The 57,671-nt window shown below is 56.3% G+C and carries 50 protein-coding genes and 2 pseudogenes (1 of these 52 running past the window's edge); 37 read left to right on the top strand and 15 right to left on the bottom strand.

Annotation, left to right across the window (positions count from 1 at the left end; genetic code table 11):
- From moaA to FD737_RS01915, 7 genes are all read left to right on the top strand, one after another.
- Positions 1–23: the 3' portion of a GTP 3',8-cyclase MoaA gene (gene moaA, locus FD737_RS01945; protein WP_160832570.1), read on the top strand. The gene continues 964 nt to the left of window position 1, outside the view; the window shows 23 of its 987 coding nt (coding positions 965–987); its start codon lies beyond the left edge, outside the window; the stop codon is at positions 21–23.
- Positions 24–40: 17 nt separating this feature from the next.
- Positions 41–556, top strand: a complete 516-nt coding sequence (gene moaB, locus FD737_RS01940; protein WP_034821116.1) for a molybdenum cofactor biosynthesis protein B — start codon at positions 41–43, stop codon at positions 554–556.
- A 2-nt stretch (positions 557–558) separates the two neighbouring features.
- Positions 559–1,044 (top strand): cyclic pyranopterin monophosphate synthase MoaC, encoded by a 486-nt coding sequence (moaC, locus tag FD737_RS01935; protein ID WP_097117386.1) that lies wholly within the window; start codon positions 559–561, stop codon positions 1,042–1,044.
- Positions 1,037–1,282, top strand: coding sequence for a molybdopterin synthase sulfur carrier subunit (gene moaD, locus FD737_RS01930; RefSeq protein ID WP_097117384.1), 246 nt, complete (start codon positions 1,037–1,039; stop codon positions 1,280–1,282). Before moaC ends, moaD begins: the two co-directional genes overlap by 8 nt.
- 2 nt (positions 1,283–1,284) lie before the next feature.
- A complete protein-coding gene (gene moaE / locus FD737_RS01925) occupies positions 1,285–1,737 on the top strand; it encodes a molybdopterin synthase catalytic subunit MoaE (protein WP_097117382.1) in 453 nt (150 codons plus the stop codon).
- Between the two features lie 82 nt (positions 1,738–1,819).
- Complete coding sequence (locus FD737_RS01920) at positions 1,820–2,914, top strand: DUF1615 domain-containing protein (protein WP_097117379.1); 1,095 nt, start codon at positions 1,820–1,822, stop codon at positions 2,912–2,914.
- A 57-nt stretch (positions 2,915–2,971) separates the two neighbouring features.
- The gene (locus FD737_RS01915; RefSeq protein WP_034821101.1) at positions 2,972–3,679 is read left to right on the top strand and encodes a Bax inhibitor-1/YccA family protein; all 708 of its coding nucleotides are present in this window, start codon (positions 2,972–2,974) and stop codon (positions 3,677–3,679) included.
- Between the two features lie 171 nt (positions 3,680–3,850).
- Here the strand turns inward: FD737_RS01915 and FD737_RS01910 are convergent, their stop codons facing one another.
- The 3 genes from FD737_RS01910 to FD737_RS01900 are packed head-to-tail and all read right to left on the bottom strand — an operon-like array spanning position 3,851 to position 6,827.
- Positions 3,851–4,825, bottom strand: a complete 975-nt coding sequence (locus FD737_RS01910; protein ID WP_058961604.1) for a lysylphosphatidylglycerol synthase domain-containing protein — start codon at positions 4,823–4,825, stop codon at positions 3,851–3,853.
- Positions 4,825–6,069: a cardiolipin synthase ClsB gene (gene clsB, locus FD737_RS01905; protein ID WP_160832569.1), complete on the bottom strand. Its 1,245-nt coding sequence runs from the start codon at positions 6,067–6,069 to the stop codon at positions 4,825–4,827. Before clsB ends, FD737_RS01910 begins: the two co-directional genes overlap by 1 nt.
- The gene (locus tag FD737_RS01900) at positions 6,066–6,827 is read right to left on the bottom strand and encodes an endonuclease/exonuclease/phosphatase family protein (RefSeq protein ID WP_058961602.1); all 762 of its coding nucleotides are present in this window, start codon (positions 6,825–6,827) and stop codon (positions 6,066–6,068) included. The genes clsB and FD737_RS01900 overlap by 4 nt, the downstream gene beginning before the upstream one ends.
- A gap of 176 nt (positions 6,828–7,003) precedes the next feature.
- Between FD737_RS01900 and FD737_RS01895 the strand changes: the two genes are divergently transcribed.
- From FD737_RS01895 to dusC, 3 genes are all read left to right on the top strand, one after another.
- Positions 7,004–7,396 carry a YbhQ family protein gene (locus FD737_RS01895; protein WP_034821088.1) on the top strand — a complete coding sequence of 131 codons (393 nt, stop codon included), beginning with the start codon at positions 7,004–7,006 and terminating at the stop codon, positions 7,394–7,396.
- Between the two features lie 299 nt (positions 7,397–7,695).
- Positions 7,696–9,102 (top strand): ATP-dependent RNA helicase RhlE, encoded by a 1,407-nt coding sequence (rhlE, locus tag FD737_RS01890; RefSeq protein ID WP_097117376.1) that lies wholly within the window; start codon positions 7,696–7,698, stop codon positions 9,100–9,102.
- A 4-nt stretch (positions 9,103–9,106) separates the two neighbouring features.
- Positions 9,107–10,063 (top strand): tRNA dihydrouridine(16) synthase DusC, encoded by a 957-nt coding sequence (gene dusC, locus FD737_RS01885; protein ID WP_058961601.1) that lies wholly within the window; start codon positions 9,107–9,109, stop codon positions 10,061–10,063.
- A gap of 7 nt (positions 10,064–10,070) precedes the next feature.
- Here the strand turns inward: dusC and FD737_RS01880 are convergent, their stop codons facing one another.
- Positions 10,071–11,249 carry a glycosyltransferase family 4 protein gene (locus FD737_RS01880; protein WP_160832568.1) on the bottom strand — a complete coding sequence of 393 codons (1,179 nt, stop codon included), beginning with the start codon at positions 11,247–11,249 and terminating at the stop codon, positions 10,071–10,073.
- A gap of 493 nt (positions 11,250–11,742) precedes the next feature.
- On the opposite strand from FD737_RS01880, the gene FD737_RS01875 reads away from it, so the two are divergent.
- The gene (locus FD737_RS01875) at positions 11,743–12,948 is read left to right on the top strand and encodes an MFS transporter (RefSeq protein WP_160832567.1); all 1,206 of its coding nucleotides are present in this window, start codon (positions 11,743–11,745) and stop codon (positions 12,946–12,948) included.
- Here the strand turns inward: FD737_RS01875 and ppk2 are convergent.
- Positions 12,945–13,865, bottom strand: a complete 921-nt coding sequence (gene ppk2 / locus FD737_RS01870) for a polyphosphate kinase 2 (protein WP_045833553.1) — start codon at positions 13,863–13,865, stop codon at positions 12,945–12,947. The genes FD737_RS01875 and ppk2 overlap by 4 nt on opposite strands.
- Positions 13,866–13,877: 12 nt before the next feature.
- Complete coding sequence (locus FD737_RS01865; RefSeq protein ID WP_097117367.1) at positions 13,878–15,494, bottom strand: inorganic phosphate transporter; 1,617 nt, start codon at positions 15,492–15,494, stop codon at positions 13,878–13,880.
- Between the two features lie 165 nt (positions 15,495–15,659).
- On the opposite strand from FD737_RS01865, the pseudogene FD737_RS01860 reads away from it, so the two are divergent.
- Positions 15,660–16,684 (top strand): annotated as a pseudogene (locus tag FD737_RS01860) (transporter).
- A gap of 170 nt (positions 16,685–16,854) precedes the next feature.
- Here the strand turns inward: FD737_RS01860 and FD737_RS01855 are convergent.
- Together FD737_RS01855 and FD737_RS01850 are read right to left on the bottom strand one after the other, a co-directional pair.
- Positions 16,855–17,937, bottom strand: coding sequence for a L,D-transpeptidase family protein (locus tag FD737_RS01855; RefSeq protein ID WP_058961597.1), 1,083 nt, complete (start codon positions 17,935–17,937; stop codon positions 16,855–16,857).
- 198 nt (positions 17,938–18,135) lie between these two features.
- Entirely contained in the window at positions 18,136–19,950 is a 1,815-nt protein-coding gene (locus FD737_RS01850) for a glycoside hydrolase family 15 protein (protein ID WP_058961596.1), read from the bottom strand.
- 118 nt (positions 19,951–20,068) lie between these two features.
- On the opposite strand from FD737_RS01850, the gene FD737_RS01845 reads away from it, so the two are divergent.
- On the top strand, positions 20,069–20,848 hold the full coding sequence (locus FD737_RS01845; RefSeq protein ID WP_097117360.1) for an SDR family oxidoreductase: 780 nt from the start codon (positions 20,069–20,071) through the stop codon (positions 20,846–20,848).
- Here the strand turns inward: FD737_RS01845 and FD737_RS01840 are convergent.
- A complete protein-coding gene (locus FD737_RS01840) occupies positions 20,845–21,420 on the bottom strand; it encodes a DedA family protein (protein WP_034821056.1) in 576 nt (191 codons plus the stop codon). The two genes, FD737_RS01845 and FD737_RS01840, sit on opposite strands and share 4 nt — an antisense overlap.
- Positions 21,421–21,588: 168 nt before the next feature.
- On the opposite strand from FD737_RS01840, the gene FD737_RS01835 reads away from it, so the two are divergent.
- The 3 genes from FD737_RS01835 (at position 21,589) to FD737_RS01825 (ending at position 25,966) form a co-directional block, all read left to right on the top strand.
- Positions 21,589–22,176, top strand: coding sequence for a Yip1 family protein (locus FD737_RS01835; protein ID WP_160832566.1), 588 nt, complete (start codon positions 21,589–21,591; stop codon positions 22,174–22,176).
- Between the two features lie 189 nt (positions 22,177–22,365).
- On the top strand, positions 22,366–23,295 hold the full coding sequence (gene pbpG, locus FD737_RS01830; protein WP_034821245.1) for a D-alanyl-D-alanine endopeptidase: 930 nt from the start codon (positions 22,366–22,368) through the stop codon (positions 23,293–23,295).
- Between the two features lie 226 nt (positions 23,296–23,521).
- Positions 23,522–25,966, top strand: a complete 2,445-nt coding sequence (locus FD737_RS01825) for a DUF3772 domain-containing protein (protein WP_160832565.1) — start codon at positions 23,522–23,524, stop codon at positions 25,964–25,966.
- Positions 25,967–26,001: 35 nt separating this feature from the next.
- Here FD737_RS01825 and dld read toward each other — a convergent pair whose 3' ends face one another.
- Positions 26,002–27,711 carry a D-lactate dehydrogenase gene (dld, locus tag FD737_RS01820; protein WP_160832564.1) on the bottom strand — a complete coding sequence of 570 codons (1,710 nt, stop codon included), beginning with the start codon at positions 27,709–27,711 and terminating at the stop codon, positions 26,002–26,004.
- A 155-nt stretch (positions 27,712–27,866) separates the two neighbouring features.
- On the opposite strand from dld, the gene bglX reads away from it, so the two are divergent.
- Entirely contained in the window at positions 27,867–30,164 is a 2,298-nt protein-coding gene (gene bglX / locus FD737_RS01815; RefSeq protein ID WP_160832563.1) for a beta-glucosidase BglX, read from the top strand.
- Between the two features lie 122 nt (positions 30,165–30,286).
- Positions 30,287–31,150, top strand: coding sequence for an oxygenase MpaB family protein (locus FD737_RS01810; RefSeq protein WP_160832562.1), 864 nt, complete (start codon positions 30,287–30,289; stop codon positions 31,148–31,150).
- Positions 31,151–31,152: 2 nt separating this feature from the next.
- Here FD737_RS01810 and FD737_RS01805 read toward each other — a convergent pair whose 3' ends face one another.
- Entirely contained in the window at positions 31,153–31,557 is a 405-nt protein-coding gene (locus FD737_RS01805; protein WP_237448726.1) for a hypothetical protein, read from the bottom strand.
- 114 nt (positions 31,558–31,671) lie between these two features.
- Between FD737_RS01805 and FD737_RS01800 the strand changes: the two genes are divergently transcribed.
- Complete coding sequence (locus FD737_RS01800) at positions 31,672–32,781, top strand: suppressor of fused domain protein (RefSeq protein WP_160832561.1); 1,110 nt, start codon at positions 31,672–31,674, stop codon at positions 32,779–32,781.
- Positions 32,782–32,956: 175 nt separating this feature from the next.
- Positions 32,957–34,852 (top strand): methyl-accepting chemotaxis protein, encoded by a 1,896-nt coding sequence (locus FD737_RS01795; protein WP_097117347.1) that lies wholly within the window; start codon positions 32,957–32,959, stop codon positions 34,850–34,852.
- A gap of 387 nt (positions 34,853–35,239) precedes the next feature.
- On the opposite strand, the gene FD737_RS01790 is transcribed toward FD737_RS01795, so the two are convergent.
- The gene (locus tag FD737_RS01790; RefSeq protein WP_160832560.1) at positions 35,240–36,307 is read right to left on the bottom strand and encodes a LacI family DNA-binding transcriptional regulator; all 1,068 of its coding nucleotides are present in this window, start codon (positions 36,305–36,307) and stop codon (positions 35,240–35,242) included.
- Between the two features lie 196 nt (positions 36,308–36,503).
- On the opposite strand from FD737_RS01790, the gene FD737_RS01785 reads away from it, so the two are divergent.
- From FD737_RS01785 to idi, 4 genes are all read left to right on the top strand, one after another.
- The gene (locus tag FD737_RS01785; RefSeq protein ID WP_160832559.1) at positions 36,504–37,673 is read left to right on the top strand and encodes a Gfo/Idh/MocA family protein; all 1,170 of its coding nucleotides are present in this window, start codon (positions 36,504–36,506) and stop codon (positions 37,671–37,673) included.
- Positions 37,674–37,683: 10 nt separating this feature from the next.
- Positions 37,684–38,748, top strand: a complete 1,065-nt coding sequence (locus FD737_RS01780) for a Gfo/Idh/MocA family protein (RefSeq protein ID WP_160832558.1) — start codon at positions 37,684–37,686, stop codon at positions 38,746–38,748.
- 104 nt (positions 38,749–38,852) lie between these two features.
- The gene (locus tag FD737_RS01775; RefSeq protein ID WP_160832557.1) at positions 38,853–40,415 is read left to right on the top strand and encodes an MFS transporter; all 1,563 of its coding nucleotides are present in this window, start codon (positions 38,853–38,855) and stop codon (positions 40,413–40,415) included.
- A gap of 344 nt (positions 40,416–40,759) precedes the next feature.
- Entirely contained in the window at positions 40,760–41,293 is a 534-nt protein-coding gene (gene idi, locus FD737_RS01770) for an isopentenyl-diphosphate Delta-isomerase (RefSeq protein WP_097117336.1), read from the top strand.
- A gap of 29 nt (positions 41,294–41,322) precedes the next feature.
- Here the strand turns inward: idi and FD737_RS01765 are convergent.
- A pseudogene (locus tag FD737_RS01765) lies at positions 41,323–42,788 on the bottom strand (MFS transporter).
- A 218-nt stretch (positions 42,789–43,006) separates the two neighbouring features.
- On the opposite strand from FD737_RS01765, the gene FD737_RS01760 reads away from it, so the two are divergent.
- Genes FD737_RS01760 through FD737_RS01745 form a run of 4 tightly spaced genes read left to right on the top strand, consistent with a single transcriptional unit; the run spans position 43,007 to position 46,744 of the window.
- The gene (locus tag FD737_RS01760; RefSeq protein ID WP_097117333.1) at positions 43,007–43,915 is read left to right on the top strand and encodes an ABC transporter substrate-binding protein; all 909 of its coding nucleotides are present in this window, start codon (positions 43,007–43,009) and stop codon (positions 43,913–43,915) included.
- Positions 43,916–43,918: 3 nt separating this feature from the next.
- Positions 43,919–45,085 carry an ABC transporter permease gene (locus FD737_RS01755; RefSeq protein ID WP_160832556.1) on the top strand — a complete coding sequence of 389 codons (1,167 nt, stop codon included), beginning with the start codon at positions 43,919–43,921 and terminating at the stop codon, positions 45,083–45,085.
- Positions 45,078–46,013, top strand: coding sequence for an ABC transporter ATP-binding protein (locus FD737_RS01750; RefSeq protein WP_160832555.1), 936 nt, complete (start codon positions 45,078–45,080; stop codon positions 46,011–46,013). Before FD737_RS01755 ends, FD737_RS01750 begins: the two co-directional genes overlap by 8 nt.
- Positions 46,013–46,744 (top strand): ABC transporter permease, encoded by a 732-nt coding sequence (locus FD737_RS01745; protein WP_160832554.1) that lies wholly within the window; start codon positions 46,013–46,015, stop codon positions 46,742–46,744. Before FD737_RS01750 ends, FD737_RS01745 begins: the two co-directional genes overlap by 1 nt.
- Positions 46,745–46,915: 171 nt before the next feature.
- Here the strand turns inward: FD737_RS01745 and FD737_RS01740 are convergent, their stop codons facing one another.
- Positions 46,916–47,650 (bottom strand): MerR family transcriptional regulator, encoded by a 735-nt coding sequence (locus tag FD737_RS01740; protein ID WP_160832684.1) that lies wholly within the window; start codon positions 47,648–47,650, stop codon positions 46,916–46,918.
- Between the two features lie 151 nt (positions 47,651–47,801).
- Between FD737_RS01740 and FD737_RS01735 the strand changes: the two genes are divergently transcribed.
- Positions 47,802–48,365 (top strand): helix-turn-helix domain-containing protein, encoded by a 564-nt coding sequence (locus FD737_RS01735; protein WP_160832553.1) that lies wholly within the window; start codon positions 47,802–47,804, stop codon positions 48,363–48,365.
- Complete coding sequence (locus tag FD737_RS01730) at positions 48,362–48,880, top strand: GNAT family N-acetyltransferase (RefSeq protein WP_160832552.1); 519 nt, start codon at positions 48,362–48,364, stop codon at positions 48,878–48,880. The genes FD737_RS01735 and FD737_RS01730 overlap by 4 nt, the downstream gene beginning before the upstream one ends.
- A gap of 10 nt (positions 48,881–48,890) precedes the next feature.
- On the opposite strand, the gene FD737_RS01725 is transcribed toward FD737_RS01730, so the two are convergent.
- Positions 48,891–49,862 carry a LysR family transcriptional regulator gene (locus tag FD737_RS01725; RefSeq protein WP_038648010.1) on the bottom strand — a complete coding sequence of 324 codons (972 nt, stop codon included), beginning with the start codon at positions 49,860–49,862 and terminating at the stop codon, positions 48,891–48,893.
- Positions 49,863–50,019: 157 nt separating this feature from the next.
- Between FD737_RS01725 and argH the strand changes: the two genes are divergently transcribed.
- From argH to FD737_RS01690, 7 genes are read left to right on the top strand one after another with little or no spacing between them, the layout of a single operon-like run.
- A complete protein-coding gene (argH, locus tag FD737_RS01720; protein ID WP_160832551.1) occupies positions 50,020–51,447 on the top strand; it encodes an argininosuccinate lyase in 1,428 nt (475 codons plus the stop codon).
- 10 nt (positions 51,448–51,457) lie between these two features.
- Complete coding sequence (locus FD737_RS01715) at positions 51,458–52,336, top strand: amino acid ABC transporter permease (protein ID WP_160832550.1); 879 nt, start codon at positions 51,458–51,460, stop codon at positions 52,334–52,336.
- Positions 52,337–52,349: 13 nt separating this feature from the next.
- The gene (locus FD737_RS01710; protein ID WP_034820986.1) at positions 52,350–53,114 is read left to right on the top strand and encodes an amino acid ABC transporter ATP-binding protein; all 765 of its coding nucleotides are present in this window, start codon (positions 52,350–52,352) and stop codon (positions 53,112–53,114) included.
- 19 nt (positions 53,115–53,133) lie between these two features.
- Positions 53,134–53,955 carry an ABC transporter substrate-binding protein gene (locus FD737_RS01705; RefSeq protein ID WP_160832549.1) on the top strand — a complete coding sequence of 274 codons (822 nt, stop codon included), beginning with the start codon at positions 53,134–53,136 and terminating at the stop codon, positions 53,953–53,955.
- Between the two features lie 12 nt (positions 53,956–53,967).
- Positions 53,968–54,813, top strand: a complete 846-nt coding sequence (locus tag FD737_RS01700; RefSeq protein WP_034820981.1) for a polysaccharide deacetylase — start codon at positions 53,968–53,970, stop codon at positions 54,811–54,813.
- A complete protein-coding gene (locus FD737_RS01695) occupies positions 54,806–55,693 on the top strand; it encodes a polysaccharide deacetylase (protein WP_160832548.1) in 888 nt (295 codons plus the stop codon). The genes FD737_RS01700 and FD737_RS01695 overlap by 8 nt, the downstream gene beginning before the upstream one ends.
- The gene (locus FD737_RS01690) at positions 55,677–57,038 is read left to right on the top strand and encodes an MmgE/PrpD family protein (RefSeq protein ID WP_160832547.1); all 1,362 of its coding nucleotides are present in this window, start codon (positions 55,677–55,679) and stop codon (positions 57,036–57,038) included. The genes FD737_RS01695 and FD737_RS01690 overlap by 17 nt, the downstream gene beginning before the upstream one ends.
- Positions 57,039–57,671: the final 633 nt, after the last annotated feature.

Genomic DNA, 57,671 nt, shown 5'->3' with positions numbered 1-57,671 from the left:
ACCTCTCATTCATTGGCGGCTAAACACAGGAGTTACAGCCATGGGTAAACCTACCGGCGAGTTTGTCGCCTTGAATGTGGCGGTGATGACCGTCTCGGACAGCCGTGATGCCAGCAATGATAGCTCGGGCGACTACTTGCGTGAGGCACTGACAGAAGCCGGGCATCAGGTGGTGGATCGCGCGATTGTGCCTGACAACCGTTACCGTATTCGCGCCACCGTGTCGCGCTGGATTGCCAGTGATGATGTGCAGGTGGTGATCGTCAATGGCGGCACCGGATTTAACAGCAAAAACAGTACGCCGGAAGCGCTGCTGCCGCTGTTCGACCGTGAAATTGACGGCTTTGGCGAACTGTTCCGGATGATCTCATACGAAGAGATTGGCAGTTCCACGCTGCAATCACGCGCGGTGGCCGGGCTGGCGAACCAGACGCTGATTTTCGCCGTGCCGGGATCAACCAATGCCTGCCGTAGCGGTTGGGAACGCATTATTGAAGAACAGTTGGATGCGCGCACGCGTCCCTGTAATTTTGTCTCTCATTTGAAGAAGTTGTAAGCATGTCATCATTAACTCATATCAATGCCGCTGGTGAAGCCCATATGGTGGATGTCTCCGGCAAAACTGAAACGGTGCGTGAAGCCCAGGCTGAAGCACTGGTGCTGATGAGCGCGGAAACGCTGCAGATGATCATCGACGGCAGCCATCATAAAGGCGATGTGTTCGCCACGGCACGCATCGCCGGTATCCAGGCCGCGAAACGCACCTGGGAGTTGATCCCGCTGTGCCATCCGCTGATGTTGAGCAAGGTGGAAGTGACGCTGGTGGCCGAGCCTGAGCACAACCGCGTGCGCGTCACCTCTCGTTGCCGTCTGACCGGAAAAACCGGCGTGGAAATGGAAGCGCTGACCGCCGCATCGGTGGCCGCGCTGACCATTTACGACATGTGCAAAGCGGTGCAGAAAGATATCGTGATCGATCAGTTGCGTTTGCTCAGCAAAAGCGGCGGCAAATCCGGCGATTTTCAGGCGGTGGCACATGATTAAGGTGCTGTTTTTTGCCCAGGTGCGTGAATTGACCGGCATCAGCGCGTTAGAGCTGAAACCGGAATATCAGGATGTAGCAACCTTGCGTGCAGCGCTGGCGGAGAGGAACGATCGCTGGGCGCTGGCGCTGGAGTCCGGCAAATTGCTGGCAGCGGTCAATCAGACGCTGGTGCCGATGAGCCATCCGCTGCGTGCGGGTGATGAAGTGGCGTTCTTCCCGCCGGTCACCGGAGGATGAGCATGGCCACTCGTATTCGCGTTGGCGTTGAGCCTTTTGATGTCGGCGAGGAGTATCGCCAACTCGCCGCGCATGACAGTGATGGCGCGGTGGCCACCTTTACCGGCAAAGTGCGCAATCACAATCTCGGTGACAGCGTGGCCGCTTTAACCCTGGAACACTATCCGGGTATGACGGAAAAAGCGCTGGCGGAAATAGTCGAAGAGGCGCGTCAGCGCTGGGCGTTGCAGCAGGTGACGGTGATCCATCGCGTGGGCGAACTGTTCCCTGGTGATGAAATTGTGTTTGTTGGCGTCAGCAGCGCCCATCGCAGTAGCGCATTTGCTGCTACCGAGTTCATCATGGATTACCTGAAAACCCGTGCGCCGTTCTGGAAGCGTGAAGCCACCGAACAGGGCGATCGTTGGGTCGATGCGCGCGACAGCGACCATCAAGCCGCCGAACGCTGGAAGTAGCGCGTAAAACCGACCTGCTCTGATAGCCGTAGCGAGTTGAAAACGTTAAGGTACGGGTTTTGCTGGCCTGTCAGGGAACAAGATGAATACCACTAAAATGCTCAAAGGCGCGGCGCTGCTCACCGCGCTGGTACTGGCCGGATGTAGTACCAAAAAAGAACCGCAGGCCCCCGCGCGGCAACCTGCCGACGTCAAATCTCAGATTCAAAAGTTACTGCCGAGCGATGTCAGCCAAAAAAGCGCCTGGGCGGACGACATCTACACCGCGTTTCGCGTCCAGCAGATCGATCCCAGCGCCAGTAACGTCTGTGCGGTGATCGCGGTCACCGATCAGGAGTCCAATTTCAGTGCCGATGCGCCTGTGCCCGGTTTACCCAAAATCGCCTGGGGTGAAATTGACCGCCGCGCCGCCAAAGTCCACGTTCCGGCGTTCCTGGTGCGCACCGCCTTACTGATTAAATCGCCCACCGGCCAAAGCTACGCCGCGCGACTGGATAAAGTGCGCAGTGAGAAAGAGCTGAGCGCAATTTTCGATGATTTCATCGATATGGTGCCGATGGGGCAGAAGCTGTTTGGCAATCTCAATCCGATTCACACCGGCGGCCCGATGCAGGTCAGCATTGAATTTGCCGAAGCGCATGCCAAAGGTTATCCGTATTCGATTGATGGCTCGATTCGCCGTGAAGTCTTCACGCGTCGCGGCGGCATCTACTTTGGCACAATGCATCTGCTCGGCTATCCGGCGGATTACAGCCAGATGCTGTACCGTTTTGCCGATTTCAATGCCGGTTGGTACGCCAGCCGCAACGCCGCTTTTCAGGCAGCCGTAGCGCGCGCCAGCGGCATTAAACTGGCGCTGGATGGTGACTTAATTATGTACGGCAGCGAGCAAGCGGGTTCCACCGAATTAGCGGTGCGCACGCTGAGCAAGCAACTGGATATGAGCAATCGGGAAATCCGTCGCGACCTGGAGAAGGGCGATACGGAAAGCTTCAGCAGCAGCACGCTCTGGAAGCAGACGTTTATTCTGGCTGATAAAATGGCCGGTAAACGCCTGCCGCGCGAGATGCTGCCGGGCATTAAACTGGAGAGCCCGAAAATCACCCGCAATCTGACCACCGCCTGGTTTGCCCAGCGCGTAAATGGCCGATATCAGCAGTGCTTGACGCGCCGTTGACGCAATGCGGTGTAGACTCCACACTTAGAGCGTTTGTCTAACTTAAAGAGGTGCATCATGGACCGATATCCACGTAATGATTCAATCGTGCAGCAGGCGTCAACCGGGCTGCAGACATATATGGCGCAGGTCTATGGCTGGATGACCTGCGGCTTGCTGCTGACCGCGTTTGTCTCCTGGTTTGCAGCGCGCACGCCGGCGGTGATGGAGCTGGTGTTTGCAAATCGCATCACCTTCTTCGGGCTGATCATTGTGCAGCTGGCGGTAGTCTTTGTGCTGTCGGGCATGGTGCATCGTCTGAGCAGTACCTTAGCCACCGGGCTGTTTATGCTATATTCAGCGCTAACGGGCCTGACGCTGGCGAGTATTTTCCTCGTCTACACTTATTCCTCTATCGCCAGCACCTTCTTCGTGACGGCGGGCATGTTCGGTGCCATGAGCTTCTACGGTTACACCACCAAGCGCGATCTCAGCCGCTTTGGCAGCCTGCTGTTTATGGCGCTGATTGGTATTGTGCTGGCGTCACTGGTGAACTTCTGGCTGAAAAGCCCGGCGCTGATGTGGGCGATCACCTATATCGGCGTAGTGGTGTTTGTCGGTCTGACCGCTTATGACACCCAGAAACTGAAATCGATTGGCGAGACCATCAACGTCAATGACAAAGAGAATCTGCGTCGCTACTCAATCATGGGGGCATTGACGCTGTATCTCGACTTCATCAACCTGTTCCTGATGCTGCTGCGTATTTTCGGCAACCGTCGTTAACTCTGCAGCACCGCTTCTGGCTGGTATCAATGCGCCCCCTGCAACATCCGAACAGGATGCTTTTAGGGGGCGCAATTCAAGACAGGCAACATGCATCAATGTAAATCTGCACAGAATTTTGTCGGGTGCGCTATTGATGGCGCCCACCGCGCGCGAGTGATTTCTCCCCGATTATCCCGCGTCTGATTTGGCCATCTTTTGTTCATTCTTCTGCCGCAGATGTTTAGCGCGACTCTCCAGCATCAGATACAACACCAGCGCCAGCAGCAGCGGCAAAATAAAGTACAGCACGCGATAGGCCAGCAGGGCGGCAATGATGGTGCCGTGCGAAACATGCTCGCCAGCCAGCAGCGCCAGAAATACCGCTTCCAGCACCCCGATGCCCGCAGGAATATGAATGATCACCCCTGCAATACTGCTGATCAGCAGCACCCCCAGTACTTGCGGATAATCCACCTGACGCGCCAGCAGCAGCCAGATAATGGTGCCCATCACCAGCCAGTTTGCACTTGAAACGGCAAACTGAATCAGCGCCATGCGCAACGACGGCAGCTGTAGATGTTGCCCCTTTATCGTCCAGCGACGTTTTTTCGCAAAGGCACAGGCCCACAAATAAATCGCCACCAGCACTAACAGCACGGCACCTATAATGCGCAAGGTGTTTTCGCCAATAAACCAGCGCGGCGGAATCGGCACCATGCCGGCGACAAACACCACGCCCGCCAGCAGGAGATAGCCCAGCCAGTTGGTGGCGATGCTCATGGAAAAGATGCGTGTAATGGTGCCACCGGGCAGGCCGAGGCGGGAATAGAGGCGATAGCGCATCGCCACGCCGCCGACCCAGGTGCTGAGCGTCAGGTTAAAGGCGTAGCAGATAAACGACACCAGCATCACCTGACGCTTCGCCAGTTTGTGTCCACAGTAGGCGCGACCGATTAAGTCATACACGCCATAGGTGAGATAGCTGACCACCACCAGCGCCGCTGCGCCCAGCACCACATAGCGGTTGTAGCCGACGATCACCTGATACACGTCCTGCCAGTTCACTTTGCGCGCGTAGATCACCAGCAGTACGATCACCGCAATAAAGAACAGCCAGGTGAGGATTTTCTTTGTCCATTGCCAGCGAGAATGTTTTTTGCTCATCAGTGTTTCGCTCCTTCGTTGCCGGTTTCGACCCGATCCTGGGTTTCCATTTCCGGTTGCACGGGGGGATCAACCTGCGCCAGTAAAGGCGTATGCGCGGGCAACCAACCGGCAATGGCCGGGAAGTGACGCAGGAAATGGAACACAATCACGCTTTTAGTGAGATGCCACCAGGTGCGCGGCGGCAATTTGTCATCCTGCACACGCACACAATCGTGCTGAAGCAAGGCTTCCAGATTGTCACGCAGCGTCTGATTGAAAGTGCGATCGTGCACGATGAGATTGGCTTCCAGATTGAGCGATAAGCTCAACGGATCAAGATTGCTGGAGCCCACGGTGGCCCAGTGCTGATCCTGCACCGCAATTTTGCCGTGCAGTGGACGGCGGCAATATTCATAAACCTCAACCCCGGCATCCACCAGATAGTTATAGAGCATCTCGGCGCCCACTTTAACAATCGGCATATCCGGTTCACCCTGCACGATCAGCCGTACACGCACGCCACGCTGTGCGGCACTGCGCATTTCACGTAACAGGCGATAGCCAGGGAAGAAATAGGCATTAGCGATGATGACGTCCTGTTTGGCCTTGCGCAGCATATCGAGATAGTGCTGCTCAATGTCGTCGCGATGGTCGTCATTGTCGCGGTAAACAAATAACACCTGCGCCTCACCGGGCATCGCATTAACCGCCAGCCGCTGTGAACGTCCTCCCCACCAGCGTCGCGTGGTCTGCTTGCTACCGATGGCCTGCTGTACATAGCGAGCAATATCCAGCACCACCGGCCCCGTCACCTCGACCGCATAATCCTGCTTCGCCTCCGGGCCGTAATCGGTATTGTGCTCTGCAGAGAAGTTGATGCCGCCCACAAAGGCGAGGGCATCATCGACCACCACGATTTTACGATGCAGACGACGGAACACGTTGGTGCGCATGCCCAGCACCAGCGGGCGCGGATCGTAATAGAGAAAACGCACCCCGGCTTCCGTAAGCGTGTTCACAAAGGCGTCGGAGAGATCGTGTGAACCATAGCCATCCACCATCACTTCGACTTTCACGCCACGCTGCGCTGCTGCAAGCAGATCGCTATGCAGCGCGTTGCCGACGTCGTCTTCAAACAGAATAAACGTCTCCAGCAGCAGCGAACGCTCGGCACGCTGAATGGCTGCTGAAACGCAGGGGAAGAACTGCTCGCCGTTCTCCAGCAACCGCAACTGATTGCCCTCACGCCAGCTGAAATTCATAGGAAGATCTCCACGGCAAGGGGGGCGTGATCGGAAAGGTGTGACCAGGGTTTGACCGGCAGCGCCCAGGGCTGGCTCACGGTGGCGTTGCGGATATAAATACGATCCAGTCGCAGTAGCGGAAAACGTGCCGGGAAGGTACGTGCCGGGCGGCCGTTTTTCATGCTAAACACTTCCTGCAATCCCGCGCTGCGCTTCAGGAAGCGATTGGCGTGCACTTGCCAGTCGTTGAAATCTCCGGCCACCACCAGCGGCGCATCATGCGGCAGGGCATTGATGCGATCGCTCATCATCTTCATCTGCGCCTGGCGATGCTGTGCTTTAAGCCCTAAATGCACACAGATGACATGCAGCGGATCGGGGCGATCCGGCAGGCGAATCTGGCAGTGCAACATGCCGCGCTTTTCGCTTCCCGCCACAGAAATATCGAGATTTTCATATTCAATAATGGGGAAACGTGACAATATCGCGTTCCCGTGATGTCCCTCGGGATAAACTGCGTTACGGCCATAGGCAAAATCATGCCACATGGTATCGGCCAGATACTCGTAATGAGAGTTTTCCGGCCAGTTCTCAATGTGCAGTGAATGGATAGCGTGGGTGCCCATCACCTCTTGCAGGAAGACAATATCCGCCGAGGTGGCGCGGACTGCGTCACGCAATTCCGGCAGGATAAAGCGACGGTTAAAGCTGGTGAACCCCTTGTGGGTATTGATCGTCAGGACTTTAAATGAAAATCCTTGCGTGTTTTGTGGCATACTTCGACGCGCTCCTTTTCATCATCAACAGCACAAAGTGTAGTCTTTGTCACAAATGGATGGTGATGGACGCAGAAAATTAGGGCGTTATCCGAAATTTGCTTTACATTGAGGAAATCCGTCTGGCCGCAGCCAGATACACTTGGGCGACCTGTTGGGTCTGCCAGGAGAAGAGAATGAAATGGTCTAATCGTGTTCAGATCGTTACCGGTCAAACCTGTTTGCATATTGCGATGCACCTGTTGGTGATCGCCGCGCTGGTTTGGGGCTGGAAGCACAAGGCGCTGGTTGAAGTGAGCAGTACCCTGGTAGCAGCTTATGCGGTGGTGTTTATCGCCATGCTGGCTCTGCAGCGTAGTGCCCGTTTACGTCGCATGGGTGACGCGCTGGAAGAAGTCACGACAACGTACTACTTCGGAGCGGCGATGCTGACGCTGTTCCTGATCTCGCGCTTCATCCACAACAACCTGTTGATCGGTTGCCTGGGCGTGGTGATGTTGGTGGGTCCGGCGCTGGTATCACTGCTGGCGAAAGAACCCGCGCATCGCGTGGAGAAAAAGCGCAGCTAAGCGAAAGCTCAGTTGCGAACCGAAAGGAGCCCCATGCGGCTCCTTTTGTTATGAGCAGCGCAATAACGGTCACAGAGAGCAACGGCGCAACTCGTGCCACGACGGGAAGACTACCAACATCATGTTACAGCGCCGTGACTATTGTCAGTCGCGGTGGCAGCGGAAACCTGCTAAACTCCCGCCCTTACGCATGGTAGTTTGTGCCCTTTTCACACGTGAGCCCACCAGGCTTGCGTCATATACCCCCTGAAAACTACATCGCTGACGGCGAACAGGGCGGTTCGGAGTAATACACCTGCATGTCATTTGACTCTCTCGGCTTAAGTGCCGATATTTTGCGTGCGGTAGCGGAACAAGGCTACCAGGAACCGACGCCGATTCAGCGTCAGGCTATTCCCGTGGTGCTGGCAGGTCGTGACCTGTTGGCAAGCGCCCAAACCGGTACCGGTAAAACCGCCGGTTTCACGCTGCCACTGTTGCAGCGTCTCACTGCGAATCCCTCTAACGCGCGCGGCCGTCGTCCGGTGCGTGCGTTGATCCTCACCCCAACCCGTGAACTGGCGGCGCAGGTGGGCGAGAACGTTCGTGAATACAGTCAGTATCTTAATATCCGCTCACTGGTGGTCTTCGGTGGCGTGAGCATCAACCCGCAGATGATGAAACTGCGCGGGGGTGTGGATGTGCTGGTGGCGACGCCAGGCCGTCTGCTGGATCTGGCGCATCAAAATGCGGTCGATCTGTCACAGGTTGAAATTCTGGTGCTGGATGAAGCGGATCGCATGCTCGATATGGGCTTCATCCACGACATTCGCCGTGTACTGGCGCGTCTGCCGGCAAAACGTCAGAACCTGCTGTTCTCTGCCACCTTCTCTGATGAGATCAAAACCCTGGCGGAAAAACTGCTGACCAACCCAGAGCAGGTTGAAGTGGCGCGTCGTAACACCGCCTCTGAGCAAGTTTCACAGCAAGTACACTTCGTTGATAAGAAGCGTAAGCGGGAACTGCTGTCGCTGATGATTGGTCGCGACAACTGGCAGCAAGTGCTGGTGTTCACCCGTACCAAACACGGCGCCAACCATCTGGCTGAACAGCTGAACAAAGATGGCATCACCGCAGCGGCAATCCACGGTAACAAAAGCCAGGGCGCGCGTACCCGCGCGTTAGCTGACTTCAAATCCGGTGGCATTCGTGTGCTGGTGGCAACGGATATCGCCGCGCGTGGTCTGGATATCGAAGAATTACCACACGTGGTGAACTACGAGCTGCCAAACGTGGCGGAAGATTACGTCCACCGTATTGGTCGTACCGGCCGTGCTGCGGCAACCGGCGCTGCGCTGTCACTGGTGTGTGTCGATGAACACAAACTGCTGCGTGATATCGAACGCCTGCTGAAGCGTGAAATTCCGCGCATTGAGCTGGAAGGTTTCGAAGTGGACCCTAGCATCAAAGCGGAACCGATCCAGAACGGTCGCCAGCAGCAGGGTCGCGGCCAGGGCCGTGGTCAGGGTGGCCAGGGACGTGGGCAGGGCGGTAACGTCTCTCGTCCGCACAGTGGCAACGGTCAGCGTCCACAGGGTGGCAATGGTGCACGTCCACAGGGCGAAGCGCGTCCTGCACGTCGTCAGGGCAGCAGTGCCGCTCAAAACGCGCCAGCCGCCAACAGCGGTCGTCGTCGTCCGGCAGCAAAAAAGAGCGGGAACATCTAACGCGATGAGGGTATTACTGGCGCCGATGGAGGGCGTGCTGGATTCGCTGGTACGCGAACTGCTCTCCGGGGTAAATGATTATGATCTGTGCGTTACTGAGTTTTTACGCGTGGTCGATCAGCTGCTGCCAGTAAAATCCTTCTACCGTTTGTGTCCCGAGCTGCACAACAGCAGCCGAACGGCTTCCGGTACGCGCGTGCGTATGCAGCTACTCGGGCAATATCCTGAGTGGCTGGCAGAAAACGCCGCGCGTGCGGTAGAACTCGGCTCCTGGGGCGTCGATCTCAACTGCGGCTGTCCATCAAAACTGGTGAACGGCAGCGGCGGCGGCGCCACCTTACTCAAGGATCCTGAGCTGATTTATCGCGGCGCGAAAGCGATGCGCGAAGCCGTGCCCGATCATCTTCCCGTCACGGTGAAAGTGCGTCTGGGATGGGATTCGGGAGAGCGCCGCTTTGAAATTGCCGACGCGGTGCAGCAGGCCGGGGCCAGCGAACTGGTGGTGCACGGCCGCACCAAAGAAGATGGCTACCGCGCTGAGAGCATCAACTGGCAGGCGATTGGTGAAATTCGCCAGCGTCTGTCGATTCCGGTGATCGCCAACGGTGAGATCTGGAGCTGGCAGGATGCGCAAGACTGTCTGCGCATCACCGGTTGCGACGCGGTGATGCTGGGGCGCGGTGCGCTCAACATCCCGAACCTCGGCCGTGTGGTGAAATACAACGAAGCGCCGATGCCGTGGCCGGATGTGGTCGAACTGCTGCTGAAGTACACGCAGTTGGAGAAGCAGGGCGATACCGGCATGTATCACGTCGCCCGCATCAAACAGTGGCTCGGTTATCTGCGTAAAGCCTATAACGAAGCCGATGGGCTGTTCAGTGAGATCCGCACTCTGCGCGTATCTGCTGAGATTGCCACGGCAATTGAACGCCACGCCCTTCAGTTAACCGCACCGGTTTAACCCTTTTTCATTTAAACGCCGTGGTGTAGTGCATCTGCTTGCTGGCTGAATAGAAGTGGGCAAGTTGCTCGCTGAATTTCCCCGGATCGTGCTGCTCAGCAATTCTCTTCAGTGATTGCGCAGAGTATTGCGTGATCACGCCCGGATTACGCAAAATATCAATGATATGCGCCTTAAGCTGCTGCACGATTTGCTGGCGTATTTGCAGTTTGCTCTCCTCAGAATCCACCACATACTCATATTCGTCATTGACCGGCTGCTGGATAAGCCATCCCGCACCGGGTGGATTGATCTCTGGCAAAGCGCGGATGTTGGTGGTGATCACTGGACAGCCACTGCCTTGCATCTCCAGCACCGAGAAGCCGTAAGTATCCTGCCAGCTGGGCAGCAATCCCACGTGAGAATGCTGCAGCAAGGTCAACACCTGATTGTTGGGCAGAGAGGTAAAATGCTGAATATGGGGCGAGTTTTTGACTAAGTGCTCAATACGTGTGTAAAACGCCTCATCATCCTGAAATTGCCGATGCGCGATATTATGCCGCTGCGTGATGTCACCGATCAGCGTGACCTGAATCTGGCTGCGGTTAAATACATCCTCTTCAGATAACTGGGAGAGGGCCAGTACCACTTCCGCGCCGCCTTTGCGATAGAACTCATTGCCGATAAAGATGAAACGTATTTCTCCGGGCGAGACGAGGCGCGGTTCAGCGCACAGCAGCGGTTGCGGCGGATGCAGGACGTGTAGCTTGTGTCTGACGGCGGCTTTGATCGCGGGAAACGCATCGAGCAGCTTGCATTGGATGTCGAGGGTCGCTTGCGAGATGGCAATCAACGCCAGGCATTCCGCTTTCGCTATTAATTGCAGCTGCGACTTTAATTCTGGATTGTCGTATTTCGCTACACCAGGCACCGGTAGCACGCGTGGGATCTCGGTTTCAAAAGTGGCGATCCAGTTCCTTTTGGTGTCGGCCACTTCATTGAAAAGGTGAATGACATCCGCATCCTGTGGCAGTAAGCCGGGAATCGGGAGAAAAATAAATTGTTTATTTTTATGTAAGATTTTTGCTTTGACGGCATTTAAATAGAAATAGATATTCTTTTTTCGGCAATTAATATATTTGTTATGAGGGTTAGTGATAATATTTCTTTTTTCAGGATATCCGCTTCCACTGGTGATAATCTTCATGGTTTCTCCTGGTCGTTAAGAAACAGAATTAACAAAGGTTTGAAATTTGCTTGAGTCGGTGCGCTGGGCCAGCATTGCCATTACATTAGTTACGCACCAAAAGTAATGATTAATGTTTGATTTAACCATCTGTAAGCTAAAGCAAGCAAGGGCGGATCTATGTCTTAATGTGAATGATTGGAGGAGTTCTTCTCAGCATACGCGCGACCTGAACAGATTAATAAAGGGTTTTGTTACTATTTTTAGAGGATTTTATGGATTAATTTTTTTACTAAAAGGTTTCTTTTCGGAATTTTCAGGCCAATATATAAATGAAGATTAATTAAGAGCTGTTATTAATGTAAAACGAAATAACCGAGGCGACGTTTGATTGTTGACATGACCAGCATTATTCAGAATTAAGCTATGACACCGTTCCACGTAAAGTCAGGTTCAAGCTCAACACTGTTTGCGCTATAGTAGCGTTTCACATTCATTTGTAATGCCATCACTTATGTCTGACGCCGCTGTACTGAGTCATGCTCAGTTAAATAAACGCATCATTTCCGTTATTATCTTCACCTTCTTCTGCTATCTCTCAGTAGGGCTGCCGCTCGCGGTGCTGCCGGGATTTGTGCATAACCAGCTGGGTTTCAGCTCGTTCATCGCCGGGCTGATCATCAGCCTGCAGTACTTCGCCACGCTGCTCAGTCGTCCGCATTCGGGCCGCCTGGCCGATCGCTATGGCCCGAAACGCGTGGTGATGATGGGATTGGTGTGCTGCGGCATGAGCGGCGTGCTCTCTCTTCTCGCCGCGTTGTTTACCGCAACACCCATGCTGAGTCTGGCGCTTTTAGCGCTGGGTAGGCTGTTATTGGGCGTGGGAGAAAGCTTTAGCAGCACGGGTTCGACACTGTGGGGGATGAACCTTGTCGGACCGCTGCAGACGGCGCGTGTGATCTCCTGGAATGGCGTTGCCACCTACTTTGCGATGGCGATAGGCGCACCGCTCGGAGTGCTGCTCAATCAAATGTTCGGCATCAGCGGGTTTGCCGGACTCGTGGCGTTGATGGGCGTGATTGGTTTCTGCATGGCGAGTCGTAAGGCGGCGGTCAGCGTCACAGCGGGCGTGCGTATTCCTTTTCATCGCGTGGTCAGCCGCGTCTGGCTGTTCGGGCTGGCACTGGGCTTCGGCACCATCGGCTTCGGCGTCATCTCGACGTTTATCACGCTCTATTTTGCCAGCCGCGACTGGAGCGGCGCCGCCTTTGCCCTGACCTTGTTCAGCCTGGGCTTTGTGCTGGTGCGTCTCGCCGGTGGCCGCTATATCACCCGTTTCGGCGGGTTGAAAGTGTCGCTGGTGTCGTTTGTGCTGGAGTGTGCCGGTCTGCTGTTAATCTGGCAGGCCGACAGCAGCTGGCTGGTGGATATCGGCGCGTTCCTGACCGGCGGTGGTTTCTCGCTGGTGTTCCCGGCGCTGGGTGTGGAAGCCGTTAAACGCGTGCAGCAACAGGATCAGGGATCGGCGTTAGGGACGTATTCGGCGTTTCTCGATTTAGGGCTGGGATTGACGGGGCCGGTGGCGGGGTTACTGATTGGTCATTGGGGGATGCAGTCGGTGTATCTGGCGGCGGCCCTGATGGTGCTAGGCGCATTTGCCATTACATTGCGTCTGCAACAGCAGCACGGCCGCCAGGCAGCCGTGCAAACTGTTCATTAATATTTCTCTGGTACCACCATGTTTTCTGGCACTGGCGCGCGGCGATAATCTTCATGACGTTCGCGCGTCGGTAACATAATGGTTTTGCTCTCACTCTCTTCGTAGGGCACCTGTTGCAACAGATGGCTGATGCAGTTCAGGCGCGCACGTTTCTTATCCACACCTTGCACTACCCACCATGGCGCTTCAGGAATATGGGTGCGCTCCAGCATCTCTTCTTTCGCTTCGGTGTAATCTTCCCAGCGACGACGACTTTCGAGGTCCATCGGGCTCAATTTCCACTGTTTCAGCGGATCGTGGATGCGGCTCAGGAAGCGCAGCTCCTGCTCTTCATCGGTAATCGAGAACCAGTATTTGATGATCTGAATGCCGCTGCGGGTCAGCATTTTTTCGAATTCCGGCACGCTGCGGTAAAACTCTTCCACTTCGGCTTCGTTACAGAAGCCCATCACGCGCTCAACGCCTGCGCGGTTGTACCAGCTGCGGTCAAACATCACAATTTCACCGGCTGCAGGCAAGTGAGCGATGTAGCGCTGGAAATACCACTGTGTTTTCTCACGATCGTTCGGTGCGGGCAGGGCGGCGACGCGACAGGTGCGCGGGTTTAAACGCTGGGTGATACGCTTGATCACCCCGCCTTTCCCGGCGGCATCACGGCCTTCAAACAAAATCACCACGCGATGTCCGGTACGCATCACCCAATCCTGCAACTTCACCAGCTCGCCCTGCAGATGCAGCAGCTCACGGAAGTAGCGGCGGCGAAAGGCCTTATCGCCTTCCTGCTGTGGCTCACCATTATCATTGAAGCGTAGATCGTCCAGCTCCATTTCCAGCTCTTCGTCGTAGCTGTCGTAAAACTCCTGCAGCAGACGCGCATTAAAGGTCTCGCTGTGGAAGCTATTGTCGTGTGTCGCCATGACTTTTCCCCGTTACAGATGAATAAACAGAGCGTAAAGCAGCCCTGAAAGTAAGACTGAGACCGGCAGCGTCAGTACCCACGCCAGCGCGAGGTTACGAATCGTTGAGAGCTGCAGACCAGATTTGTTGGCGGCCATTGAACCCGCTACGCCTGATGACAGCACGTGGGTAGTGGAGACCGGCAAGCCGAAGACATCCGCTGCGCCGATGGTCGCCATCGCCACCAGTTCCGCACTGGCACCTTGTGCGTAGGTCAGATGAGTTTTACCGATGCGCTCACCGACGGTGACCACAATGCGGCGCCAGCCCACCATGGTGCCGAGGCCAAGGGCAATTGCCACCACCACTTTCACCCACATCGGGATAAAGCGCGTGGCGGCATCCAGCTCCTTCTTCACCGCAGTAAGATTGCTGGCAATCTCTTCCGGCAGCGCGACTTTGGCCGATTGCAGATGTTTGATGGTCTCGGAGGCGAGGTACATATCGTTACGGGTGTTGGTCACCGCCTGTGCCGGGATATTTTCCACCGCACCATAACGACGGATCTGGTCGCCGATATCGCCCAGCATCATGCCAAGGGCAGGCAATACCTGTGGACGGTTCTGGCTGGTACGCACAAATTCGGTCAGTACTTCACGCGGTGCGGGCATTGCAGCTGGTGCCGGTTGCAGCGTCAGCAACTGCTGTTCGGTGACCTGAGTTAACGCGGCCACGCGCGGGATTTGATCCGGCGGCAGCGAACGGTTCAGGGCGTAGGCAATCGGCATGGTGCCGACCAGAATCAGCATGATGAGGCCCATGCCTTTCTGACCGTCGTTTGAGCCGTGAGCGAAAGAGACGCCGGTACAGGTCAGAATCAGCAGGCCGCGAATCCACGCCGGTGGGGGCTGATTGCCTTTTGGTGCTTCATACAGCTGACGGTTGCGGATAAAGGCTTTCATCGCCAGCAACAGCAGCGCCGCACAGATAAAGCCGACAATCGGCGACAGCAGCAGGGCGTAACCCACTTTGATCGCCTGATCCCAATCCACACCGCTGGTGCCGCTACGACCGTGCAGCAGGGCATTCGCCACACCCACGCCGATGATCGAACCGATCAGCGTATGCGAAGAGGACGCAGGCAGGCCGAAATACCAGGTGCCGAGGTTCCAGATGATCGCCGAGAACAACAGCGCATACACCATGGCAAAGCCGTTGCCGCTGCCTGCCTGCAGAATCAGCTCCACCGGCAGCAGCGAGATAATGCCAAACGCCACCACGCCGCTGGAGAGCAATACGCCGAGGAAGTTGCAGAAGCCCGACCACACCACGGCCACACCCGGAGACAGCGAATGGGTATAAATCACAGTGGCGACAGCATTAGCGGTATCGTGGAAGCCGTTAACAAACTCAAAGCCGAGCGCAATCACTAAAGCCACGCCCAGCAGCAGGAACGGCGTATAGCTGGTGACCGGCGCGCCGGTCTCTTCCACGTCGTTGAACAGATTGATGGCGGTGAACAGCAGGCCGCCGCACAGCAGGATCAGAAAGATGATGCGTGAGATTTTTCCGTTGCCCTGGTTAAGATTCGGGCGTCCGTTGTGGGACGATGATGTTGATGTAGATGCAGGTAAACTGTTTTCAGCCATAACACACCCCGGTGTGGATTGACGGTGCTCGAATGGCACCCGTTACCCGCAGTGTGATACGTGGTTTGTATGACAGAATGATGATCGCGATCACGCTCTGTCATCTTGCTGTAACACGGCTGTCGCAGTATGTGGATCTGACCGCTTCGGGATCATCACGCTGCCATGCTCCAGCCTGTCTTGCCGTTTGCCTCGTTACCGGACTTCAATAATGAAGTGGCCGGTCTTATTCATGGCTATCTGTTCACGCCGGAAGCGGCGCCACAGCGGCTCAATGCCCGTGAAGCTGCACAGCTTGCACAGCAAGATTTGCCGGAATCCTATTTTCTTTGGCTACACATCAACCTGAATCATGCGCGTGCCGAACGCTGGGTTCAGGACCACTTTAGTGTAGATGATGATTTTTTCGACGAGATCCATTCTGCTTCACCGCGCACACGTTTGGCCCATCAAAACGATGCGCTGCTGGCGGTGCTCAATGATGTGACGTTCAGCAAAGAAGAGCGCAGCACACAGAACGCGACGTTGTGGATTTGGTGCTGTGCGCACACCATTGTCACCGCGCGTTATCGCCCGGTGGGAATGATTGAACGCATGCATCAGCAAATTGATCGTCTCCCGTTCGCCGAGCCGGATGCGATGCTGTTGTGGTTGCTGGGTGAGCAGGAAGCGCAATTAGAGCAAGTGGTGCGTCGCTCCAGTCAGGCGGTGGATGCCATTGAAGAGCGTTTGCTCAGTGCAGCGATTAAAACCAACCGCAGTGAGTTGGGCCATTTGCGCCGTATGCTACTGCGTGTGCAGCGTTTGCTGGCACCGAACCCGCCGCGCTATTTCGTTTGTTAAATCGGCCACCAAAGTGGCTTAAGCGCGAACCGCTCAGTGAATTGCGCATCTTTACGGAAGAGTTCAGCGTGGCATTGAATGACCTGGCGGGACTGATGGAACGCATTCGCTTGTTGCAGGAAGAGATTGCCGCGAGTTTGATGGAGCAGAGTAACCGCACGCTGTTTTTACTGACGGTGATCACCGTGCTGGCGCTGCCGATTAACATCATTGCCGGCTTTTTCGGTATGAACGTGGGCGGGATTCCGCTGGCAAATAATCCGCACGGTTTCTTACTGTTGGTGATTGTGGTGCTGGTGTTTACCCTGGTGGCGGGCTGGCTGGCGCTGAGACGGCGGCGGGAATGATGCCCAGGCATCCAGGCGCGCATCAAGGGACTACCGGGCACACAGGTAACAGATCAGAACGACCACATAAGTCACAATCTTGTGGCCAGTCGAGTCGGGTAATACGTTTTTGCGCCCATAAAAAAACCAGCCGCAATGGACTGGTTTTTTACTGCATGGCGAGTCAGCGATTACAGGCTGTTGCCGGTCGCTGGAGCAGGCTGAGCAGCCGGAGCCACATCACTCTGCGGTGCAACGCCGCTGGCACCTTGCGGAGTCATCGGCTCTTCTTTCGGCGTGGCGTCAGAAGATTCCTGTACCGGCACCGGCGCAGGCATCACTTCACCCTGCGGGCCATTGATCTTAACTGGCATACCGTTACGCGCCTGGATAGCGTTGTTCACTGCATCCTGGTTAGTGCTGCCATCGGCAATCACTTTGGTCACAGCAGCGGTCAGCGTAATCGGCACCACTTCACGTGAGTTGAACTGCTCTTCGGTAGTAGAGAGTGGGTTGTGCACTTCTACATAGCGAGAACCATCTGGCTCAACGGTGGCTTTCACCGGCTGATCGATAAACTGTACGCGAGTACCAACCGGCACGTTGTCGAACAGCCATTTGATGTCGTCAGCACGCAGACGCACACAGCCGTGGCTCACGCGTAAACCGATACCGAAGTTGGCGTTAGTACCGTGAACTGCGTACAGGCGGCCGATATACAGCGCATACAGGCCCATCGGGTTATCCGGACCTGCCGGGAATACCGCTGGAATGCTTTCGCCACGTGATGCGTATTCTGCGTGCATCGCTTTGGTCGGCGTCCAGGTTGGACCGGCTTTTTTACGCTGAACCGTCGTAGTCCAGTTCACTGGCGTGTCTTTGCCCAGTTCGCCGATACCGATTGGCAGCACAACCACGGTCTTGGTGCCTTTCGGGTAGTAGTAAAGACGCATTTCCGCGCTGTTGATCACGATGCCTTCACGCGGGGCGTCAGGCAGAATCAGCTGCTGAGGGATCACCATTTTGGTGCCCGCTTTTGGCAGATAAACATCAACGCCCGGATTGGCTTCCAGCATGTTGCTGAGGCCCATCTGGTACTGAGCAGCGAAGGCTTCCAGCGGAAGTCGGCTGTCATCAGGCACGGTGATTTCAAGGTTTTCGCCGATCAAACGGCTGTTAGCCGCTGGCAGCGGATACACTACTGCGAATGCCGACTGGCTGAACGCCGCCAGTACTAAAGCAAGTGAAGCGAACGCGCGAATGCTCTTTTTCATGTTTTTCAAGTCGTTATAGCCGTGTTTCAGGCTTGTCAGTGTGTCGAATCCATCTTGGTCTCAATGACCCGGTGCGCATTATATGTGCATAGGCGCAGTGATGGGAATCAGGATTTTCAATGGCTGATGATACTTTACTTAATTAGTGGGCATTTCCCGACCCATCTCGTTGCCGTACCGCCCAAAATGTGAATTTTCTTAAGGCTGCCACAGCGTCACTTCATTACTCAATTTACGATTGAGGAAAAAAGCGGCACTGATTAACGCCAAATGCGACAGCGCCTGCGGCATATTCCCCAGCGCTTCGCCATGCGTAGTAAATTCCTCGGCGTACAATCCCAGGGGATTGGCATAGCTCAGCAGCTTTTCAAACTCAAAATGCGCCTCATGCACGCGCCCGGCCCGCGCCAGACACTCCACATACCAGAAGGAACAGGCGGCAAAGGAACCTTCACCCCCGGTTAAGGCATCGGCAGGCGTTTCGCTAATGTTATAGCGGCGCACTAAACCGTCGCTCACCAGGTGGGTTTTAATCGCGTCAAGGGTGGCGATCCAGTCAGGATCGGTGGAGCTGACAAAGCGCACCAGCGGCATCAACAGCATGGATGCGTCCAGGAACTTGCCGCCGCGTGTGGCGGTGAAATGGCCCAGTTCCGGGTTCCAGAAGTTTTGCCAGATGTCGTCGCGAATTTCACTGCGCACACGATCCCAGCGCTCATACGGCATTGGCAACGAACGCTTCAGACCGAGACGCAGGGCGCGATCCAACGCCACCCAGCACATCAGGCGCGAATGCAGAAAGTGCTCCGGCTCACCGCGCATCTCCCAAATACCGGCATCGGGCTGGTTCCAGTTGCCGCAGACATAATCAATCATGTCGGACACATGCCGCCAGCCACGTTGTGAAATGGCTTCACCGTATTTATTGGCAAGGTAAATGGCATCCATCAGTTCGCCGTAAATATCCAGCTGGGTCTGCCGCCACGCATCATTGCCGATGCGTACCGGGCGCGAGTTGGCATAGCCGGAAAGATTGAGCAACTCGGTTTCATGCAGTTCGGTGCCGCTGTCCAGGCGATACATCACCTGCAGGTGCGGCGTGTCGTCATGGCTGTGCTCGACGCAACGCCCCACCCAATGGGTAAAGTCTCGCGCTTCTTCCACATAACCCAGCCGCATCAGCGCATACATGCTGAAGGAGGCATCCCGAATCCACGAGGCGCGATAATCCCAGTTGCGCTCGCCGCCTAACTCTTCCGGCAAACCAAAGGTCGCTGCAGCCGCAATCGAACCGTGCTGTTTCGAGGTAAGTAGTTTGAGTGCCAGTGCGGATCGCGTCACCATTTCCTGCCAGCGTCCGCGATACGTACTGTGGCTGCTCCAGCGCCGCCAGTAGGCCAGTGTGTCACTGAAGCACTGTTCAGTGGCAATCTCCGCCACGAAGGGATCGTCATCGCTGCCAAATACAAACTCAGCAGATTCCCCGGCTTTGAGGGTAAATTCGGCAACTGCACTGTGGTTTTCACGGGTCATCACCACCGTAGCACTCAGCCGTAACGCGGGCTGGCCTTCAGCAAGAAAGGCCACGCCACCGGGGCGCAGTTCGGTATGGGTTTCAGCACGGGCATAATCATGGCGCGGGGCGCACAGCAAATTGAAGGTGGCCGAGCCGCGCACCATTTTGACCCGACGTACCAGTCGCGGCACTTTATTGGGCTGGTCGCAGATCGGCATGTAATCGGTGATCTCCGCCACGCCCGCATCGCCTAACCAGCGCGTCTGTAAAATATTGGTGTCCGGCAGATAGAGCTGCTGCTGGCGCGCATTTTTCCAGTCGGGTGCCAGTGAGAACAGACCGGCATCATCGCCATCCAGCAACGCAGCAAACACGGATGGGCTGTCTAACTCGGGCCAGCAGAGATAATCAATGGTGCCCTCATTGGCGATCAATGCACAGGTCCGTAAATCCCCAATCACGCCGTGATCATCAATTCTGCGTTTAATTTTGCTCATCCTGCCTCCTTGACTGCATCTGATTGTTAACTATAGACGAAAGGGTTTTTTCGGCTGATCCGAGGCACAGATCGATAACTTCTATACTGTGAGGACACCCATCACGCAGGAGAATGTTATGGCACTGGGCAAACAGAAAGTGGCCGTGGTTACCGCATCCGATTCCGGCATTGGCCGCAGCTGTGCCGTCATGCTGGCCGAAGCGGGCTACACGTTAGGGATCACCTGGCGCTCAGATGAAGCGGGGGCGCAGGAAACAGCGCGACTGGTCGAAAGCAAAGGGCAAACCGCACAGGTGCGGCAGCTGGATCTTTCCGACCCGCAAGAAGGGGGCAAGCAACTGGCGCAGCTCATCAATTCACTGGGTCGCATTGACGTATTGGTCAACAATGCGGGCGTGATGATGAAAGCCGATTTTCTCGACGTCACCTTTGAAGATTGGCGTAAAACGTTCAGCGTCGATGTGGATGGTTCATTTATCTGCGGACAGATCGCCGCCCGCCATATGGTCGATCAGGGCGATGGCGGGCGCATCATTAACATCACTTCAGTGCATGAACACACTCCGTTGCCGGATGCCACCGCTTACACCGCGGCGAAACATGCGCTCGGCGGTCTGACCAAATCGATGGCGTTGAGTTTGTTGCCGCATCACATTCTGGTGAATGCGGTTGCACCGGGCGCGATTGCCACTGCAATGAACCATCTGACTGACGATCAGGCGCACAGCACACGTATGCCGGAAATTCCGATTGGACGGCCCGGCGATACGCGTGAAGTGGCAAGTTTAGTCGCGTGGTTGTGTTCGGAATGGGCGACCTATACCACCGGACAATCGTTTATTGTTGACGGTGGCTTTATGCTGGCCAACCCGCAGTTTAAAGGTTATCACCACTAATCCGCCCGGCGGCGGTTCCAGCGGCGAATCACGTAACGCAGCGCGATGCCGAACACAATCGCCGCCACCAGCCACAGCAAATGTTTAAGATGCTGGTCGAGTTTATGCAGCCACGGAGTAATGATCTCCCCGGCGAAGTAACCCAGGGTGACAAAGATCAGCGACCAGAGCGCGGCGCCTATCACGTTGAGCACAAAGAAGCGCAGCGGTTTTAACCGGCTGGTACCGATTATGATCGGGCCAATAATGCGGAAGCCATACATAAAGCGCACGCCAATCACAAACAGACTCGGGCGCTTCTGAATCAGGCGATTGGCTTTACGAATGGTATCTTCATGTTTACGGAAACGGCGCAGAATGCGCGTACCGTAGCGACGGCCCAGCCAGAACAGCAGCTGATCGCCGATAATTCCTCCCACCATCGCGGCCAGCACCACGCCGGTGAAGTGCAGCAGGCCTTCATGCGCCGCCACGCCGCCCAGCAGGGTAAAAGTTTCCCCTTCCGCGATACAGCCAATCAGCAACGCCAGATAGCCGTACTGCGTAATTAATCCATTGATATCGAGATGCAAATTTTCCTCCCTGTCGCGAGTGATTCAGGTAACAGTTTATACGCAAGCGGCTTTTTTTGTGCCGCTGTCCGCAAAAACAGCCGCGCCGATTATACTTGAAGGGAAGCTGCCTGAGTGAGACAGCCTGATCGCTGAAGTGGCAGCCCGTCGCATCAGAGGAGTGATTTTATGAATCATGTCTGGGGTCTTCTGGCGCATCCTAACCAGGAAATGCGCGATATCAAGCAAGAAAACGAGAGCGTTTCGCACCACTACACCCACCATGTTTTGATGATGGCAGCGATCCCGGTGATCTGTGCCTTTATCGGTACCACACAATTGGGCTGGAATCTGGGCGAAGGGCAGTTCGTACAACTCAACCTGCTGACCGGCATCGGTCTCGGCATTCTTTTCTATCTGATTATCTTAGGCGGCGTGGCGGTGATGGGCCGCGTCATTCATTGGATGGCGCGCGATTATCCGCAGCGTCCCAGCGTTCAGCGCTGTACCGTGTTTGCTGGCTATGTCGCTACCCCGTTATTTATTAGTGGGCTGGTGGCACTTTATCCGCTGGTGTGGCTGTGCGTGTTGATCGGCGCAGTGGCGTTACTCTATACCGGTTATCTGCTGTACGTCGGCATTCCGGTGTTCCTCAATATTGATCGTGAAGAGAGCATGCGCTTCTCAGGATCGACACTGGCGATTGGTGTGCTGGTGTTTGAAGTGCTGCTGGCACTGACCGTGGTGTTGTGGGGTTACGGACCACGATTGTTCTAACCTGCAATGATACCGTGAACGGGAGGCCATTAGGTCTCCCGTTTTTTAACGCTCAGAAACAATCTACCTAAGAAATTTCGCAGATAAGCGCGTATTATGCTGCTGCCAGCCCGCATCCCGTCTGGTTTGATGCGCGCGGCCTGTGTCTTAAACACGGCGCAAAACTCCTTACCGGATTTTTTTGACTCGATGTCTGTAAAAATGCGTATTTCCTTGCTGTCGCTGGCGCTGTTTGTCGCCGCACCGGCAGCTGTCACTCCGGCACTGGCCGCGCCTGCTGCGCTGTCTAATCTGGCGCCGATTGCCCAACCGCAAATCGCCTCCGGCAGTGCCATGATTGTCGATCTTGAAACCAATAAAGTGCTGTTCTCCAGCCATCCGGATCGTGTGCGGCCTATCGCGTCACTCACCAAGCTGATGACTGCAATGGTGGTGCTGGATGCGAAACTGCCGATGGACGAGATGCTGTCGGTGGATATCAGCCACACGCCAGAGATGCGCGGTGTGTTCTCGCGCGTCAAATTGAACAGTGAAATCAGCCGCCGCAATATGCTGCTGCTGGCGCTGATGTCATCGGAAAACCGTGCTGCCGCCAGCCTGGCGCATCACTACCCAGGTGGCTATGACGCCTTTATCCGTGCGATGAATGCCAAAGCGCGTGCGCTGGGCATGACGCATACCCACTATGTTGAACCGACAGGTTTGTCGATTCACAACGTCTCCAATGCGGAAGACTTGATCAAGCTGGCAAAAGCCACGCGTCAATATCCGTTGATTGGTGAACTGAGCACCACCAAAGAAGATACGGCGGTGTTTAAGCATCCGAACTATGCGCTGCCGTTCCGTAATACCAATCACCTGGTGTACAAAAACGACTGGCGTATCGCATTGACTAAAACCGGTTATACCGATGAAGCCGGCCACTGCCTGGTGATGCGCACGGTGATCAATAACCGTCCGGTGGCGCTGGTGGTGCTGGATGCGTTTGGCAAGTACACCCACTTTGCCGATGCCAACCGTCTGCGCGACTGGCTGGAAACCGGCAAAGCGGCGCCGGTTCCGGCAGCGGCGCTGGCCTACAAGAAGCAGAAATCGTCGCAAACGGCCAGCAACGAGTAATCACGACGTCTGTTTCCCTTCACAGATGCACAATGGATTGTGCGTCTGTGAGTGCTTCCGATTGGCGGGATAAGTCCTCCCGAATGACCAAAAAAATCCCTAATCGTCAGCACCAATGTTTTCGCGCTTCATTCCTATAGTTTCCGCTTCGGCTACGCTCTACACTGGCCGCCATCTAAAGTTAAATGGCATTTATCGGCTGTCATTGCGCTGGAATCTTACTCATATGTACAAGCTTCGTTCGCTATTTACCCCATTTATACTGCTGCTGGTGCTGTTAAGCCCGGCACTGAGCTACGCGGATGACAATACTGCCGCCGCAGCTCAGCAAGTGGACGCCGCACCCAAGGTCAATCCTGCGGTTGAGCTGCCGAAAATGCAGAAAATCCTCGACAAGATTAAAGGCCAGGTGTCAGGCGATACCAATGAGAGCCAGCTCAACCAGCTCAATGAGATGGCGCTGGAGCTTTCGGGTAATGCAGAAACCCTCAGCCAGTCGCTGATCCAGCAGGGGCAGCAGCTGGATGCACAGTTAGCGGTGCTCGGTCCGGCACCGAAGCCGGACAGCGGTGTGAAAGAGACGCCGGAAGTGACGCGTAAACGCGCTTCGCTGGAGAGCCAGAAAAGCAAGCTGGATGACCAAATCAAGCAGGCCGACGGCATTAAAAATGGCGCGCTGGTGCTCTCCTCACAGATCGTCAACCTGCGCCGTGATCAGTTGAAAAGCCAGCTGGCGCTCAACTCAGGCAGCATTTTGGGGCCGCGTTTTTGGGCGCCAATGGTCAGCCGTCAGGATCTGGACGGTGAGAAGATCAGCGACTTTATCGCTGAACTGCAGAACACCGCTGCGCTCTCCTGGGAACCCGGTTGGCGTTTCGGCACCATGGGTTGGTTGATTGCGGCAATGCTGGTGATGACCCTGGGCCGTCGCTACTGCGAAGAGTTTTTGGCCTGGGTGAGCATCAATAAACTGCCAGAGGGGCGCTTGCGTCGCAGCTTCCTGGCCGCGGCAATTGCCTTGACCACCCTGGCGGCCGTGGTGCTGACCTTCAACTTTATCGCGCTGGCGTTTACCCGCCGTGATGAAGTCTCGACTGACGTGCAGGATTTTGTTGAGCGTCTGGTACAACTCAGTGTCTATTGCGGTTTGATCGCCGGATTAGGGCGAGCCTTCCTGTCCACGCGTCGTCCGAGCTGGCGATTGCCCGGCATCTCCAATGAAGTCGCACAGGCGCTGAAGCCGTTCCCGCCGATTACGGCTGGATTGGTGTTTATTTTCCAGACAGCGGAAGCCTTTAACTACAGCGTTGGCACCAGCCTGAACACCACTATTTTCGCGAACGGTCTGACGGCGCTGCTGATTGGCACCACCGGTATGGCGATAAGCATGCGTACCAACCGCGTACGCCGCCGTATGGTGCAAGAGGGCAATGCGCCAGAAGCGCGCCCGACCATTGTTGGACTGGTTCAGCTGGCGCTGACGCTCACCGCGCTCGCGATATTGATTTCACTGATCATCGGTTATGTCACGCTGGCCCGCTTCCTCGGTTATGAGGTGATTTGGTGCGGCATTCTGTTTGGCTCGTTCTACTTCCTCAGCCATTTGATCAATGACGGCTGTGAAAGCCTATTCTCCACCAACAATGCCACCGGCAAACGTCTGCAGACCTCATTAAACATTGATGAGCGTTATCTGCAGCAGGCGGCTACGCTGCTGGGCGCAGTTGGTAAAACCGCACTGATCGGTATTGTGGTGCTGGCGCTGCTAAACGGCACCTTCGCCTCTTCAACGCCGATCGAGCTGATTCAGAAAGTGATTGAGTTCTGGGGCGGCAAAGGGCTGGAGTCGTTGAACATCGTGCCGGCGCATATGGTGAATGCCATTCTGTGTCTGGTGGTGGGCATCTACGTGCTACGTTCGGTGCGTCGCTGGCTGGATAAAGATTTCCTGCCCAAAACCACCATGGACGTGGGCATGCGCGTGTCGCTGGTGACGCTGTTCAGCAATATCGGCTATGTGCTGATCATTCTGCTGACGCTGTCGATCATGGGCCTGCAGTGGAACAAACTGGCGTGGATCGTCAGTGCCTTGTCGGTCGGTATCGGTTTCGGCTTACAAGAGATCGTGAAGAACTTTATCTCCGGTTTGATTCTGTTAACCGAGCGCCCGGTAAAAGTGGGCGATCTGGTGAGTATTAGCGGCATTGAAGGGGATATTCGCCGTATCAATGTGCGTGCCACCGAGATTCAGCTCAGTGATAAATCCACGGTGATTGTGCCGAACTCACAGTTCATCTCACAGAACGTGCGTAACGCCACTATGGGCAATGCACAGGGTGTTGTGACCATTATGTTGACCTTCCCGCTGGATATTGATCCGGTGCGTGTGCGTGAGATTCTGCTGGAGGTTTACCAGGAGAACGAGCGCATTCTGGAAACGCCTGAGCCATCCGTCTCATTCAAGGATTTGACCTCTGCGGGCATCGTGTTGAGCGTCACCGGCAACGTGGCGGGCCAGCGTCAGATCTCCAGCGCTAAGAGTGACCTGCTGTTCGATATTCTGACGCGCCTGCGCAAAGAGGGCATTGTGCTGTCCACACCGCAGACGATGATCATTGAACGTCGAGCCGTGCCAGCGGCCACGCAGGAAGAGGGCGAGCAACTGCCATAATCCATTGGGCGGCTCTCGGGCCGCCCATTAATTTATCAAGCCTTAACCGCCCAACCTTTCTGTTTGCTGGTTTTGCCGATCCCCGGATTAAAGGTATTGGTCGGATCCAGCTGACGATAAAACGCCTGCAACTGCGGTTTTGCCTGATACAGATGCCCGACGTTATGCTCAGCCGGATACTCGGCACCGCGTTCGCTGAGGATCGCCAGCATCTTCTCCTTCAACGCATGCGCATCCACGCCTTTCTTCACGATGTAATCCTGGTGGAAGACATGACAGAAGAAGTGGCCGTAATAAAGGCGATGACTAAGATCGTTATCAAACTCCGCCGGTAAGCGCTCAAACCAATCCTGATCGTTACGACGCAGCGCGATATCCAGCGCCAGAATATCTTCCACTTCATCCGCATGCACCGCGTGGTAGCGCACTGCGGCACCGGCAGCGGCGAAGCGATGCAGGAAAGCATGTGCGCCTTCCTTGCCGTCACAGGCAAAGAACTCGCCACCGCCTTCGCGGAAGTATTCGTGCAAATACTCCTGCGCTTCCGCTACGCCTTCACCGGACATTTTCAGCATCAGGTGATGCTCAAACTTATCGCGATACTGCTTCATACGTTTCGGCAGATGGGCAGGCAACCAACCGCTGATGCGCTGCAATACGCGATCGGTGAAGTGCGGTTTAACAAAACTCAGCTTACCCAGCCAGGCATCCACCCGACCTTTCAGCGTGAAGAACAGTGGCATTTTGTCGGTGCCGAGCTTATCAATCATCACAAAAGTGTCTTTGCCGTACACTTCGGCGATGTCGAAAATGTCGCGGTGCATGTATTCGCCCGCTACCGGTAAGTTTTTAAACTCGGCCAGGATATGGCGGCGCAGATCGCCCAATACCGCTGGATCGTTAGTACCGATATAAAACACCTGCTGCTTCGGTTCGCTGGGGAAGGTATCAAGACGCACGGCGAATACCGCCAGTTTGCCCGCGCAACCCGAAGCCTCGAACAGGCGGCGCTCATCGGCGTTGAAGCGAGCGGGTGTATCCGCATGGATATCGCGCACGCGTTCTGCATATTCATGATCTGAAGCATGACGTTCATCCCAGCGCACATCGCTCTGCTGCCAGCGATCGTCATCCAGTCGACCGAGCATCTCTTCCGGCGAGTGGCCGAGATCCATGCCGAGATGATTGACCAGCTTCAGTTTGCCGTCGGCATCAATCTGCGCATAAAGCGCCATTTCGCTGTAGGCCGGGCCGCGTTTGATCAGTGAACCGCCGGAGTTATTACAAATCCCGCCCATCACTGATGCGCCGATACAAGAGGAGCCGATCACCGAGTGTGGTTCACGTCCCAGCGGCTTAAGGGCTTTTTCCAGCTGATAAAGGGTGCTGCCAGGGAAGGCCAGAATCTGATTGCCGCCATCAATCAGCTGCAATTTATCGAGGCGCAAAGTACTGATGATCACCACCGGGCGATCATAATCATTGCCGTTAGGCGTGGAGCCTTCGGTCAGGCCGGTGTTGGCGGCCTGCATCAAAATCACCGCATCGGCCTGCACCAGCGCCTGCAATATCCGCCACAGTTCCAGCAAGGAGCCGGGGAACACCACCGCCAGCGCATCGCCTTCACCGGAGCGGAAACCCTTACGATAGCGTGCGGTTTGTTCCGCCTCAGTTAACAGGTGTGAAGGGCCGACGAGGCGGCGCAGTTCAGCCAGCAGTGTAGGGTGTGAGGTGTTGTTATTCATGAACCTGTCCTTGTCGTTAACGTTGCGCATCTACTTTAGCACGCGTCAACGGCATGGTCGCGGTGTGACATCGGTGGCTACCTGCTATCCTGAACTTGTGGCACACTGGCCCGGTTATTTCGATATTGCGCAGTCACTTAAGAGAACCCGACCTGATGAAATGGATTTGCTCTGTTAGCCTCGCTGTTTCCCTTGCCATGCAGCCTGCCTTCGCAGATGACCTGTTTGGCCCCCATCCGATGACTGAACAGGCGCGTGACGCCTTTGTTAACCAGCTGCTCGGCAAAATGACCCTTGATGAAAAAATCGGGCAGATGCGCTTGATCAGCGTGGGGCCAGACACGCCGAAGGAGGCAGTGCGCGACATGATCCAGCACGGTCAGGTTGGCGCAATCTTCAATACCGTCACGCGTCCGGATATTCGCGCGATGCAGGATCAGGTGATGCAACTGAGCCGCCTGAAAATTCCGCTGTTCTTCGCCTATGACGTGGTACACGGCCAGCGCACGATTTTCCCGATTCCGCTCGGCCTCGCGGCCAGCTGGGATCTGGATGCGATCGGTGAAGTCGGCCGCATCTCCGCTTATGAAGCCGCCGACGATGGTCTCAATATGACCTGGGCGCCGATGGTGGATGTTACGCGCGAGCCGCGCTGGGGACGCGTGTCTGAAGGCTTCGGAGAAGACACTTTCCTGTCCTCGCAAATGGGCAGCGCGATGGTGAAATCCATGCAGGGCAAAAGCGCCGCCGACCGTTACTCGATCATGACCAGCGTGAAGCACTTCGCTGCCTATGGCGCAGTGGAGGGCGGACGTGATTACAACACTGTGGATATGAGCCCACAGCGCCTGTTCCAGGATTATCTGCCACCGTACAAAGCTTCGCTGGATGCGGGGAGTGGCGGCGTGATGGTAGCGCTCAACTCCCTCAACGGCACGCCAGCGACGGCGGATGGCTGGTTGCTGAAAGACCTGCTGCGCGGTGAGTGGAAATTTAAAGGCATCACTATCAGCGATCATGGCGCGATCAAAGAGTTGCTGAAGCACGGCGTGGCTAGCGATCCGCAGGATGCGGTGCGTATTGCGCTGAAGTCCGGCATCGATATGAGTATGAGCGATGAGTACTACAGCAAATACTTGCCTGGGCTGGTAAAGAGTGGCGCCGTTACCATGGCGGAGATCGACGATGCCGCGCGTCACGTGCTGAACGTCAAATATGATATGGGCTTGTTTAACGATCCCTACAGCCATTTAGGGCCGAAAGGCAGCGATCCGCAGGACACCAATGCCGAGAGCCGTCTGCATCGTGCAGAAGCACGTGAAGTGGCGCGTAAGAGCATCGTGCTGCTGAAAAACTGGCATGAAACCTTACCGCTGAAAAAAGACGCCACCGTGGCGCTGGTGGGGCCATTGGCTGACAGCCAGCGTGACATTATGGGCAGCTGGTCAGCCGCGGGCGTGGCGAAACAGTCGATTCCGCTGCTGCAGGGTGTACGCAATGCGATGGCGGGCAAAGGCACCGTGCTGTATGCCAAAGGGGCCAACATCACCGATAACAAAGGTATTCAGGACTTCCTCAACCTTTACGAACAGGCGGTTAGCGTGGATAAACGCTCGCCGCAGGAATTGATTGATGAAGCCGTTGCCCAGGCGAAGAAAGCGGATGTCGTGGTCGCCGCTGTGGGTGAAGCGCAGGGGATGGCGCATGAGGCCTCCAGTCGCAGTGACCTGGTGATTCCGCCAAGCCAGCAAAAACTGCTGGCGGCGCTGAAAGCGACCGGTAAGCCGTTGGTGATTGTGTTGATGAACGGTCGTCCGCTGACAGTCGTCAACGAAGATCATATGGCTGATGCGATGCTCGAAACCTGGTTCAGCGGCACCGAAGGGGGGAATGCGATTGCGGACGTGTTGTTTGGCGACTACAACCCATCGGGCAAGCTGCCGATGTCCTTCCCGCGTTCCGTAGGACAGCTGCCGATTTACTACAATCACTTGCCAACCGGGCGTCCGTATAACTTCGCCAAGCCGAACAAGTACACCTCGCACTACTACGATGCGGTGAACGGTCCACTCTATCCGTTTGGTTACGGCCTGAGCTACACCACCTTTACGGTGTCACCAGTGAAGATGTCTGCGAAAACCATGCCGCGCACCGGCACAGTTGACGCGAGCGTTACCGTCACCAACACCGGCAAACGTGATGGTGCCACGGTGGTACAGATGTATCTCAACGATCCGGTGGCCAGCATCAGCCGCCCAGTGCAGGAGCTTCGTGGCTTCAAACGCATCATGCTGAAAGCGGGCGAGTCACAGACCGTAAGCTTTAAGATTGATGTGGATGCACTGAAATTCTGGAATCAAAAAATGCAGCATGTCGCCGAGCCGGGCAAATTCAACGTGATGATTGGCCTCGATTCGGTACGCACCCAAGACGGGCAGTTTGATTATCTGTAAGCGTTAGTTGTCGCCACTTTGTGGAACGGTGCGGTTTGTCGCAGGATGAATCGCACCGTTACCCCTGGCAGTATATGATAGGCCCGAGCTTATTCTGCCAACGGGCATAACCGACAAACGTCATGAACCTCCGCAATCGTATCCAGCAGCAAGTCTTTCGTCTTAACGGCCTCGCACTCAACGAATTCGATATTTCGCAGCCGCTGGGCGATCCGGGTTTGTTTGGTCCTGACCATGTGATCTGGCGCGTGCACGGCGACTTTCCTTCGATGTTATGTGGTGGCATCAGCGCCTTGATGTTGCAAATGCTGCATCCGGCCGCGCTGGCGGGGGTGTGGGATCACTCTAACTTTCGTCAGGACATGCTGGGCCGTCTGCGGCGCACCAGCCAGTTTATCGCCGTCACCACTTTTGGTAACACGGTGGACGCCAATATCCTGATCGAGCGCGTTAAACGCATCCATCTGCGCGTCACCGGTATTGATAACGCCGGGCAACCCTATGCTGCCAGCGATCCGCATCTGCTCACCTGGGTACACGTCGCCGAAACCAGCCGCTTCCTCGCCGCGCATCTGCGCTACAAAAATCCGCAGCTCTCACTGGCCGAGCAGGATCGCTATTACGATGAAGCGGCGCTCATCGCCGAAGCCTTAGGGGCGGAAAAGGTGCCGAAATCGGTACAGGCGGTGGACGCTTATCTGCAGGCGATGCGCCCGGAACTGATTTGCGATGAACGCACGCTGGAAGTGATGCAGCTATTAATTAATGCACCGGCCCCAAGCTGGCAGGCGAAACCGGCGATGCGGGTGATGCTAAAAGCCGGGATGGGGTTGTTACCGGACTGGGCGCAACAGCAAATTCAGCAGCCGATTAGCCCGTTGACACAGTGGCGCGTGGATAAAGAGATCGCGGTGATTGCCGGTTTGCTGCGCTGGTCGATTCAGCGCGGGGCTTATTCCCGCGCCATGCAACGTATGGGACGCTAACGCTACAAATGCAGCTCGTCCTGCTTTTTGGTGTAGGTGCGCGGTGTGCGGGCTTCACGTTTAAGGGTGAGCTGGCGCTGCTGATAATGATGAAACAGCATCCCTAATCCCACTCCCATCAGCGCTAATGGCAGCAAGCTGTAGTAAATGTCGATGGGTAACAACACCAATAGCACCGCACCACCGAGCATAAACGTGAGCGCTGACATCACCCATGTATAGCGAAGAAACAGCCACACTAAAATCGCGAAAATCACGACATCGCGCAGGTTCAAATCGAGGTTTTGCAGCACCATGCTGAGCAGCTCCGCAAGGAGGAATGTGCAGACAATAGCATGCGAGGCGGCAAATGAATCGCGAATTAATTTGAAGTTTGTCAGGGCGTTGTGCTGGCATTCATCAGTCATTCTCACGCTTCCTGACTGCACTTTGAGAGTTTTACCCTTGTGTCACATGGTGCGAGTGCCGATCCTGCTCTATTCTCAGGGAAAATGGATCCCTCAAGGCTTTGTCGAGGCGTTATGACACACCAACCTCTGATTGCTGAGGTGCCAAATCAGCAAAACACACTGACCGCCATCGTCGAACAGGATGCGCGCACGGCCTACTTTTACATCTGGCCCAACGATCTGTTTCGCAGTCAGTATGCGGTGCGCGGCTGCTGGCTGCGCAATCTGTTGCCTGCACCGGCGCGTGAAGATCGTGAAGCGATGGAGCAGGGCATTGCGCCTCTGCTCAGCGCAGAGTATTGCCGCACCTTAGAAGCCGAGCCGATGCTCGACCCTGCCGGTCTACAGATTTTGTGGGAACCGAGTGATGACGGTGCAGCCCTGTGGTATTACGGCCAACTGCTGGCGGTGATCCCCGGCTGGAGTCTGTATCAGGATAAGCAGGTGAGTTTCTCTGCTGGCTGCATCAAAGAGAATCGCCTGACCGCACCGCTCGGATCCGCTTCCACCAATGATTACTATGCACGCGCCGAGCAGCAGCGCCACTTCTGGCGTGACTGGCATGACGGCCATTTATGGGATGTTGTGCAGCATGAGCTGATGCAGTGCTACCAGGCGCAGTTTGGTGAGTCGGTAAAGTATTACGCTATCGATCAAGGGAGCTGGCCGCCAATGGCCATCTCTCAGCACTGGCACAATGGCGTGTGGGTTTTTCTCACGCTGGGTATGGGGATTCGGCCCATGCCGCAGGTGGATTACCTGTTTGATGAGCTGGCCCCGCAGTACCGCCGTGTTGAGCTGGCGATGGCAGTAGACGGTGAAGTGATGACCGAAGCCAATGCGGTGCAGATGGCCAGCGCGCTGGCGGAATTCGCGCACTTGCCGTGGGCGCGGCTGACGTGGATTGGCGAAGGGCACACGCTGGCATCGGAAGTGGCGCCGGTGGGCTTCGAGAGTTTCCTGCTGGCCAATGGCTTAGCACCGGAAGTTGCCCAGTTCCGACTGCCCAAGCGCGATGGCGATCGTCCGAATCTGCTGTGGGCGACACCGATCACCGAAGCGGAACGTCAGTTTGCTCAGGCCGACGATCGCGGTGGACAACAGCTGCTGCAGCGTTTGCAGGCAGAAGGTAATGACCATGTATTTCGGCCACGTCAGGAAGTGGTGGATCCGCCGCAATAGCCCTCTCTGCGGGCGGTTGCCCGCACCCTGATGAGTAAGCGCAACGTTAGTCACCCTCCTAATGATCACCTAAATCAACTATTTGCATTTTTGTGATCTTGCTCACCTCAAGTTCCTCTGTAACACGCCGTTAACCTCGATCAGGCAACTCGCCAACCAGGGTAAGAGCACACTGATGTTAAAAACTACACAATCTCGTTTTACCGCGACGTTGGTCGCATTTTTCGTGGTGCTGATGCTGGTTACCGTGGTGGTGATCAATCAGTTTGTGGCACCGCAGTTGAGTCAAAACGAAAGCCGATTAGTGCGCTATGAGGTGGATGGCCTGGCGGGACGTATTGTCGAACAGATGAACCGCGTGCAGGCGCAGCAACGTGCCATTACCGAAGCCGCAGGCGTGATGGATAGCGCGGCCATCGACAACTTGCTGCCTGCGCTGGTGAACCAGTATCAGGACAGCAACGTGTTTGGCGGCGGTATCTGGCCGCTGCCTAATCGCCGCGATCCGGCGAAGGAAAAAGACAGTTCGTTCTTCGCCCGTAACGCCAGCAACCAGTTACAGGTCAACACTTACTGGAACTCGGATGCGGCCGACAAATACTGGGAGCAGCCGTGGTACAAAGACGGTATGGCCGCGGCCAAAGGGCAATGTGCCTGGGCTAAAGCCTATCAGGATGCGGCCAGCCCGCAGCCGCGTACCAACTGTGCGATGGCGATTTATCGTGATGGCACGGTGTGGGGGGTATCAACCATCGATGTAACGCTCGGTTTCTTCAACCAACTGGCGAAACAGATGGGCGACGCCATTCACGGACGTGTGTTGATCGTTGAAGCGGATGGCAAAGTGGTGGGCAACGCCGCACTGCTGGAAGGTGCACCGAAGCTGGAAAATCTCGCGGATACGCAGCTGCCGATGGCGGGCGCGCTGAAAGGTCTGCTGAGCCAGGCAGGTCATCAGCCTACGCAAACCACCTTTAAAGGCGAAGATGGCGAGCACACGCTGTTTCTGCAGGCGATCGCCGGTAGCCCGTGGTATCTCGCCAGCGATGTGCCGTCCAGTTTGCTGGATGCGCAAACCCACAGCATGCTGACTCGCCTAGGCCTGGTGCAGATCCCGCTGGCGGTGATCCTGCTGCTGGTGCTGCTCGGCTTCGTGCGCGCCATGATGAAACGTCTTAGCCTGCTGAACCGCAATATCGAAGCGCTGTCGACTGGCGGCGCGGATTTAACTCAGCGTCTGCCTGCCAGCAACAGCCCGGAATTTAACGCGGTGGCGCAAAGTTTTAACCAGTTTATTGAGTATCTGCAGGGGCTGATGCGTCAGGTGGGCGACAGCGCACTGGCGATTACCTCTGCCTCGCGTGAAATTGCCAGCGGCAATGCCGATCTGTCTGCGCGTACTGAATCGCAGGCCAGTTCGATTGTCGAAACCGCCGCGTCAATGGAAGAGCTGACCGGCACGGTACGTCAGAACGCCGACAATGCTACCCACGCCAATCAATTGGCGGACGGTGCCTCGCAGGTGGCGGCGCGCGGAACGGACGTGGTGCGTCAGGTGGTCACCACCATGGGTGCGATTAATCACTCATCCCGTAAAGTGGTGGATATCATCAGCGTGATTGACAGCATCGCCTTCCAGACCAATATCCTCGCACTTAACGCGGCGGTGGAAGCGGCCCGAGCGGGTGAGCAGGGGCGTGGATTTGCTGTGGTGGCGTCAGAAGTGCGTAATCTGGCGCAGCGCTCCGCTAACTCGGCGCGTGAGATCAAGAAGCTGATTGAGGAGTCGGTGGCCAATATCGATACCGGCAGCCAGCTGGTGGAACAAGCCGGTCAAACCATGGATGAGCTGATGCAGGGCGTGAGCAGCGTGACCACCCTGATGAGTGAAATCATGTCTGCCAGTCGCGAGCAAAGCATGGGCATCGAGCAGGTTAATCTGGCAATCACGCAGCTGGATGGCAGCACCCAGCAGAATGCCGCGCTGGTCGAGCAGGTGTCGGCTGCCGCACGCGCCATGGAAGAGCAGAGCGTGCAGCTGGAGCTGGTGGTGCAGAGCTTTAAGTTGTAAGGCTGGCCGATTTACCACAAGTGATAACGCAGGCTGGTGCCGCTCAGGGGCTGGCGGTCCTCGCGCCGCTGACGCGGTACCCTCACGTCATTCGTCCGCCTTACGGACCGGCTGGGATGGAACATCCCTGTTCCAGCCCAGCCTTTCGACCGCATCCATGCGGTCTCTCCTGGCAGACTCACTCTGTTCGGCGCTGCGGATTGCCTGCCCCTGAGCGGCACCAGCCTGCTTCTGATCTTAGGTGTGGTTTGTTAGAAAAGGCTCCGTGCTTCAGGCTTGAACGGATTGGTAATTCAAAAGGTTTAGCATCAGCGCTGAGGTTTTGATGTTGGGCTTGGGTGCACAGGCACGATGCGCTGATGACGTGCGTTTCTGCTTTAGGGCATCTCACGGAAACGCGTTGCGGATCTCTTCACGCGCGGCATGGCGAGTGGCATTCGCCACCGTGCCGCGATCCACCAGTTTCCCCTGCAACAACAGATTGTAAATCGACGACTGTGGACGATTGAGGCGGTTCTGGATCAGTTGGATCGCTTCATAACCCAGCTCGCGACAGGGCACCGCAAAGCCGGTGATGGGCATCTCTGGCGATCCTTCCAGCCGGCTGGCTAGATCCGTGGTCATCAGCGAAATGTCTTCGGGAATGCGCAAGCCGCGTGACAGCAGTGCATTCTGCACGCCGTTAATAATGCCTTTGCCGCCTGGCAAAATCACATCAGGCCACTGATCGCGTGGGTGCGTATCCAGCCAGTGATTCAGTGCGATCTCGGTGTCATGCGAGGAGTAGGCTTCGATGACAATCAAATCCTGCTGGGCATTAAACGGCATATGAAAATGGCGGTAGGCGTCTTTGATCCCTTCCAGACGCAAAAACAGCGTCTCACGTCGCAGACAGGTGACGGTCAACACCCGGCGGTGGCCTTGCTCAAACAGATGCTGCATAGCGCTGAAACCAATCGCCCGATGATCGGGTGACACCGCATCCAGCCGCATATCTTTATCACGAGAGTTAATCAGCACACAGGGTTTACCGAGTGACGCCGCCAGACTGAAGATCGCTTGATCGTCGGTGCCGATAATGATGATGGCGCTGATGTTTTTTGCTGCGGCTTTTTCCAGAAACAGCTTCACATCGGCGCGCTGTTCCTCCAGTGGGCAATAGCTGATATGCACATCATGCGACGCGCAGGCCTCAGCAATCCCGCGTGTCACTTCATGGTAAAAGTGATCGCCGCGTGGGGTGAAAGTGCGCCCTGGGGCAAACACCACAATGTCATTGATCAGCAGGCGACCACTCACCATTTCCTGCAATACACCTAGCCTGCGCGCGCAGTCGACAATCGCCTCACGCGCTTTTTCGCTGGTGTAGGATTTCCCGCTCAACACGCGTGAAACCGTACTCACTGAGTAGCCGGTGATTGCTGAAATTTCGTCCATTCTGAGCTTGCCAGCCATAGTGTGATCCCCATCCCAATCAATTTTTGCAAATTTTTGCAGACGCAGTGGACTGATATTAAGACGGTTTTACATTTGGTTCACAAACTCCTGTATCGCTCTGCGAGCATTCTCACAAAAACAGATTGTCCGACCCGCAGCGCTTTTTTATGTTCCTCGCAGACACCTCAACAGCGGTTATCGGCGGAGAATCTCCATGTTAAAAATTGCGATAGTGGGCATGGGCAATATTGCCAATTCACATATCCAGGCGTTTCTGCAGTTTCCTGAGCGCGGCAGAATTGTCGCGGTAGCGGACGTGTATCCCGAAAAAGCGCGGGAGAAATTGCAGCGCTACGGCCTGCACGATGTGCGGGTTTACCAGGATCACCGCGAGATGCTGGCCGAGGGCGCAGATATCGACGTGGTCGACGTCTGTACGCCGCCTTATGTGCATGCGGAAAACACCATTGCGGCCCTGCAGGCGGGCAAGCATGTGCTGTGCGAAAAGCCTATGGCGGCCTCGCTGGAAGAGTGCGATGCGATGATTGCTGCGCAAAAAGCTAGTGGCAAAATTTTGTCAGTGGTGGCGCAGAACCGCTTCACCGATGCGTTCTGGCAGTTGAAAGCGGCAGTGGATTCGGGCCTGGCGGGCAAAATTTGCCACGCGCAAATCGATTCATTCTGGTGGCGTGGCCATTCGTACTACGACCTGTGGTGGCGCGGCACCTGGGAGAAAGAGGGCGGCGGCTGCACGCTTAACCATGCGGTCCACCACATCGATGCCATGCAATGGATGCTCGGTGCGCCCAGTGAAGTGGTGGCGATGATCGGCAACGTGGCGCACGACAATGCCGAAGTGGAAGATCTCAGCGCCGCGATTTTCCGCTATCCCAACGGCACGCTGGCGCAGTTGACCGCTTCTGTGGTGCATCACGGTGAAGATCAGAAAATCGTGCTGCAGGGTGAGAAAGCACGTCTCTCAGCGCCGTGGAAAGCGGTCGCCATGCAGGCGGCAGAGAATGGCTTCCCGGAAAAAGAGAACAATCTGGCGCTGGAGCAGGAGCTGGATCGCCTGCATGCCAGCACCGCACCGCTCACCTGGACACTGCACGCCGGACAGGTCGATGACTTCTTCTCAGCGATCGAACAGCAGCGTGCACCGCTGATTGATGGTGAGCAGGGCAAACGCTCGCTGGAACTGATTACCGCCATCTACAAGTCGGCCATCACCAAAAGCACCGTCTCGTTACCGATCCCCAAAGAGGATGCTTTTTATCGCACTGGCGGGCTGATCGCCTATGCACCGCACTTCTACGAAAAACAGGCTTCGGTAGACAACTTCGCCGATGTTGATGACATCCCATTGGGTAAAAACTTTGCGTGAGGAAACAACCATGAACAAACAGGATGGCATGAACTACGCGCCGAAAGGCAAACCACAACCGGTGGTGCAGCCGGGGGAATTTATCATTGCGGCGGCAGGACTGGATCACGGCCACATTTACGGCATGTGCAATGGCCTGACCGAGGCCGGAGCCATGCTGAAGTGGGTATACGATCCCGATGCCGCCAAAGTCGATAAGTTTGTGCAGCAGTTCCCGCAGGTGCAGATCGCCGATTCGCTGGAGACCATTCTGGCCGATGCGCAGGTGCAACTGGTGGCAGGCGCTGCGATTCCCTCGGAACGCTGTGCGCTGGGGCTGAAAGTGATGGCGGCGGGCAAGGATTACTTCACGGATAAAGCCCCGCTTACCAGCCTCGAACAGCTGGAAGATGCCAAAGCAATGTGCGCCAAAACCGGGCGCAAATATGCGGTGTATTACAGCGAACGTCTGCATGTAGAGAGCGCGGTGTTTGCCGGACAGCTGGTAGAGAAAGGGGCTATCGGCCAGGTGGTGCAAACTTTGGGTACCGGCCCACATCGTGAAGGCACCGGACGGCCCGACTGGTTCTATCAGCGTCGCTATTTCGGCGGCATTTTGTGTGACATCGGGAGCCATCAAATTGAGCAATTCCTCTACTACACAGGCAACAGCGAAGCCACGGTGGTGGCAAGCCAGGTGCGGAATTTCCGCCATCCACAGTATCCGCAGTTCGAAGACTTTGGCGATGCGATGCTGGCGGGTGAGAACGGCGCCACCGGCTACTTCCGCTGCGACTGGTTTACGCCGGATGGCTTATCCACCTGGGGTGATGGGCGCATGACGCTGCTCGGCACGGACGGTTATATCGAGATCCGCAAATACACCGATCTCACACGCGGTGAGCAGGACGTGGTGTATCTGGTGAACAAAGAAGGAGAGTTCCGCTATGCCGTTTCCGGTGAAGTGGGCTTCCCGTTCTTTGGACAGCTGATTAACGACTGCCTCCATCGTACAGAGCACGCCATGACGCAAGCCCATGCCTTTAAGGCGGCGGAACTCTGTGTCAAAGCGCAGATGCTAGCCAATGCGGGATAGCATCCCGGCCCTATAAGTTGATTTCCAATTCTGTTGATAACAACGGCGGCAGGGCATAGCACCTTGCCGCTAATACATACCCTACCAGAACAGGAATCGGATCGATGGTTAAACCTACAGAACGTCGCGTCGGTTATGGCGTCGCGATCCGCTACGGCCTGACGGATCTCTTTGGCGGCGGTGCCTTTGCGGTGATTGGCACCTGGTTGCTGTTTTTCTATACCACCTACTGCGGATTATCGGTGTTTGAAGCGGGCTCGATATTTGCCATCGCCCGCGTCATCGATGCGATATTAAGTCCGATCATGGGCTACATTACTGACAACTTCGGCAATACCTGGCTGGGGCGAAAATTTGGCCGCCGCCGTTTCTTCCTGCTGATCTCCTCTCCCTTAATGCTGCTGTATGGCGCGCTGTGGGTGACGGATATGGGCTACTGGTACTATCTCGGCACTTATCTCACCATCGAACTGGTGTCGGCAATGGTGCTGGTGCCGTGGGAAACCTTGTCCTCAGAGATGACCAATCGCTTTAGCGAGCGCACGCGTCTTTCGGGCGTGCGCCTGATGTTCTCAGCGCTTGGCAGTTTCCTTGCCGTCTCAGTGCCGGGCATCATCATGACCTATACCGGCAAAGACAACGCCATTACCTATACGCTGACCGGCGTCATCTTCTCGGTGATTTACTGCGTGGCGGTGTTTATTACCTGGTTGACCACCTGGGAGGCCAAAGATATTCAGCCGGAAGAGGATGTGGCGCAACATTCGGCGCGCCAGGGGAGCCTGAAGGCCCACCTAAAGTATCTGTTTGTCGATTTGGCATCGTCATTCAAAATCAAAGCCTTTCGTCAGCATCTGCTGATTTATATCTGCTCCTTCACCGCGATGGATGCCTTTCTGGCGGTGTTCACCTATTTCGTGATCTACGGCCTGAAGCAGGATGCCTCACTGGCTTCACTGCTGCTAAGTAACATGATGTTTATGTCGATTCCCGGCACTTTCATTTTCATGATGCTGCTTGGCCGCTTTAATATGACGCCCTCCAACGCGCTGCGTATGTCCTACCTGAGTATCGTCGCTATCTTCCTGTTCCTGTTTGCGGTTTATCTGTGGCAATGGCAGGTGCCCACGCTGCTGTTCAGCGCAGTCTTTCTGTTTTTGGGCATCGTGCGCGCCGGGCTGTTTTACATTCCGTGGAACATCTACAGCTTTATTCCCGATATTGATGAGATGGTGACCTGTAAGCGGCGTGAAGGGATATTTGCTGGTGTCATGGTGTTGACGCGTAAAAGTTCGGTGGCCATCGCCATTTTCATGATTGGCATCGTGCTGCAGGAGAGTGGTTTTGTGAAAGGCAACGGTGCGCAACCGGAGAGCGCCATCCATGCGATTGTCGGGTTGATGGTGTTTGTCACCACGGCACTGCTGGCGGCGAGCTTCTGGCTGACCTTTAAATTCAAACTGACGCAGCGTAGCCATAAGTTGCTAATCAAAGAGGTGGCGCGCCGCAAACTGGGTGGCACGGCAAGAGGTTGCGATGCTGAAACGCGTGTGGTGATTAAAGATCTCACTGGCTATGAATATGATGAAGTGTGGGGCGCAAGCCGGCATACAACTGCCCGCGATACGACAATCGAATCCGAGCTAAAACTGAAGGGGCGGCTTTAAGCGCGAATGCCTGTCAGGTAATCACTCAGTCAAATCAGGCTGCCCTTTAAGAGGGGGCCGCCTTATCTGTGCGCATAGGCGGAATTAAGCGGTCAGAGCGTGGCGACGACAGACTCAAGGCGGCCCGGGACTGTGCACGCCTCCGCATCCTGGCTGATAACGATGACGACTTTATAGCGCCCATGGTTGGCCGATTTGAATTCTACATCCTGAGTCGTTACCGCTTTGTCTGATGACTGCTAAGCTTAAATTTCTCTACTTAAGCGCACGGAATGTGCGCGATTTCCTCAGTTTCAGTCTTTGAGGTTGTGTACAATAGCTGAGAATTATCTGAAGGAGTTGTCATGCCCGCCATTGAAGTTATTCTCGTCGACCACCTCGATCGTCCCACCGGCAAGATGGAAAAGCTGGAAGTACATGAGAAAGGATTGCTGCATCGTGCGGTGACGGTCTACGTGTTCAATTCGCGCCATGAACTGCTGCTGCAACGTCGTGCAAACGGTAAATATCATTGTGGCGGCTTGTGGAGCAACACCTGCTGCGGCCACCCTTATCCGCAGGAATCGACCCGGGATGCCGCTGAACGTCGCTTGCGTGAAGAGATGGGGATGCAAGTAGCGCTGACGCCAGTGTTCGAACTGAGCTACAACCTGCCATTAAGCAACGGTCTGACCGAGCACGAGTATGGTCATGTATTCTTCGCCACCAGTGATATTGAACCCAACCTGAATCCGGAAGAAGCGGATGCCTGGTGTTATCGCTCGATTGAGCAGATTCAGCAGGAGATGCTGGATCAACCCGAACAATTTACGCCCTGGTTCCTGCACACCTTCCCGCGCATTCCCCATACGTTTGGCGATTTCCGCCTGACCGCATAAAAAACGCCCCTTAAGGGGGCGTTGTTGTCTCAAGTGAAGTCTTCCGCATCCACATCGTAGCCTGAGGGCTCCCAGCGGATCGCCAGCAGCGCCAGCAAGCCAATCAGCGGGGCGAGGAAAATCACCCAGAACACGCCGGTGCCGAATGCCGCCACCAGTAGTGGGAACAGGAACAGCGACACGGTTGAACTGCCGCGCATCAGCGTCTGGTTAAAACCAACCCCCACGCCGCGCAGTGAAGCAGGGTAGCTCAGCGAGGCAAAGGTCATGGTGTGTGAGCCCGGACCGAACCCCTGACCAAACAGGAACAGCGCCAGCATCGCAATCGCCAGTGCCGCTTGTTCACCGCCTTCCGGGCGACCAATCAGCGCTAACCCCAGAAGGGCAATGCACTGACAGCTGTAACCCGCCACCGACATCTTCCACGCGCCGAGACGCGGCACCAGACGCACGGCCAGCAAGCCACCCACGAAAGCGAACAGCAGATTCAACGCCAGCGACACCAAAATAGTGGTCAGCATCGATTGCGCAAAGAAGCTGGAGATGATCACCGGCAGGCCAAAGGCCACCGCGTTATAAGCAAATGATGAGGCGATGGACGTCACGGTTGCCAGTATGGTTCGACGACGATAAACCCCCTGCAGCAGCGCGCCATAGTTACGCCAGCTGGCTTTGCGCACCGGCTTGGCCTGCGTCAGTTCGGCATCTTCCGCGACATGGGCATTGATGTTGTAGGAGCGCTGCAGGATCTGCGCGGCGCCGTGCAGGTTGCCCTGATTGGCCGCCCACACTGGAGACTCACTCATATAACGGCTGCGAATGGCAATAATCAGCAGCGCAGGTACCGCGCCGAAGCCGAGGATCAGTCGCCACAACCAGTCGGTGTGACTTTCCGGCAGCACCGCATACAGCAGCAGCACCAGCAGATATGAAATACTGATTGCCGCATACCAGGTGGGACACCACATTGCCACGCTGGCGGCCTTATTCCCTTGCCCGCGCAGTTTGAAAACTCGGCAAGAAACGCCATGGCGACAGGAAGATCGATGCCCACGCCCAATCCCATCACAAAGCGTGCACCGCCCAACACGTATTCGTTCGGGGCAAAGGCGCAGGCCAGCGCTGCAACCACAAAGAAGAACATATCCGCCATAAACACGCGGTAGCGGCCAATTTTATCGGTGAGATAACCGCCAATCAGCGCACCCACAATCGCGCCGAAGGTAATCGCGGAGGCCACCATCCCGGTGCCGGTCGGCGTCAGGTTAAATTCGCGCGTGACATCTTTGATACCAAAGGCCAGTGCGCCAAGGTCGTAGGCATCGAGGAACACACCGCCGAGGGCGATGGCCACCACGATGCGCGCATTGCTGCGAGACTCGTTGCTGTTGTTCACGAGATTCGATACGTCAGCCGCGCTGCGAATCCATTTGGTTTCGCCAGTCGGCGTATTCCCTGCCAGCGCCACGTGCGCCGGAGAAGCTAAGTCGGACATGATGTTATGTATTTTATTGTAAAGAGTGGGACTATGAGAATAAGCCTGTACCTACGCATTAAAAATTCCATTTGGTTATATGTCCTGCGAATGAGTTATAAGCAATGCGCATTAAATAGCAGAAAAAGCTCGAACTGAGGCGCTTGACCGCCCCCATCCTGTTTCGCCAGGCTACGCTTGATAGTCACAGACTGAAAACATAAGCAGAGGACAGCGGCATGATTAAGCAGGGTTTATTGGGGATGATCGCATTAGCGATGAGTGTGGGCGCTGCAAATGCGGCCGATCCGGTTAAGGTCGGTTCAAAGATAGATACGGAAGGCTCGCTGTTAGGCAACATTATTCTGCAGGTGCTGGATAAACATGGGGTGAAAACCGTTAACAAGATCCAGCTCGGCACCACGCAGGTCGTGCGCGGAGCCATCACCGCAGGTGAACTGGATATCTACCCGGAATACACCGGCAACGGCGCTTTCTTCTTCAGTGATGAGAAAGATGCTGCCTGGAAAAATGCGCAGCAGGGCTATGAGAAGGTGAAAAAGCTCGATGCGGATAAAAATCATCTGGTGTGGTTAACCCCTGCGCCCGCCAACAATACCTGGACCATCGCGGTGCGCGGCGATGTGGCACAGAAAAATAGTCTCAACTCCCTCGACGATCTCAGCGCCTACCTGAAAAAAGGCGGCACCTTTAAACTGGCGGCGTCGGCGGAATTTATCGAACGCAGCGATGCGCTACCCGCTTTTGAAAAAGCCTACAACTTCAAGCTGGATCAGTCACAGCTACTGTCGCTGGCGGGCGGTGATACGGCGGTAACCATCAAAGCGGCGGCACAGCAAACCTCTGGCGTCAACGCAGCCATGGCCTATGGCACCGATGGCCCGGTGGCGGCGCTCGGTTTGCAAACGCTGACCGATCCCAAAGGCGTGCAGCCAATTTATGCCCCTGCGCCAGTGATTCGGGAAAGCGTGCTGAAACAGTATCCGGAGATCGGTAACTGGTTGCAGCCGGTGTTCAGTAAGCTGGATGAGAAAACCCTGCAACAACTCAATGCACAGATTGCGGTTGATGGTCAGGATGCCAGCCAGGTGGCGAAACAGTGGCTACAGCAGAATAAGTTGCTGTAAGCGGTGCCGTTACTGTTATCAAGACCGCGCCAGCAGCCGGTGCTGCTGGTGTTAACGCTGCTGATCACGCTGGCTCTGGCTACCTTGCCGTTACTCAGTTTCGCCGCCAACCGCCTGGTGTCCGGCCAGCCGCTAATGCTGTGGCAGGTCACGCAATCCTGGCTGTTGCTGCTGCCGTTACTGTGGCTATGGCAAGGGTTGTGGTGGAAGCCACGGCGTCGCAATCTGGTGATGGCATTGCTGGACGCTGAGATTCTGTTTGCGCTGCTGATCTTTATTGGCGGGCAGACGGCGGCGCAGCTGGCTAACAGCGGCAGCCCGCTGGCACGCACGGCCTTTGGCAGCGGTTTATGGTGTGCGGCGGCGCTGGCTTTATTGCTGGCCGCTGAGGCTATCCGCCAGCTCACGGCCAGCACGCCGTGGCGAATTCTGCTGAATCTGCAAATCTGGATTGTTCCGCTGCTGTTATTGCTCAGCGGTCACCTCGACCATCTCTCCCTGATGAAAGAGTATGCCAACCGTACGGCGGTGTTTGATGCGGCCTTTAGCCAGCATCTGCTGTTGCTGGGCGGCACATTACTCCCCACGTTGTTGATAGGTTTACCGCTGGGATTAGCGATTGCCCGACGACCGCGCTGGCAAAGTGCCGCTTTCAGCGTACTCAACCTGATCCAGACTGTGCCTTCCGTGGCGCTGTTTGGCCTGCTGATTGCGCCGCTGGCGGGGCTGGTGGCTCACTTCCCGGTGCTGGCGAGTTGGGGCATCAGCGGCATTGGTCTGGCGCCCGCGCTAATCGCACTGGTGTTGTATGCGCTGCTGCCGCTAGTGCGCAGCGTGGTGGCCGGATTGCAGCAGGTGCCGCAGGAGGTGCGCGAAACCGCACGCGGTATGGGCATGAGTGCACTGCAACAGTTCTGGCACGCCGAACTCCCGCTGGCGCTGCCGGTGTGGCTTTCGGGCTTGCGTGTGGTGGTGGTGCAAACCATTGGACTGGCGGTGGTCGCGGCGCTGATTGGTGCCGGTGGCTTTGGCGCCATTGTATTTCAGGGATTACTCAGCAGCGCACTGGATTTGGTGTTGCTGGGCGTGATTCCGGTGGTGGCGCTGGCGGTGGTGTTTGATGCCGCATTGCGTTTACTGTCGGCACTGCTGGAGAGAACCGATGATTGAGTTTCACCAGGTAAGCAAAATGTTTGCGGGCAAAGCAGCGGTGCGCGATCTCACTTTGCATATTGAGAAGGGCAGTTTCACCGTGCTGATCGGCACCTCCGGCTCGGGCAAATCCACCACGCTGAAAATGATCAACCGGCTGGTGGAGCATGACAGCGGCGAAATCCGCTTTGCCGGTGAACCGATTGAACGCATGGATGCACGTGCGCTGCGGCGGCGTATTGGCTATGCCATCCAGTCGATTGGCCTGTTCCCGCATTGGAACGTGGCAAAGAATATCGCTACCGTGCCGTCACTGCTCGGCTGGCCGCAGGCAAAAATTCAACAGCGCGTAGAGGAACTGCTGGCGCTGCTCAATCTGGATACGCATCTGGCGACGCGTTTTCCCCATCAACTTTCCGGCGGACAACAGCAGCGGGTTGGCGTGGCGCGCGCGCTGGCCGCCGATCCCGAATTGTTGCTGATGGATGAGCCCTTTGGCGCGCTCGATCCGGTGAACCGTCAGGCGCTGCAACAGGAGATGCTGCGTATTCAGAAGCTGTCAGGACGCACGGTGGTGCTAGTGACGCACGACATCGACGAAGCGCTGACGCTGGCGGATCAACTGGTGTTGATGGACGGCGGTGAAATCGTGCAGCAAGGCAAGCCGATTGAGTTGCTGACGCAGCCTGCCACGGATTTCGCCCGCGAATTCTTTGGCCGCAGCGAGCTTGGCGTGCGACTGCTGGCATTGGGACGTGCTGGCAGCGCCGCGCGGCGCGGCGAGTGGCTGGACGGTGAGCCAATAGCCGCGCACCTGACGCTGCGCGAGGCGCTGTCACAGTTTATCGCTCGGCGCACCGACAAACTGCCGGTGATCGATCAACATCAACAGCCGTTGGGTGTCCTGCACTTCAGCGATCTGCTGCGCCAGCGGGAGGGGATCTGATGCGTGTCTGGCGCGATCCACTGTACTGGCTGCTGGCGGTGTTTCTGCTGCTGCTGTGGGGGTTGCCGCATAGTGCACCGCTGTTTGCCCACTGGTTCCCGCAGCTGGAACGTCCGTTGTATCAGCAAGAGAGCTTCTGGCGGCTGGCCCTCGCACATCTGTCATTGGTGATCAGCGGCAGCGCACTGGCGATTTTTTTTGGCGTAGGCAGTGGTGTTTTTGCGACGCGACGCGCCGGGCGGGCGTTCAGGCCGTTACTGGAGACGCTGGCGGCAGCGGGGCAGACCTTTCCTCCGGTAGCGGTGCTGGCGATAGCCGTGCCGGTGATGGGCTTTGGCGCGACACCGGCCATCATGGCGCTGTTTCTTTACGGATTGTTGCCTATTTTGCAGGGAACGCTGGCAGGTTTAGACAGCGTGCCGGACAGCAACCGGGAAATTGCCGTGGGGCTGGGCATGGGGCCATGGCGGCGCTTGTGGCAGATTGAGCTGGCGCTAGCCGCACCGGTGATCATGGCAGGCGTGCGTACCTCGGTGATGATCAGCATCGGCACCGCGACCATCGCGTCGACAGTGGGCGCAGAAAGCCTGGGCTCGCCGGTGATTATCGGACTGAGCGGCTTTAACACCGCTTATGTGATTCAGGGGGCGCTGCTGGTCGCGCTGCTGGCACTGATTTGCGACCGCGTGTTAGAACGCGTGCAACGTCAACTCAGTGGCTGGGAAGGATAAGGCTGTAGCCCACCAGCATCATGCCACCCATGCCACCAATGGCCATCACGGCAAACAGGGAGCCAATGAGAATTTTATTCCAGTTCATAAGAGAAACCTGAGAAGAGTCATGGAGTGCGGCATGATAACGCGCACACCCGGCGAGGCAAAGGCCGTGTGTGCGATTTTTTGTCAGGCGGGATCGTGAATATGAGTGGCAAACCCTTGTGCCTGCCAGTGTTCAAACTGCTCCAGTTGCCGACGCGTCGGTTTTTTACCGGTCCAGATAAACAGATTCTGACCAGGGAACAGCTCAGGACGCGGCATATCCAGCGGCTCGGCTAAGACATCCATACGCCAGCCCTGCTGCGACAAGCGCCAGGCTTCAAGCCACAGGCGGGTGCGATCTTCCACGCCCCAGCCAATCATCAAAGCATCCTTACCGGTTTTTTTACGGCCGCCCGCGAGACAAAACGCCACGTAATCAATCAGCGCGCCATCTAACAGGCTACACATGGTACGGGCGGTGTGTTGATCCAATCCCAGGCGCTGACGCACGGGCACAAACACGTGATCGATTAACGCATCTACCGGATGTTCGCGGCCTATGGTGGCAATTTTGGTGCGCAATTTAGCCGGACGAACGTGACGCAGCACGCTCATCAGCTCTTCCTGCAGCGCGGTCCAGCCATCGTGCACATTAACGGTTTGGCCTTCCAGCAAGGCTTTCACCTTGCCAACAGGCACACCGCTTTCTATCCAGCGCTTGATCTCCTCAATGCGCTGAACATCTTCATCATCAAACTGGCGATGACCGCCTTCTGTACGCTGGGGTTTTAGTAAACCGTAACGGCGCTGCCAGGCGCGTAGCGTTACCGGGTTGATTCCACAGCGTTCGGCAACATCGCCGATACTGTATAAGGCCATGGCGTCCTCGAAAATTCTGACCTGCATTACAACACCTTAACCGCCTCGTTTGGGTTGTACAACTCTTTTATATTTGTACAACTTGACGTTTTAAGCAAATTGAGGCTTTATTTCATATGTGAGAATTATTTCCCAAATATGAGAGGTGGACATGTCTGTACCGGATACCGAAGATCGACTGGCCGCACGATTAGCCGAATTGCGTGTGCAACGTGGCTGGTCACTGGACGAACTGGCGATGGCTACCGGCATCAGCCGGGCTTCATTGTCGCGCATTGAACGGGCGGAGACCAGCCCCACAGCCGCTTTGCTTAACCGACTATGTGTCGCCTACGGCTTGACCATGTCGCGCCTGTTGAGTGAAGTGGAAGATGAGGCCGCGCTGCTGCTGAAAGCGAGCGATCAGAGCGTTTGGCGCGACGATGCCAGCGGTTATCTGCGTCGCAGTGTCTCGCCGCCCGCCAGCCATTTCAAGGCCGAACTGGTTGAGAGCGTGTTGCAACCCGGTGCGCGTATCGATTATGACGCACCGCCGGTACAGGGGCTGGAGCAGCATATCTGGCTGCAATCTGGCGAGCTGACGTTCACCATGGACGATCAACGCTGGACATTGCAGGCGGGGGATTGCCTGCGTTTTCATCTCACCGGCAAATCATCATTCCAGGCGCATCCTGAAGGCGGCGCGCGTTACATTCTGGTGGTGTGCAAACCATGATTGAAATTGAACAGTTAAGTGCCACTCAGGCACAGCCCCTGCTAGCCGCGTTGACCGAGGTGCTGCAGGGGTGCGTGGCTGACGGGGCCAGCGTCGGTTTTATTGATGCCGACGACCGCGCAGCGATGGAACGCTTCTGGCAGGATAAAATCTACAGCCTGGCAAGCGGCGATAATCAGCTGCTGGTGGCGCGGCAGCAGGGTGTGATTGTTGCGACGGTAATGGTCGGGTTTAGCGCCATGCCGAATGGGCGTCATCGCGCGGAGATCAGTAAATTGCTGGTACATCCCGCTGCTCGTCGCCAGGGAATTGCAACTCGTCTGATGCAGCAGGCTGAGCAATTAGCGGTTGAGCAGGGCAAAACGCTGCTGGTGTTGGATACGCGCAGCGGCGATGTGGCTACGCAGCTTTACTTATCGATGGACTGGCAAATTGCGGGTTCCATTCCGTTGTACGCCGAATCGACGGAAGGGGCGTTAAATGCCACCACGGTGATGTATAAAGTGGTGGTGTGATCGCACCAACTTAGTGCGCCTCTTCGGCCTCGGCCAGGCCCAGTGATTGCATGAACAGCCGGATAATCGGATTAATTTTCCGGCCTTTTTTCATCATCAGGCAGAACGGATTTTCCCGACGTACCGATTCATCACCCAATTCACACAGCTGCCCCCGCGCAATAAAGGGCGCGGCATAGTGCTCGGGTAAATAACCAATAAAGTGCCCGGTTAAAATCAGCATGGCGACGGATTCCACTTGCACCGCCTGCGCACCGCTGTCCTGTAATGGAATGAGGCGGCGGTCATCGCGCGGCGTCACATATAAATGATTAATGATTTTCTGCTCACGTAATATTTCCACCGATATATTCTTATCACAAGATCCAGAATATAAAGGATGTGACATTGAGCAATATAATTTCGAATATTCTTTATAAAGCGGGAAGTAATCAAAATCACTTTTCATTTCATAAACCGGCGCAATACCACAATGAAAACGGCCTTCACTCATCCCGCGTTCAATATCATCTAATTGCGCAGTCTGTAAGCGAATCTGCACCTTTGGTGCTTTCTGGTGCAACTGTTGCACCGCCGCGGTGACCGGGGAGTGCGGATCAGAAATGGTGTTATCCACCACGCAAATCGCGATGTCACCCAGCAACTCATTGCGGCTGTTATGCAGACGTTCGCGGAACAGATTCAGGGAGACGAACAGCTCCAGTGTGGCCTGATAGACATTAATGCCGTACTGCGTCAGTTCAAAGCCTTCGCGCCCACGGCTGCATAACGTCATGCCGAGACGAATCTCCAGATCGGAAACCTGCTTACTGATGGCGGCTAAACCAATATTCAGTTCGTTGCTGGCAGCGGTTAATCCCCCGGCTTCCACCACGCATTTAAATACGCGAAGCAATTTTAAATCGATATTACTCAGTGCCAGAACCGCATTATCGCCGCGATTATTTGCATTGTTTCCAGACTGGGAAACTTTACTTTCCATCTTTGCTATTCAACTCCGGAATAATTGCGGTGAAAGTACAGTGAACCTGAAATATGACGTATTTACCAGTGTGAGTGTGAAATAAGTTTTTATTATCACCTCTGGTTCATTCATATCTTTTTCATATCGCTGACGAGTATCTGCAAGGGGAAATAGCATGTCTGATAATGCCGAACTGTTATGGGGTGCGCGCTTTAAAGCGGCACCGGCGGCCAGTTTAACCGCGCTGTCGCGCAGCCCGGATTATTACTTTGCCCTGGCACCTTACGATTTAGCAGGCTGCCGGGCACATGCCCGTGAGCTGGCTCGCGGCGATCTGCTGAGCAGCGAAGAACTCCATACCATGCTGGCGGCGATTGATGCGCTGGATGCCGATTATCGTGCGGGTAATCTGCATCCGATTGCGGCTGACGAAGATGTTCATACCTTTATTGAACGCGCACTGACCGAGCGCTTAGGACCATTGGGCGGAAAACTGCGCGCCGGCCGTTCGCGTAACGATCAGACCGTCAACGATTTGCGCCTCTACTTGCGTGACAACGGCCGCAAAGTCGTGAGTGCTTTACTGGCTCTGCAGCAATCTCTGGTCGAGCAAGCCGCACAGCACACCGAAAGCGTGGCGCCAGGCTTTACCCATTTACAGCAGGCACAGCCGATTGTGTTCGGTCATCAACTGCTGGCTCATGCGCAATCTTTTGCCCGCGACATTGAGCGCATGCAGGACTGGGATCGCCGCAGCGCGCGCTGCCCACTCGGTGCCGCAGCGATGGCCGGATCGGCGATTGCGCGCCAGCCGGAAAAAGCCGCTGAAGACCTGGCTTACCTCGCACCGTGCGAAAACTCGATTGATGCGGTGGCCAGCCGCGATTACGCCGCTGAATTCCTGTTCGTCACCAGCATGATCGGTATCAACCTTTCGCGCCTGTGCGAGGAGGTGTGCATGTGGGCTTCGCGCCAGTTCCGTTGGGTGGAGCTGCATGACAGCTATGCCACCGGCAGCTCAATCATGCCGCAGAAGAAAAACCCGGACATTGCCGAACTGACACGTGGTCGTTCTGGTCGTCTGGTCGGCAACCTGATGGCACTGCTCACCACCATGAAAGCCATGCCGCTCTCCTACAACCGCGACCTGAGCGATGACAAACGCAACGTGATTGATGCCGTGGACACGCTGCTGCTGGTGCTGCCTGCCATGGCCGGCATGATGTCGACGCTGAAATTCAACACCGACGTCATGCGCGAACAGGCACCGGACGGTTTCACTCTGGCCACCGAAGTGGCCGACTGGCTGGCGATGCGCGGCGTGCCGTTCCGTGAAGCCCATGAAATCACCGGCCAGCTGGTGCAACTGTGTGAACGCGAAAATTGCGGCCTGTCCGACCTGAGCGATGCGCAGTTGCAAGCTGTCGATGCACGCTTAACGCCAGAAGTGCGCAGTGCCCTGACGCTGGAAGCGGCACTGGCGGCACGTAGCGGCTATGGCGGCACCGCACCGGCCCGCGTGCGCGAACAGCTCGCGCGTTTGCAAATCCTGATGCAGGACCAGCAGCGCTGGACTGAAGATTACGCTGGCCCGCGCGCCTGAGGAGACGTCTATGTCCCAATCCACCCCGGTTGAACCCAGCTTGAAAAATAGCCGCGAGCAGATGCATTACGATCTGGATCGCTATCAGGTGGTGCCACGCCGCTATTACGGCCGCATCACGGCTTCAGCGGTGATCCTGGTGCTGCTGGCATTGCTGGTCAACGCCTTCGCCCACGGCAACATTGAATGGTCGTTTGTCGGCCAGTTCTTTACTGCCCAGGCAATCCTTAACGGCGTGGTGAACACGCTGATTATGTCGGTGCTGGCAATGGGACTCGGCATCCTGTTCGGCGTGATCACCGCGATTATGTATATGTCGCCCAATCCGGTGCTGCACTACATCGCCGTGGGTTACGCCTGGATCTTCCGTGGCACGCCGTTGATTCTGCAACTGCTGCTGTGGTTCAACCTCGCGCTGGTGTTTCCCACCATCAGTATTCCGGGCGTGTTCAGCGTGCAAACCGTCACCATCATGACGCCGTTCCTCGCGGCACTGCTGGGTCTGAGCATCAACCAGGGGGCTTATACCTCCGAAGTGGTGCGCGCCGGTTTGCTGTCCGTGGATACCGGACAGTACGAAGCGGCGAAGGCGATTGGCATGCCGCGTCTGCAAGCGCTGCAGCGCATCATTTTGCCGCAGGCGATGCGCGTGATTTTGCCGCCGGTGGGTAACGAATTCATCAGCATGATCAAAACCACCAGTCTGGCCAGCATGATTCAGTACTCCGAACTGCTCTACAACACGCAAACCATCTACTTCGCCAATGCGCGCGTGATGGAACTGCTGTTCGTGGCGGGCATCTGGTACCTGATCATCGTCACCGTGCTGTCGTTTGGTCAGAGTCGCCTTGAGCGCTTCTTCTCACGCGGCCACCGCCAGCGTCAGTAATTGGGAGAGAGAGATGAGAAACATCGTGCGCGCCGTCAAGGTGAACAAATATTTCGACCAGTTCCATGCGCTCAAGGATGTCAGCCTCGAAGTGAATTACGGCGAGGTGATGTGCATTCTCGGGCCATCCGGCTCCGGTAAAAGTACCTTCCTGCGCTGCATTAATCAGCTGGAGAAGGTCGATCAGGGTGGCATTTGGGTCGACAACGAATTAGCGGGCTATCGCATTGCGGGCAACAAACTGCATGCGCTGAGCGATAAGCAGATTGCTCGCCAGCGTCTGCAAACTGGCATGGTTTTCCAGCGCTTTAACTTGTTCCCGCACAAAACCGCGCTGGAGAACATTATCGAAGGGCCGTGCCGCGTCCTGCTGCGTCCAAAACGCGAAGCCAGTGAAGAGGCGATGGCGCTGCTGGATCGCGTCGGTCTGGCGCACAAAGCGCACGACTATCCGCAGTCACTGTCTGGCGGGCAGCAGCAGCGTGTGGCGATTGCCCGTGCGCTGGCGATGAAACCGAAACTGATGCTGTTTGACGAACCCACTTCGGCGCTGGATCCGGAGATGGTCGGCGAAGTGCTGGCGGTGATGCGCCAGTTAGCAAAAGAGGGCACCACTATGCTGGTGGTCACTCACGAGATGGGCTTTGCCCGTGAAGTGGCGAACCAGGTGGTGTTTATGGACGAGGGACGCATTATCGAGCAGGGCGCACCAGAAGACATTCTGCTGAACCCGCAAAACCCACGGATGAAAAACTTTATTAACGCGATTCTTCTTTAACGTGACCGGGGTGAAAAACATGAAAAAACTGTTATTGAGTGCCATCAGTGCCGCGCTGTTACTGCAATCTTCTGCCTGGGCGGATATCGCCGTGCCAGCCGCCATCAAAGAGAAAGGCCTGACTGTGGCAATCATGCCGAACTATCCGCCAATGGATTTTAAAGATCCGGCCACCAACCAACTCACCGGCGTGGATTACGATCTCGGTCAGGCGATCGGTGAGAAACTGGGCGTGAAGATCAACTGGCAGGAGATCGCCTTTGAGCAGATGGTGAACGCGGTGGTGACCAAGCGTGTTGATTTGGTGATGTCCGGCATGACCGACACCAAAGAGCGCCAGAAGGTGGTTAACTTTATCGATTACTTTAAAACCGGTCCGCAGTTCTACACTCAGGCAGCGCGCAGCGACATCAATAGCGCCATGGATCTGTGTGGTAAGAAGGTTGGCACCAGCCGTCGTACCACTTTCCCGGTAGAGATTGCCAACTGGTCTAAAGCGCACTGCGAAGCCGCCGGTAAGCCAGCCATCATCGTCGTCGGCGCCGAAGGTACGGCGGATGCACGCACCCAGCTGCGTCAGAACCGTCTGGATGGTGTGGTGCAGGGGAGTGAAACGCTGCCGTACATCATGGATCTTGAAAAAGGTAAATATAAGCCGCTCGATAAAGCCTTCTCCTTCCAGTACACCGGCATGGCGATTGGTAAAGATGCCAGCGAGCTGACCACTGCGGTACAAGCGGCGATTGACGCGATGATTGCTGATGGCAGCTACCAGAAGATCCTCGCGAAATGGGGTCTGGCTGACAATGGCGTGACTCAGGCGACCGTGAACCAGGGCTAAAGGAGCGTAGCGATGCAACAACCGGGCGCAGTGCGCTGGCCGCAGGGGAAACGCGGCTGTATGGCGCTGGCGTTTGACCTTGATGGTCCCACCGGCGATGCCATGTTGAATGGCAGCCTGTGGTCAACGCCAGAATATTTCACCTTTGGTGCGTATGGGCCGTACCGTGCGCTCGGGCGATTGCTCGACCTGCTGCGCGCTTTCCAGATTCCCGCCACGTTTTTTGTACCAGCGTGGGTCGTGGAGCAGTGGCCGCAGCAGTGTCAGGCGATTATCGAACAAGGCCACGAAGTGGCCTATCACGGCTATCGTCACGAATCTTTCTGGGCGATTTCGCCGGATGAACAGCGTGCCGTGATGGCGAAATCCGCTGAAATCTTTAAACAGCATTTGGGCATCACCGCCTGCGGTTTCCGCACGCCGTCAGGTGACTGGCATGCCGAAACGCCACAAATTCTGCGTGATGCTGGGGTGATTTATTCCAGCAGCATGCGCGGCGACGATCGTCCTTACAGCATCCCGGTGGCGGGTCACACGCCGCTGGTCGAGATCCCCGGTAAGTGGGAGATGGATGATTACGCCTCGCTGGCCTATACGCGCCAGCCTGACTTCCCGAAAGGCGGCGATCGTATTGCCAGCTATGCGCATACCCGTGATAACTGGCAGCGCGAATTCGACGGCGCAATGGATGAAGGCCTGTGCCTGACCACGCTGTTCCACCCGAAAATTTCCGGTCAGCCGGGCCGCATCCTGCTGCTGGAGCAGCTGTTTGAACATATGACGGCGCGTGATGACGTGTGGTTTGCGCGCTGTGATGCGGTGGCGCAGTGGTATCTGCAGGAGCAACAGCATGACTGAATCTTCCCACTGGCCGCTGGGCTTCCAGTCCGCCGCCATCCTGACCATCGATTTCAATGATATCCACGGTATTTTGACCCAGGCACCTGCCGTCGCCGGACGCGATAAAACCCTGTCGGTATGGCGTTATGGCACCCTGCGCGGTGTGGATCGCTTGCTGGCGTTACTGGCAGAAAAACAGCTGCAAGCCAGCTGGTGTTTACCGGCAATTGTGGCGACAGAGCAACCGGAGCTGATTAAACGCATCGTGGCCGATGGGCATGAAATTGCCTGTAGCGGCGAGCGCCATGAAGACTTCTCGGCGTTGTCGCTGGAGCAGCAGCTCGCCAGCGTGACGCGCGGCTGCTACCAGCTGGCACAGTTTACTGGCAAACCGATTCAGGGTTTCCGCACCCCAGCAGGACAGTGGAAACCGGGCCTGGCGGAAGCGCTGGTGGAGCAGGGTATTCGCTGGTCATCAAGCTGGCGCGGCGACGATCTGCCCTACTTCCATCCCGGCACGCGGCTGGTGGAACTGCCGATGCACTACACCCTGGAAGATGAACCCTATTTTGCCTTTAACCTGAGCCCGGCCATCCCACCGGGGCAGTCGCGGATTGCACCTTATGCCGAAACGCTGGCGAACATGACACAAGACTTCCACGGCTTCCACCGCTTTGGCCTGTGTTATCTGCTGCGCCTGCATCCGGAAATTATCGGCACTGCCGGGCGCATCGGCTTGCTGCGTGAACTGATCGAGACGCTGCAACAGCACAATGTGTGGATCGCCACGGCGGAGCAGGTGGCGGCGCATTGGCAAACGCAGCCGGACAATGATTTTTCCCATCCGGCAGAAGTGTTTACCCGCATCACGGGAGGGGCGCATGGCCTCGACGCTTGAACAACTGGCGGCATTTATCGCCGACACCCGTTTTGAACAGCTGCCTGACGCGCTGGTCGAACAGGCGAAGCGCCATCTGCTTGATACGCTCGGGGCGTCACTGGCGGGCAGCGACAGTCCTATCTGGCGCGAATGTTTGTCATTGGCGTTCGCAGAAGGTGGGCATCAGCAGGCACAAGTGTGGGGAAGTGCAAAGCAGGTGAGTCCACGCCAGGCGGCATGGCTCAACGGCGTGGCCGCACATATGTATGAGTTGGATGATACCGGCGGCTGCGATCACTCTGGCGCGGTGGTTATTCCCGCCATTCTGGCGGCACTGCCTTTGGCGACGCAGCCGGTTGACGGTCAGGCGCTGCTGGTGGCCATGGTGATCGGTTATGACGTCGGACGCCGGGTGCTGGAAGCTTGCGGCGGCTACTCTGCGCATAACGGCGCAGGCTGGCACTCCACCGCCAGCTGTGGCGTGTTTGGTGCCGCAGCGGCGGTGTGTTCACTGCTGCTGCTGGATCGCGATCAGTGCGCGTCGGCCATGGGCATTGCCGCCAGCTTTAGCGGTGGGCTGTGGGGCTTTATTCACGACGGCTCGCACACCAAAAAGCTGCATGCCGCACGTGCAGCTGAAGGTGGCGTGCAGGCGGCCTTGTTGGCGCAGCGCGGTATCAACGGACCCTCGGCGGTATTTGAAGCGAAGTGGGGTGGATTCCTGCAAACCCTGGCCGCTGAAACACAGCAACCCGCTGCATTAACCGCCGACCTTGGTGTGGTGTGGAAGCTGGCGCGCTGCTCGATCAAGCCGTATGCCGCTTGTCGTGGGACGCATTCGGCGATTGATGCGCTGGGGTTACTGCTAAAAGAACACCCGGTGCGTGTCGAGCAGATTGAACGTATCGTGGTAGGGCTGAATCCGTTCCTGCTGGAGATGTGTGGCGGACGTGAGTTGCAGAGCCTGGCAAGTGCGCAAATGAGCCTGCCGTATGCACTGGCGGCGCGTGCGCTGTACGGTTCCGCCGAGCTGGCCAGCTACGATGATGCCAAACGTCTGCATCCAAATGTGGAAGCCTTTATGGCGAGGATTGAGCTGGTGATTGATGAGCAGCAGGGGCGTGACGACGAGCCGTGGGTGCGGATTGAAACCCAGCAGAGCGAGCAGTGGCAGCAGCATGTGCCGGTACCGTCTGGTGCGCCCGCGAATCCGCTGAGCTTTGAAGCGCTGCTGGCTAAATACCGTAGCTTAGCGGGGCGTGTGTTGCCCGTTGACCAGGTTGAACAGCTGGAAGCGATTTGCATGGAGCTGGATGACGTCGCGGATGTGCAGGAAGTGGTGACGCTGCTGGCTCGTGCATAGGGTGTAGGTGTAAAAATTTGCACCTAACCTGTCGCAGTGCCTTGGGTATGCAGGTTAATTTTTATCTCCGCAATTTTATTTTCAGGCGCTGCTGTTACTAATAGGCGGTGACGCAGGCCGGGGGCGCTTTGGCGCTGGCGTCCTCGCGCCGCTGACGCGGTACCCTCACTTCGTTCGTCTGCCTGACGGAACGGCGGGGGATGGCACATCCCTGTGCCGCCCCGCCTTTCGCCCGCGTCCTGCGGGCTATCCTGGCAGACTCACTCTGCTCGGCGCTGTGGATTGCCTGCGCCAAAGCGCCCCCAGCCTGCTCATTAACCATCGTGCTTACTGTTAACGGCAGCCTGGTTTAGTCCATAGCGGGCATGTTGAACCAGATCTTACAGCCGGCTGATGAGCTTAAGTGAATGCTGTCGAAAAGGGCACAATATTTGAGGCCAGAGCACCTCTGATGCTGCAAGGGCTATCCGCAGCGCTGAGGCTTTTACGTTGGGCCAGGAGATCCACGCAGGGATGCGTGGATCAGTTCGGGGCCGACCAGGGATGGTCGATCCCCGAACGTTCCGTAGGCACGACGTGGAAGCCGAGGGCACCGCGTCAGCGGCGCGAGGACTGCCCGGCAGCAGCAGAGGT

Source organism: Pantoea sp. Seng (assembly GCF_009829935.1).
Lineage (GTDB): Bacteria > Pseudomonadota > Gammaproteobacteria > Enterobacterales > Enterobacteriaceae > Pantoea > Pantoea communis.
This window is presented reverse-complemented; position numbering and strand designations above follow the sequence as displayed.

What these genes read in the sequence shown, in the direction of transcription:
- idi (WP_097117336.1), top strand. Translation starts at nt 40,760, where the DNA reads ATGCCCGCCATTGAAGTTATTCTCGTCGACCACCTCGATCGTCCCACC.
- FD737_RS01780 (WP_160832558.1), top strand. Translation starts at nt 37,684, where the DNA reads ATGAACAAACAGGATGGCATGAACTACGCGCCGAAAGGCAAACCACAA.
- rhlE (WP_097117376.1), top strand. Translation starts at nt 7,696, where the DNA reads ATGTCATTTGACTCTCTCGGCTTAAGTGCCGATATTTTGCGTGCGGTA.
- FD737_RS01805 (WP_237448726.1), bottom strand. Translation starts at nt 31,557, where the DNA reads ATGACTGATGAATGCCAGCACAACGCCCTGACAAACTTCAAATTAATT.
- FD737_RS01735 (WP_160832553.1), top strand. Translation starts at nt 47,802, where the DNA reads ATGTCTGTACCGGATACCGAAGATCGACTGGCCGCACGATTAGCCGAA.
- FD737_RS01800 (WP_160832561.1), top strand. Translation starts at nt 31,672, where the DNA reads ATGACACACCAACCTCTGATTGCTGAGGTGCCAAATCAGCAAAACACA.
- FD737_RS01775 (WP_160832557.1), top strand. Translation starts at nt 38,853, where the DNA reads ATGGTTAAACCTACAGAACGTCGCGTCGGTTATGGCGTCGCGATCCGC.
- bglX (WP_160832563.1), top strand. Translation starts at nt 27,867, where the DNA reads ATGAAATGGATTTGCTCTGTTAGCCTCGCTGTTTCCCTTGCCATGCAG.
- ppk2 (WP_045833553.1), bottom strand. Translation starts at nt 13,865, where the DNA reads ATGGCGACACACGACAATAGCTTCCACAGCGAGACCTTTAATGCGCGT.
- clsB (WP_160832569.1), bottom strand. Translation starts at nt 6,069, where the DNA reads ATGAATTTCAGCTGGCGTGAGGGCAATCAGTTGCGGTTGCTGGAGAAC.
- FD737_RS01895 (WP_034821088.1), top strand. Translation starts at nt 7,004, where the DNA reads ATGAAATGGTCTAATCGTGTTCAGATCGTTACCGGTCAAACCTGTTTG.
- FD737_RS01880 (WP_160832568.1), bottom strand. Translation starts at nt 11,249, where the DNA reads ATGAAGATTATCACCAGTGGAAGCGGATATCCTGAAAAAAGAAATATT.
- pbpG (WP_034821245.1), top strand. Translation starts at nt 22,366, where the DNA reads ATGTCTGTAAAAATGCGTATTTCCTTGCTGTCGCTGGCGCTGTTTGTC.
- FD737_RS01900 (WP_058961602.1), bottom strand. Translation starts at nt 6,827, where the DNA reads ATGCCACAAAACACGCAAGGATTTTCATTTAAAGTCCTGACGATCAAT.
- FD737_RS01730 (WP_160832552.1), top strand. Translation starts at nt 48,362, where the DNA reads ATGATTGAAATTGAACAGTTAAGTGCCACTCAGGCACAGCCCCTGCTA.
- FD737_RS01855 (WP_058961597.1), bottom strand. Translation starts at nt 17,937, where the DNA reads ATGAAAAAGAGCATTCGCGCGTTCGCTTCACTTGCTTTAGTACTGGCG.
- FD737_RS01790 (WP_160832560.1), bottom strand. Translation starts at nt 36,307, where the DNA reads ATGGCTGGCAAGCTCAGAATGGACGAAATTTCAGCAATCACCGGCTAC.
- dusC (WP_058961601.1), top strand. Translation starts at nt 9,107, where the DNA reads ATGAGGGTATTACTGGCGCCGATGGAGGGCGTGCTGGATTCGCTGGTA.
- FD737_RS01695 (WP_160832548.1), top strand. Translation starts at nt 54,806, where the DNA reads ATGACTGAATCTTCCCACTGGCCGCTGGGCTTCCAGTCCGCCGCCATC.
- FD737_RS01705 (WP_160832549.1), top strand. Translation starts at nt 53,134, where the DNA reads ATGAAAAAACTGTTATTGAGTGCCATCAGTGCCGCGCTGTTACTGCAA.
- FD737_RS01740 (WP_160832684.1), bottom strand. Translation starts at nt 47,650, where the DNA reads ATGGCCTTATACAGTATCGGCGATGTTGCCGAACGCTGTGGAATCAAC.
- FD737_RS01810 (WP_160832562.1), top strand. Translation starts at nt 30,287, where the DNA reads ATGAACCTCCGCAATCGTATCCAGCAGCAAGTCTTTCGTCTTAACGGC.
- FD737_RS01875 (WP_160832567.1), top strand. Translation starts at nt 11,743, where the DNA reads ATGTCTGACGCCGCTGTACTGAGTCATGCTCAGTTAAATAAACGCATC.
- FD737_RS01745 (WP_160832554.1), top strand. Translation starts at nt 46,013, where the DNA reads ATGCGTGTCTGGCGCGATCCACTGTACTGGCTGCTGGCGGTGTTTCTG.
- FD737_RS01915 (WP_034821101.1), top strand. Translation starts at nt 2,972, where the DNA reads ATGGACCGATATCCACGTAATGATTCAATCGTGCAGCAGGCGTCAACC.
- FD737_RS01785 (WP_160832559.1), top strand. Translation starts at nt 36,504, where the DNA reads ATGTTAAAAATTGCGATAGTGGGCATGGGCAATATTGCCAATTCACAT.
- argH (WP_160832551.1), top strand. Translation starts at nt 50,020, where the DNA reads ATGTCTGATAATGCCGAACTGTTATGGGGTGCGCGCTTTAAAGCGGCA.
- moaB (WP_034821116.1), top strand. Translation starts at nt 41, where the DNA reads ATGGGTAAACCTACCGGCGAGTTTGTCGCCTTGAATGTGGCGGTGATG.
- FD737_RS01865 (WP_097117367.1), bottom strand. Translation starts at nt 15,494, where the DNA reads ATGGCTGAAAACAGTTTACCTGCATCTACATCAACATCATCGTCCCAC.
- FD737_RS01725 (WP_038648010.1), bottom strand. Translation starts at nt 49,862, where the DNA reads ATGGAAAGTAAAGTTTCCCAGTCTGGAAACAATGCAAATAATCGCGGC.
- moaC (WP_097117386.1), top strand. Translation starts at nt 559, where the DNA reads ATGTCATCATTAACTCATATCAATGCCGCTGGTGAAGCCCATATGGTG.
- moaD (WP_097117384.1), top strand. Translation starts at nt 1,037, where the DNA reads ATGATTAAGGTGCTGTTTTTTGCCCAGGTGCGTGAATTGACCGGCATC.
- FD737_RS01910 (WP_058961604.1), bottom strand. Translation starts at nt 4,825, where the DNA reads ATGAGCAAAAAACATTCTCGCTGGCAATGGACAAAGAAAATCCTCACC.
- FD737_RS01920 (WP_097117379.1), top strand. Translation starts at nt 1,820, where the DNA reads ATGAATACCACTAAAATGCTCAAAGGCGCGGCGCTGCTCACCGCGCTG.
- FD737_RS01795 (WP_097117347.1), top strand. Translation starts at nt 32,957, where the DNA reads ATGTTAAAAACTACACAATCTCGTTTTACCGCGACGTTGGTCGCATTT.
- moaE (WP_097117382.1), top strand. Translation starts at nt 1,285, where the DNA reads ATGGCCACTCGTATTCGCGTTGGCGTTGAGCCTTTTGATGTCGGCGAG.
- FD737_RS01710 (WP_034820986.1), top strand. Translation starts at nt 52,350, where the DNA reads ATGAGAAACATCGTGCGCGCCGTCAAGGTGAACAAATATTTCGACCAG.
- FD737_RS01760 (WP_097117333.1), top strand. Translation starts at nt 43,007, where the DNA reads ATGATTAAGCAGGGTTTATTGGGGATGATCGCATTAGCGATGAGTGTG.
- FD737_RS01750 (WP_160832555.1), top strand. Translation starts at nt 45,078, where the DNA reads ATGATTGAGTTTCACCAGGTAAGCAAAATGTTTGCGGGCAAAGCAGCG.
- FD737_RS01845 (WP_097117360.1), top strand. Translation starts at nt 20,069, where the DNA reads ATGGCACTGGGCAAACAGAAAGTGGCCGTGGTTACCGCATCCGATTCC.
- dld (WP_160832564.1), bottom strand. Translation starts at nt 27,711, where the DNA reads ATGAATAACAACACCTCACACCCTACACTGCTGGCTGAACTGCGCCGC.
- FD737_RS01825 (WP_160832565.1), top strand. Translation starts at nt 23,522, where the DNA reads ATGTACAAGCTTCGTTCGCTATTTACCCCATTTATACTGCTGCTGGTG.
- FD737_RS01835 (WP_160832566.1), top strand. Translation starts at nt 21,589, where the DNA reads ATGAATCATGTCTGGGGTCTTCTGGCGCATCCTAACCAGGAAATGCGC.
- FD737_RS01700 (WP_034820981.1), top strand. Translation starts at nt 53,968, where the DNA reads ATGCAACAACCGGGCGCAGTGCGCTGGCCGCAGGGGAAACGCGGCTGT.
- FD737_RS01715 (WP_160832550.1), top strand. Translation starts at nt 51,458, where the DNA reads ATGTCCCAATCCACCCCGGTTGAACCCAGCTTGAAAAATAGCCGCGAG.
- FD737_RS01690 (WP_160832547.1), top strand. Translation starts at nt 55,677, where the DNA reads ATGGCCTCGACGCTTGAACAACTGGCGGCATTTATCGCCGACACCCGT.
- FD737_RS01850 (WP_058961596.1), bottom strand. Translation starts at nt 19,950, where the DNA reads ATGAGCAAAATTAAACGCAGAATTGATGATCACGGCGTGATTGGGGAT.